The 55917-nt window shown below is 75.2% G+C and carries 53 protein-coding genes (2 of these 53 running past the window's edge); 25 read left to right on the forward strand and 28 right to left on the reverse strand.

Annotated elements, in window-relative coordinates:
- The 5 genes from KBZ10_RS14505 to KBZ10_RS14525 form a co-directional block, all read right to left on the reverse strand.
- Positions 1-783, reverse strand: partial view of a sirohydrochlorin chelatase gene (locus KBZ10_RS14505; RefSeq protein WP_210988024.1) — the 5' portion only. It extends 162 nt beyond the left edge of the window; only the first 783 of its 945 coding nucleotides appear in the window; its start codon is at positions 781-783; the stop codon falls past the left edge of the window.
- 106 nt (positions 784-889) lie between these two features.
- Positions 890-2197, reverse strand: coding sequence for a BadF/BadG/BcrA/BcrD ATPase family protein (locus KBZ10_RS14510; RefSeq protein ID WP_210988025.1), 1308 nt, complete (start codon positions 2195-2197; stop codon positions 890-892).
- Positions 2198-2492: 295 nt separating this feature from the next.
- The gene (locus KBZ10_RS14515) at positions 2493-3170 is read right to left on the reverse strand and encodes a uracil-DNA glycosylase (RefSeq protein WP_210988026.1); all 678 of its coding nucleotides are present in this window, start codon (positions 3168-3170) and stop codon (positions 2493-2495) included.
- Between the two features lie 57 nt (positions 3171-3227).
- Positions 3228-4334 carry a sialidase family protein gene (locus tag KBZ10_RS14520; protein WP_210988027.1) on the reverse strand — a complete coding sequence of 369 codons (1107 nt, stop codon included), beginning with the start codon at positions 4332-4334 and terminating at the stop codon, positions 3228-3230.
- A 90-nt stretch (positions 4335-4424) separates the two neighbouring features.
- Positions 4425-5522 (reverse strand): NADH:flavin oxidoreductase/NADH oxidase, encoded by a 1098-nt coding sequence (locus KBZ10_RS14525; RefSeq protein ID WP_210988028.1) that lies wholly within the window; start codon positions 5520-5522, stop codon positions 4425-4427.
- A 118-nt stretch (positions 5523-5640) separates the two neighbouring features.
- Here KBZ10_RS14525 and KBZ10_RS14530 point away from each other — a divergent pair, with 118 nt between their 5' ends.
- Positions 5641-5991 (forward strand): helix-turn-helix transcriptional regulator, encoded by a 351-nt coding sequence (locus KBZ10_RS14530; RefSeq protein WP_210988029.1) that lies wholly within the window; start codon positions 5641-5643, stop codon positions 5989-5991.
- A 21-nt stretch (positions 5992-6012) separates the two neighbouring features.
- On the opposite strand, the gene KBZ10_RS14535 is transcribed toward KBZ10_RS14530, so the two are convergent.
- Complete coding sequence (locus KBZ10_RS14535) at positions 6013-6678, reverse strand: DUF305 domain-containing protein (RefSeq protein ID WP_374223352.1); 666 nt, start codon at positions 6676-6678, stop codon at positions 6013-6015.
- 123 nt (positions 6679-6801) lie between these two features.
- Here KBZ10_RS14535 and KBZ10_RS14540 point away from each other — a divergent pair, with 123 nt between their 5' ends.
- Entirely contained in the window at positions 6802-8292 is a 1491-nt protein-coding gene (locus KBZ10_RS14540; protein WP_210988030.1) for an LVIVD repeat-containing protein, read from the forward strand.
- Here the strand turns inward: KBZ10_RS14540 and KBZ10_RS14545 are convergent.
- From KBZ10_RS14545 to KBZ10_RS14570, 6 genes are all read right to left on the reverse strand, one after another.
- Entirely contained in the window at positions 8283-8921 is a 639-nt protein-coding gene (locus KBZ10_RS14545) for a TetR/AcrR family transcriptional regulator (protein ID WP_210988031.1), read from the reverse strand. The two genes, KBZ10_RS14540 and KBZ10_RS14545, sit on opposite strands and share 10 nt — an antisense overlap.
- A gap of 157 nt (positions 8922-9078) precedes the next feature.
- On the reverse strand, positions 9079-9774 hold the full coding sequence (locus KBZ10_RS14550; RefSeq protein WP_210988032.1) for an HAD family hydrolase: 696 nt from the start codon (positions 9772-9774) through the stop codon (positions 9079-9081).
- An 18-nt stretch (positions 9775-9792) separates the two neighbouring features.
- The gene (locus KBZ10_RS14555; RefSeq protein WP_210988033.1) at positions 9793-10518 is read right to left on the reverse strand and encodes a phosphatase PAP2 family protein; all 726 of its coding nucleotides are present in this window, start codon (positions 10516-10518) and stop codon (positions 9793-9795) included.
- Between the two features lie 35 nt (positions 10519-10553).
- Positions 10554-11519: a M56 family metallopeptidase gene (locus tag KBZ10_RS14560; RefSeq protein WP_210988034.1), complete on the reverse strand. Its 966-nt coding sequence runs from the start codon at positions 11517-11519 to the stop codon at positions 10554-10556.
- Positions 11520-11635: 116 nt separating this feature from the next.
- Positions 11636-12319, reverse strand: a complete 684-nt coding sequence (locus tag KBZ10_RS14565) for a DUF5134 domain-containing protein (RefSeq protein ID WP_210988035.1) — start codon at positions 12317-12319, stop codon at positions 11636-11638.
- 218 nt (positions 12320-12537) lie between these two features.
- Entirely contained in the window at positions 12538-12930 is a 393-nt protein-coding gene (locus KBZ10_RS14570; RefSeq protein ID WP_210988036.1) for a VOC family protein, read from the reverse strand.
- 101 nt (positions 12931-13031) lie between these two features.
- Between KBZ10_RS14570 and KBZ10_RS14575 the strand changes: the two genes are divergently transcribed.
- Positions 13032-13595, forward strand: coding sequence for a GNAT family N-acetyltransferase (locus KBZ10_RS14575; protein WP_210988037.1), 564 nt, complete (start codon positions 13032-13034; stop codon positions 13593-13595).
- Between the two features lie 46 nt (positions 13596-13641).
- On the opposite strand, the gene KBZ10_RS14580 is transcribed toward KBZ10_RS14575, so the two are convergent.
- Positions 13642-14325: a glycerophosphodiester phosphodiesterase family protein gene (locus tag KBZ10_RS14580; RefSeq protein WP_210988038.1), complete on the reverse strand. Its 684-nt coding sequence runs from the start codon at positions 14323-14325 to the stop codon at positions 13642-13644.
- Between the two features lie 361 nt (positions 14326-14686).
- Here KBZ10_RS14580 and KBZ10_RS14585 point away from each other — a divergent pair, with 361 nt between their 5' ends.
- Genes KBZ10_RS14585 through KBZ10_RS14595 form a run of 3 tightly spaced genes read left to right on the forward strand, consistent with a single transcriptional unit; the run spans position 14687 to position 17981 of the window.
- Complete coding sequence (locus tag KBZ10_RS14585) at positions 14687-16087, forward strand: DUF6421 family protein (RefSeq protein WP_210988039.1); 1401 nt, start codon at positions 14687-14689, stop codon at positions 16085-16087.
- Positions 16088-16113: 26 nt separating this feature from the next.
- Positions 16114-16884, forward strand: coding sequence for an SDR family NAD(P)-dependent oxidoreductase (locus tag KBZ10_RS14590; protein WP_210988088.1), 771 nt, complete (start codon positions 16114-16116; stop codon positions 16882-16884).
- The gene (locus KBZ10_RS14595; protein WP_210988040.1) at positions 16863-17981 is read left to right on the forward strand and encodes a low specificity L-threonine aldolase; all 1119 of its coding nucleotides are present in this window, start codon (positions 16863-16865) and stop codon (positions 17979-17981) included. The genes KBZ10_RS14590 and KBZ10_RS14595 overlap by 22 nt, the downstream gene beginning before the upstream one ends.
- Positions 17982-18025: 44 nt before the next feature.
- Here the strand turns inward: KBZ10_RS14595 and KBZ10_RS14600 are convergent, their stop codons facing one another.
- On the reverse strand, positions 18026-18754 hold the full coding sequence (locus KBZ10_RS14600; protein WP_210988041.1) for a 1-acyl-sn-glycerol-3-phosphate acyltransferase: 729 nt from the start codon (positions 18752-18754) through the stop codon (positions 18026-18028).
- A 206-nt stretch (positions 18755-18960) separates the two neighbouring features.
- Here KBZ10_RS14600 and KBZ10_RS14605 point away from each other — a divergent pair, with 206 nt between their 5' ends.
- The 4 genes from KBZ10_RS14605 to KBZ10_RS14620 all read left to right on the forward strand — a co-directional run bounded on the left by KBZ10_RS14605 (position 18961) and on the right by KBZ10_RS14620 (position 22139).
- Positions 18961-19392, forward strand: coding sequence for a TlpA family protein disulfide reductase (locus tag KBZ10_RS14605; RefSeq protein WP_374223353.1), 432 nt, complete (start codon positions 18961-18963; stop codon positions 19390-19392).
- A gap of 200 nt (positions 19393-19592) precedes the next feature.
- On the forward strand, positions 19593-20099 hold the full coding sequence (locus KBZ10_RS14610) for a flavin reductase family protein (RefSeq protein ID WP_210988042.1): 507 nt from the start codon (positions 19593-19595) through the stop codon (positions 20097-20099).
- 236 nt (positions 20100-20335) lie between these two features.
- Entirely contained in the window at positions 20336-21121 is a 786-nt protein-coding gene (locus KBZ10_RS14615; RefSeq protein WP_210988043.1) for an electron transfer flavoprotein subunit beta/FixA family protein, read from the forward strand.
- Positions 21122-21176: 55 nt separating this feature from the next.
- Positions 21177-22139 carry an electron transfer flavoprotein subunit alpha/FixB family protein gene (locus KBZ10_RS14620; protein WP_210988044.1) on the forward strand — a complete coding sequence of 321 codons (963 nt, stop codon included), beginning with the start codon at positions 21177-21179 and terminating at the stop codon, positions 22137-22139.
- 314 nt (positions 22140-22453) lie between these two features.
- On the opposite strand, the gene KBZ10_RS14625 is transcribed toward KBZ10_RS14620, so the two are convergent.
- Positions 22454-23437, reverse strand: coding sequence for a LacI family DNA-binding transcriptional regulator (locus KBZ10_RS14625; RefSeq protein ID WP_210988090.1), 984 nt, complete (start codon positions 23435-23437; stop codon positions 22454-22456).
- 200 nt (positions 23438-23637) lie between these two features.
- On the opposite strand from KBZ10_RS14625, the gene KBZ10_RS14630 reads away from it, so the two are divergent.
- On the forward strand, positions 23638-24609 hold the full coding sequence (locus tag KBZ10_RS14630) for an ROK family protein (protein WP_210988045.1): 972 nt from the start codon (positions 23638-23640) through the stop codon (positions 24607-24609).
- Positions 24610-24842: 233 nt separating this feature from the next.
- Complete coding sequence (locus tag KBZ10_RS14635; protein WP_210988046.1) at positions 24843-25877, forward strand: NUDIX hydrolase; 1035 nt, start codon at positions 24843-24845, stop codon at positions 25875-25877.
- A 140-nt stretch (positions 25878-26017) separates the two neighbouring features.
- Here KBZ10_RS14635 and KBZ10_RS14640 read toward each other — a convergent pair whose 3' ends face one another.
- On the reverse strand, positions 26018-27397 hold the full coding sequence (locus KBZ10_RS14640; protein WP_210988047.1) for a dipeptidase: 1380 nt from the start codon (positions 27395-27397) through the stop codon (positions 26018-26020).
- A 169-nt stretch (positions 27398-27566) separates the two neighbouring features.
- Between KBZ10_RS14640 and KBZ10_RS14645 the strand changes: the two genes are divergently transcribed.
- On the forward strand, positions 27567-28871 hold the full coding sequence (locus KBZ10_RS14645) for a geranylgeranyl reductase family protein (RefSeq protein WP_210988048.1): 1305 nt from the start codon (positions 27567-27569) through the stop codon (positions 28869-28871).
- A 275-nt stretch (positions 28872-29146) separates the two neighbouring features.
- On the opposite strand, the gene KBZ10_RS14650 is transcribed toward KBZ10_RS14645, so the two are convergent.
- Positions 29147-29611 (reverse strand): nitroreductase/quinone reductase family protein, encoded by a 465-nt coding sequence (locus tag KBZ10_RS14650; protein ID WP_210988049.1) that lies wholly within the window; start codon positions 29609-29611, stop codon positions 29147-29149.
- Positions 29612-29740: 129 nt separating this feature from the next.
- Between KBZ10_RS14650 and KBZ10_RS14655 the strand changes: the two genes are divergently transcribed.
- Positions 29741-30463 (forward strand): TetR/AcrR family transcriptional regulator, encoded by a 723-nt coding sequence (locus tag KBZ10_RS14655; protein ID WP_210988050.1) that lies wholly within the window; start codon positions 29741-29743, stop codon positions 30461-30463.
- Between the two features lie 39 nt (positions 30464-30502).
- On the opposite strand, the gene KBZ10_RS14660 is transcribed toward KBZ10_RS14655, so the two are convergent.
- On the reverse strand, positions 30503-31000 hold the full coding sequence (locus KBZ10_RS14660; RefSeq protein WP_210988051.1) for a DinB family protein: 498 nt from the start codon (positions 30998-31000) through the stop codon (positions 30503-30505).
- A 53-nt stretch (positions 31001-31053) separates the two neighbouring features.
- Entirely contained in the window at positions 31054-31938 is an 885-nt protein-coding gene (locus KBZ10_RS14665) for an alpha/beta fold hydrolase (RefSeq protein ID WP_210988052.1), read from the reverse strand.
- A 396-nt stretch (positions 31939-32334) separates the two neighbouring features.
- On the opposite strand from KBZ10_RS14665, the gene KBZ10_RS14670 reads away from it, so the two are divergent.
- The 6 genes from KBZ10_RS14670 (at position 32335) to KBZ10_RS30045 (ending at position 38558) form a co-directional block, all read left to right on the forward strand.
- Positions 32335-32559, forward strand: a complete 225-nt coding sequence (locus KBZ10_RS14670; RefSeq protein WP_307847430.1) for a hypothetical protein — start codon at positions 32335-32337, stop codon at positions 32557-32559.
- A gap of 193 nt (positions 32560-32752) precedes the next feature.
- Positions 32753-33463 carry a Crp/Fnr family transcriptional regulator gene (locus KBZ10_RS14675; protein ID WP_210988053.1) on the forward strand — a complete coding sequence of 237 codons (711 nt, stop codon included), beginning with the start codon at positions 32753-32755 and terminating at the stop codon, positions 33461-33463.
- Between the two features lie 159 nt (positions 33464-33622).
- Positions 33623-34474 (forward strand): hypothetical protein, encoded by an 852-nt coding sequence (locus tag KBZ10_RS14680; RefSeq protein ID WP_210988054.1) that lies wholly within the window; start codon positions 33623-33625, stop codon positions 34472-34474.
- Positions 34471-36801 carry a hypothetical protein gene (locus KBZ10_RS14685; protein ID WP_210988055.1) on the forward strand — a complete coding sequence of 777 codons (2331 nt, stop codon included), beginning with the start codon at positions 34471-34473 and terminating at the stop codon, positions 36799-36801. The genes KBZ10_RS14680 and KBZ10_RS14685 overlap by 4 nt, the downstream gene beginning before the upstream one ends.
- Complete coding sequence (locus tag KBZ10_RS14690; protein WP_210988056.1) at positions 36798-37922, forward strand: hypothetical protein; 1125 nt, start codon at positions 36798-36800, stop codon at positions 37920-37922. The genes KBZ10_RS14685 and KBZ10_RS14690 overlap by 4 nt, the downstream gene beginning before the upstream one ends.
- Positions 37923-37925: 3 nt before the next feature.
- Complete coding sequence (locus KBZ10_RS30045; RefSeq protein WP_282107830.1) at positions 37926-38558, forward strand: Pycsar system effector family protein; 633 nt, start codon at positions 37926-37928, stop codon at positions 38556-38558.
- Between the two features lie 76 nt (positions 38559-38634).
- On the opposite strand, the gene KBZ10_RS14700 is transcribed toward KBZ10_RS30045, so the two are convergent.
- Positions 38635-39909, reverse strand: coding sequence for an MFS transporter (locus tag KBZ10_RS14700; RefSeq protein ID WP_210988057.1), 1275 nt, complete (start codon positions 39907-39909; stop codon positions 38635-38637).
- A gap of 17 nt (positions 39910-39926) precedes the next feature.
- On the opposite strand from KBZ10_RS14700, the gene KBZ10_RS14705 reads away from it, so the two are divergent.
- On the forward strand, positions 39927-41171 hold the full coding sequence (locus KBZ10_RS14705) for an ROK family protein (RefSeq protein WP_210988058.1): 1245 nt from the start codon (positions 39927-39929) through the stop codon (positions 41169-41171).
- 28 nt (positions 41172-41199) lie between these two features.
- Here KBZ10_RS14705 and KBZ10_RS14710 read toward each other — a convergent pair whose 3' ends face one another.
- Together KBZ10_RS14710 and KBZ10_RS14715 are read right to left on the reverse strand one after the other, a co-directional pair.
- Complete coding sequence (locus tag KBZ10_RS14710; RefSeq protein ID WP_210988059.1) at positions 41200-41775, reverse strand: ATP-binding protein; 576 nt, start codon at positions 41773-41775, stop codon at positions 41200-41202.
- A gap of 186 nt (positions 41776-41961) precedes the next feature.
- Positions 41962-42291, reverse strand: a complete 330-nt coding sequence (locus KBZ10_RS14715) for a hypothetical protein (RefSeq protein ID WP_210988060.1) — start codon at positions 42289-42291, stop codon at positions 41962-41964.
- 179 nt (positions 42292-42470) lie between these two features.
- Here KBZ10_RS14715 and KBZ10_RS14720 point away from each other — a divergent pair, with 179 nt between their 5' ends.
- A complete protein-coding gene (locus KBZ10_RS14720) occupies positions 42471-43598 on the forward strand; it encodes a PLP-dependent cysteine synthase family protein (RefSeq protein WP_210988093.1) in 1128 nt (375 codons plus the stop codon).
- Positions 43599-43629: 31 nt separating this feature from the next.
- Here KBZ10_RS14720 and KBZ10_RS14725 read toward each other — a convergent pair whose 3' ends face one another.
- Positions 43630-44484: a DeoR/GlpR family DNA-binding transcription regulator gene (locus KBZ10_RS14725; protein ID WP_210988061.1), complete on the reverse strand. Its 855-nt coding sequence runs from the start codon at positions 44482-44484 to the stop codon at positions 43630-43632.
- Positions 44485-44707: 223 nt separating this feature from the next.
- Here KBZ10_RS14725 and KBZ10_RS14730 point away from each other — a divergent pair, with 223 nt between their 5' ends.
- The gene (locus tag KBZ10_RS14730) at positions 44708-47101 is read left to right on the forward strand and encodes a hypothetical protein (RefSeq protein ID WP_247702367.1); all 2394 of its coding nucleotides are present in this window, start codon (positions 44708-44710) and stop codon (positions 47099-47101) included.
- Positions 47102-47191: 90 nt separating this feature from the next.
- On the opposite strand, the gene KBZ10_RS14735 is transcribed toward KBZ10_RS14730, so the two are convergent.
- The 3 genes from KBZ10_RS14735 to KBZ10_RS14745 form a co-directional block, all read right to left on the reverse strand.
- Positions 47192-49654, reverse strand: coding sequence for a right-handed parallel beta-helix repeat-containing protein (locus KBZ10_RS14735; RefSeq protein ID WP_210988062.1), 2463 nt, complete (start codon positions 49652-49654; stop codon positions 47192-47194).
- A gap of 158 nt (positions 49655-49812) precedes the next feature.
- The gene (locus tag KBZ10_RS14740) at positions 49813-50649 is read right to left on the reverse strand and encodes an MOSC domain-containing protein (RefSeq protein ID WP_210988063.1); all 837 of its coding nucleotides are present in this window, start codon (positions 50647-50649) and stop codon (positions 49813-49815) included.
- Positions 50650-50713: 64 nt separating this feature from the next.
- The gene (locus KBZ10_RS14745; protein ID WP_210988064.1) at positions 50714-51181 is read right to left on the reverse strand and encodes a DUF6643 family protein; all 468 of its coding nucleotides are present in this window, start codon (positions 51179-51181) and stop codon (positions 50714-50716) included.
- A 301-nt stretch (positions 51182-51482) separates the two neighbouring features.
- Between KBZ10_RS14745 and KBZ10_RS14750 the strand changes: the two genes are divergently transcribed.
- Entirely contained in the window at positions 51483-52805 is a 1323-nt protein-coding gene (locus KBZ10_RS14750) for a TerD family protein (protein WP_210988095.1), read from the forward strand.
- 43 nt (positions 52806-52848) lie between these two features.
- Here KBZ10_RS14750 and KBZ10_RS14755 read toward each other — a convergent pair whose 3' ends face one another.
- Positions 52849-54057 (reverse strand): glycosyltransferase, encoded by a 1209-nt coding sequence (locus KBZ10_RS14755; protein ID WP_307847432.1) that lies wholly within the window; start codon positions 54055-54057, stop codon positions 52849-52851.
- A 130-nt stretch (positions 54058-54187) separates the two neighbouring features.
- Here KBZ10_RS14755 and KBZ10_RS14760 point away from each other — a divergent pair, with 130 nt between their 5' ends.
- The gene (locus tag KBZ10_RS14760; RefSeq protein WP_210988066.1) at positions 54188-54976 is read left to right on the forward strand and encodes a glutamate racemase; all 789 of its coding nucleotides are present in this window, start codon (positions 54188-54190) and stop codon (positions 54974-54976) included.
- A 51-nt stretch (positions 54977-55027) separates the two neighbouring features.
- Here the strand turns inward: KBZ10_RS14760 and KBZ10_RS14765 are convergent, their stop codons facing one another.
- Positions 55028-55917: the 3' portion of an O-antigen ligase gene (locus tag KBZ10_RS14765; protein ID WP_210988067.1), read on the reverse strand. The gene runs 235 nt beyond the window's last position; 890 of the gene's 1125 nt are visible here — the last part of the coding sequence; its start codon lies beyond the right edge, outside the window; the stop codon is at positions 55028-55030.

A 55917-nucleotide genomic window follows, 5' to 3' on the forward strand; every position in this document is an offset into this window, starting at 1 on the left:
GATCAGATACGGCGCGAGCGCGAGCTGCGCCGAGCCGGCGCCCCGCAGCTCCTCCGCGGCCTTTCCGATGGAGCCCTCGACGTCCAGCGCGGCGGCGAGCACCGGAACCGCGAGACGGGCGGCGAGGAGCATGCCGGTGATGCCGGCGGCCTGCACGGCGTCCTCACCGCCGACGGTGGCGAGGATGATGCCGTCGGCGGCCGTGGCGACGGTGAACAGCCGTGCCCGGTCGGCGCGGGCGAGCCCGGCCTCCGACAGCCGCACGTGCAGGGCTTCCGCCAGGAGGGGGTGCGGGCCGAGCGCCTCGGTCAGCTCGGCGGACGTCCGGCTGTCCATGACGGCCTGCCGGATGCGGCGGGTGAGCGCGCTGTCCGGGCCGGCGAGCAGCGGCACCACGACGGCGTCGGGGGCGTCCTCGCCGATGGCGGGGATCCGTCCTCCTTCCGTCCCGGCGCTCTCGGCCGCCTCGGTGGCGCGGGCCAGCCGGGCGGCACGGTCCGCCGCGGCCCGGGAGAGCACGGACGACAGTGCGGGGAACTCGTCGTCACCGCCGTCGATGTATCCGATGTGGGCGTGCAGGCCCGGCAGCTCGGACCGGGCGATGCTGACGACCTCTTCCGCCAGGCTGCGGGAGGCCGCGTCGGGCGTGCCGGGCACCGCCAGCACCAGCGCGGGGGCACCCTCCGGCGCCGCCAGCGGCTCCGGTTTCCGGTGCCGACCGGGCTGGCGGGGACGCGGCATTCGTACGGGCAGGCCCGGTGCGGGCCCTGTGGGGGTGCTCATGGCGCCGCATGTTAACCCTTTGGAGGGCTTTGGTGTTCGGGGAGGGTGCGGCTGTGCGCTCTTCGTCCACATTCGTCCGGCGCTTCGTTGCGTTACTCGGAGTACGTCAGCTGGGGGCGGGCGGGTGCGGACAGAGAGCGAGCAGGCTTCCGTCGACGGGAAGCCGCAGGCTGCCGCGGGCCAGTTCGCCGGCGATCCGCAGAGCGCCGTCGAGCGGGCCGCCCTCGGCGCTCACCGGGCGCGCGTGCGGCGCGAGCCGGGACAGCTCCTCCCGGAAGGGCTCCAGCAGAAGCGGCCCCATCCCGAGGAGACCGCCGGTGAAGGCCACCGGGCAGCCGGTGGCGGGCGGGCAGACAGCGGCCGTCGTCTCGGCGATGCCGCGGGCCGCGTCCCGCAGGATGCCGGCCGCCACCGGGTCCTCCCCGGCGCAGGCGGCCACCTCCGGCGCGAACGAGGCGAGGACGGCGGCGCGGTCGCTCCGCGGATAGAGCTGGGCCGGAAGACCGGCGGCCGGGCCGAAGACCGCCTCCAGCCGGGCCAGCAGCGCCTCCGAGCCGCCCCGGCGCCCGTCGTGGGCCCGGAGAGCCGCCTCCAGGCCGGCCCGGCCGATCCAGGCGCCTCCACCGCAGTCGCCGAGCAGATGACCCCAGCCGTCGGCCCGCCGCCAACCGCCGCCCGGAGCGGGGCGGTCCGGAGATCCGCCGGAAACCGGAGCCCCTTCCGGGGGCGTGCCGGCGCCCGGGAGGGCTCCCGGAGGGGCGGACGGACGGGAGGCGGGGCGCCCGCCGGGCCCGGCGGGCCCGGCGGGTCCCCGGGCGGCACGGACCGGACCGGAGCCGGGCGGATCCCCGTGGCCGCGGGGCGCACCGGGGTGCGGGGAAGCGCCGGAGAGCCGGTGTCCCAGGGGAAGGTGGTCCCCGGCGCCGTGTGACGCGTCCGGGTCCGCCCCGAGGGCGATCACGCCGGTGCCCGCCGCGACGACCGCGCCCGCCCGCTGGCCGAGGGCTCCGGCGTAGGCGGTGACGGCGTCGGCTGCCAGCGCCAGCCGGCGGACGCCCAGTTCGGCGGCGAGGGCCCCCGGCAGCCGGGCCCGCAGATCACCGCCCAGGGTGGCCATCCCGGCGGCACCCACCGCCACCGCGGCCACGGCACCTCCGCGCCGTGGCCCGGCCTCTCCGGCCCGGGCCAGCAATTCCCGTACGGCGGGGAGCAGGAGGGCGAGCAGATGCCCGGCGTCGATGCCCCGGGGCCCCGTGCGCACGGGTTCGGTCCCGATCGCCTCCCCGGCCCGCTCGCCGTCCTCCGGACGGGCGAGAGCCACACGCAGTCCGGAGCCGCCGGAGTCGACTCCGACGACCCAGCGGCGCTCACCGCCGCGGTGCTTCCGTCCGCCGGCCTCCCGGGAGCCGCTCATGCTCCGTCTCCTCGCCGGCCGGCCGCCCCGGCAGGACCGGGTGCGCCCGCCGAGGAGAGCGGTGGGCGGCCGGCGGCGGACGCGCCCTGGGCTGCGGGCGCCGGTGCCTTCCGTGCGCGGCACCGGAGGAGACGCTGCCGCGGCCGGGGGATGCCGGGCGCCCGCGGCTCCGGGCGGCCCTCCGGGGCGCTGTGGCCCGCCGGGCGCGAGCCCCGGACCGGCCGCCGTGCGCGGACCGGGGGTGCCTGCCGCCGCGCCGTGCGCGGGAGCGGGCCCGCCGCCCCCGCGCCGCACCTCACGGCAGGCGCCAGTCGACCGGTTGGCCGCCCTGCTGTACGAGGAGGTCGTTGGCGCGGCTGAACGGACGGGAGCCGAAGAACCCGCGGTCGGCGGACATGGGGGAGGGGTGCGCCGACTCCACGGCCGGGAGCGGGCCGAGCAGCGGGCGCACGTTCCGCGCGTCCCGCCCCCAGAGGATGGCCACCAGGGGGCGGCCCCGCTCGGCGAGGGCCCGGATGGCCTGTTCGGTGACGGCTTCCCAGCCCTTGCCGCGGTGTGCGGCGGGCTTGCGCGGGGCGGTGGTGAGCGCCCGGTTGAGGAGCAGCACGCCCTGCCGGGTCCACGGGGTCAGATCGCCGTTGGAGGGCCGCGGGACTCCGAGGTCGCTCTGGAGTTCCCGGAAGATGTTCTCCAGGCTGCCGGGGAGCGGACGGACCTCGGGTGCCACCGAGAAGCTGAGCCCCACGGCGTGTCCGGGCGTGGGATAGGGGTCCTGACCCACGATCAGGACCCGTACCTCGTCGAAGGGCTGCTGGAAGGCGCGCAGCACATGCGGTCCGGCGGGCAGGTACGTGCGCCCGGCGGCGATCTCGGCACGGAGGAAGTCCCCCATCGCGGCGATCTGCCCGGCGACCGGGTCGAGCGCCTTGGCCCAGTCCGGTTCGACGATTTCGTTCAATGGTCGTGCAGCCACGGACGGTCACTCTACTGGCTCCCCGCACAGGTTCGTCGGCGGTCCCGGCAACCCGGCTCAGCCGATCACGGCGGCACGCACACAGAGCACATCCGGGAAGTGGGCGGCGAGTTGGCGCCAGCTCTCGCCCTCGTCCGCGCTCGCGTACAGCTCGCCGTTGCGGTTGCCGAAGTACAGCCCGGCCGGGTCGGCGCCGTCGGTCCACAGGGCATCCCGCAGCACCGGGCCGTAGTGCGCTGCCTCGGGGAGGCCCGCGCCGAGCGGTTCCCAGCTCTCACCCGCGTCCTCCGTGCGGTAGACCCGGCAGCGGCGCCCGGCCGGCACCCGGTCCGCGTCGGCGTTGAGCGGGAAGACGTAGGCGACGCCGCCGCGGCGGGGGTGGGCCACGACCGGGAAGCCGAAGTCCGAGGGCAGGGAGCCGCCGATGGGGGTCCACCGGGCGCCGGCGTCGTCGCTGCGGTAGACGCCCCAGTGGTTCTGCAGGTAGAGCCGGTCCGGGTCGGCGGCGTCGCGGGCGATCTTGTGGACGCACTGCCCGAACTCCGGGTAGGGGTCGGGCAGGAAGACGGCCGAGATCCCGGTGTTCGACGGGGCCCAGCTCGAACCGCCGTCCAGGGAGCGGAAGACGCCGGCGGCGGATACCGCGACCGTCACCGCCCGCGGGTCGCGCGGGTCGGTGAGGACCGTGTGCACGGCCTCCCCGCCGCCGCCCGGTGCCCACCGGTCGCGCGTGGGGTGCTCCCACAGGGGCCGGACCAGCCCGAAGGTCTCGCCGCCGTCCTCCGAGCGGAAGAGCGCGGCCGGCTCGGTGCCCGCGTAGACCACGCCGGGCTCGGCCGGGCCGGCCGGCTGGAGCTGCCAGACCCGCTCCAGGGAGGCTCCGGTGTCCTCCGGGAAGCGGACGGCCGGACGTTCCGGCTCCCGCCAGGTGGCGCCGAGATCGTCGGAGTGGAAGACGGACGGGCCCCAGTGCGAGCTGTCCCCGCCGACCAGGAGCCGGGGAGTGCCGCCGGGCCGCGGGTCGATCCCGACCGAGTAGACGGCCTGTGCGGCGAAGTGCGGGCCGTCGAACTCCCATTCCCCGGCCGTCCCGCCGGCGGAGCCGCGCCGCCGGGCGAGGAAGAGTCCTTTGCGGGTCCCCACGGCGAGCAGGACGTCGGTCATCACGGCACCTCCGGAACGTGGTCGTGTTGCGTGGGTCACAGTCTGCACCGGCCCACTGACAACGGCGTTCCGCCACGGCGCCGTACCAGGTCAGCCCGCCCGCAGGTACGGAACGGGGACGGGGAGCGGGGCGTCCAGCTCCCGCGCGGCGCGCCGGGCGAAGTAGGGGTCGCGGAGCAGTTCCCGGCCCAGCAGCACCGCGTCGGCCCGGCCGGCGGCGAGGATCTCCTCCGCCTGGTGCGCCGCGGTGATCTCGCCGACCGCCCCGACCGGCATCCCGGTCCGGGTCCGGACCCGCTCGGCGAACGGCACCTGGTAGCCGGGTCCCGTGGGAATGCGGACCCGGGGCGCGTTGCCGCCGCTGGAGACGTCCAGAAGGTCCACTCCGTGTGCGCGGAGGTCCGCGGCCAGCCGTACGGTGTCGTCCACCGTCCAGCCGGCCTGTTCGCCCGCCCCGTTCTCCGCCAGCCAGTCCGTCGCCGAGACGCGGAACAGGACGGGCAGGTCGTCCGGCCACACCTCGCGGACCGCGTCCACCACCCGCAGGGCGAGCCGTGTCCGGTTCTCGTAGGAGCCGCCGTGGGCATCGGTGCGCCGGTTGCTGTACGGCGACAGGAACTCCCCGATGAGGTAGCCGTGCGCCCCGTGCACCTCGGCGACCTGGAAGCCGGCGGCCAGGGCCCGCCGTGCGGCGTCGGCGAACTGCCCCACCACGGCGTCGATCTGCCGGACCGACAGCTCGGCGGGGACCGGATGTCCCTCGTCGAAGGGCAGCGGGCTCGGCCCGAGGGGCCGCCAGCCGCCCTCGCCGGCGGTGAGCGGGGCGCCGCCCTTCCACGGCAGGGCCGTCGACGCCTTGCGCCCGGCGTGCGCGAGCTGGATGCCGGGGACCGTGCCCTGGTCCTTGAGGAGTCCGGTGAGGCGCCGGAATGCCTCCGTCTGGCGGTCGTTCCAGAGGCCGAGGTCTCCCGGGCTGATCCGGCCCTCGGGGCTGACGGCCGTGGCCTCGACCAGGATGAGGCCGGTGCCGCCCACGGCGCGCGAGGCGTAGTGCGTGAGGTGCCAGTCACCCGGCATCCCCGCGTCGGGTCCGGTGTGCACCGCGGAGTACTGGCACATCGGTGCCATCCAGACGCGGTTGGGGACGGTCAGCGAGCGCAGGGTCAGGGGGGTGAACAGACGGCTCACGGCGGGCTCCGGGTGGGATCGGCGGTCGCAACGACTCGTACGCCAGGCATCGTAGTACGGGATGTGTCAAACTACGAGGGTCTTCGTACAATGAAGGGCCCCGCCCCGAGGAGCCGCCGTGACCGCCCCGCCCCCGAGCCGCACGCTGGACCACCCGCCCCGGGACGCGATCCGGCTCGAAGGCGTGCTGCACGCCCTCTCCGACCCGATGCGGTTGCGGATCGTCCGGCGCCTGGCCGCCGCCGAGGACGAGTTGTCCTGCTCGCTCTTCGGCCTTCCGATCAGCAAGTCCACGACCACGCACCACTTCCGGGTGCTGCGCGAGAGCGGCGTGATCCAGCAGTGCTACCGGGGGACGGCCAAGATGAACGGCCTCCGCCGGGACGACCTCGACGCCCTCTTCCCGGGCCTGCTCGACAGCCTGCTCCGGGCCGCCGCGCTCCAGGCGCGCCGGCTCCGCGAGGGCTGAGGGCGCCGGCCCGCCGGGGCGTCACAGGTCCCGCATCCGGCCGATCTCGGCGGTCTGCTGGGCGCTCATGTCGGTGGTCATCTCCTCCACCAGGACGTCGTTCCCCTCCTTGAGGACCGTGGTGGCCATCGTCACCGCGCCCTGATGGTGGGTGATCATCAGTTTGAGGAAGAGTTCGTCGAAGGCGTCCCCGCGGGCCGCGGAGAGCCGGTCGAGCTCCGCCTCGGTGGCCATGCCCGGCATCGAACCGTGGCCGTGCCCGTGCGTCTCCTGTTCCCCGTGTGCCCCGCCCCGCCGGTCGAGCCAGCCCTCCATGGCCCCGATCTCGGGACCCTGGGCCGCCGCGATCCGCCGGGCGATCCTCCGCACGCCCGCCGAGTCCGCGTGCTTCTCCGCGAGCGCGGCCATGGTCAGGGCCTGCCGGTGGTGAACGATCATCATCCGGACGAAGCGCACGTCGGCCGCGTTGGGGGCGGAATCCTCGCGGCCGGCCTTCCCGGCCTCCTCCGCCGAGAGGGTCCCGGCGGCCTCACCCGGTCGGCCGGGCGCGACCACGGAGGGGCCGGCGTCCGCCTTCGCCGGGGCCGGACCGTCCGCCTCGCAGGCCGAGAGGGCCAGGGCCGCGGCCGCCGCCGCGGAGACGAGGAGCTGCGAACGGGCCCGGCCCGTCATCCGATGGTGGAACACAGGACCTCCAGGGGTGGAGCGAAGCGGCACCGGCTGCGAACACATCTTCGTTAATCACTGTTGAGATGTACATGTAGACGGCGATACTGCGGAATTGACGCACCGTTCGACGCCGAACGGACCATGAAGGAGGTCTCAGTGACGTCGTTGCACCCACCCCGCGCGCGGCGCAGACCCCTGGGCGTGGCAGTGGTGGCCTTCGGGCTGCTCGCCACGTTCCTGGCAGCCGGCCCGGCGGCCGCGACACCGGACCCCGGTGACGCGCCCGACGGGAAGCGGATGTCGAAGGAACTCGCGGCCGACACCCGCGCGTCCATCAGGAACGGCGACATTCCGGCTGTGGACGAGATCGTCCACAGCGAGAACATCAGACACCTCGCGAGTGTCGGCAAGGGCGCTCTCGGGGGCCCGAACACGGATCTGGCGTTCCAGGGCCGCTACGCCTTCGCCGGCAACTACGACGGCTTCACCGTCTACGACATCTCCGATCCGAGGTCCCCGAAGACCGTGAGCCAGGTGCTCTGTCCCGGCGGCCAGAACGACGTCTCCGTCTCCGGCAACCTGCTCTTCCTCTCCACCGACTCCTCGCGCAGCGACGACTCCTGCACCAGCACCTCCCAGCCGGCCAGCGAGAAGTCCTCCTGGGAGGGCATGAAGATCTTCGACATCAGCGACAAGCGGAACCCCCGCTACGTCGCCGCGGTCGAGACCGCCTGCGGCTCGCACACCCACACGCTGGTGCCCGGGAAGCGCGAGGTGTACATCTACGTCTCCTCGTACTTCCCCAGCGAGGCCTTCCCGGACTGCCGGCCGCCGCACGACGGCATCTCGGTGATCAAGGTTCCGCGGAAGGCGCCGGAGCGGTCGGCGGTCGTCGACTTCCCGGTCCTCTTCCCGGACGGCGGCAACTCCGGCTCCGAGGGCAGCAGCTACGAGACCACCGGCTGCCACGACATCACGGCCTTCCCGAGGAAGCGGCTGGCCGCCGGGGCCTGCATGGGCGACGGCATCCTGATGGACATCTCGGATCCGGCGCGGCCCCGGGTGATCGACCGGGTGCGGGACAACACCAACTTCGCGTTCTGGCACTCGGCGACCTTCAGTGAGGACGGCGACAAGGTCGTGTTCACCGACGAACTGGGCGGCGGTGTCGGCGCGACCTGCAACGCGGCGGTGGGACCCGACCGCGGTGCCAACGGCATCTACGACCTGAAGCGCAGGGGCCACCACCGGGAACTGGTGTTCCGCAGCTACTTCAAGATCCCGCGCCACCAGGCGGACACCGAGAACTGCGTGGCCCACAACGGCTCGCTGATCCCGGTCAGGGGCCGCGACATCATGGTCCAGGCCTGGTACCAGGGCGGTGTCTCGGTCTGGGAGTTCACCGACTCGTCCCGTCCGAAGGAGATCGGCTACTTCGAGCGCGGTCCCCTGTCCGCCGACACCCTGACCCTGGGCGGCTCCTGGTCCGCCTACTACTACAACGGCCACATCTACTCGAACGACATCGCCAAGGGCTTCGACGTCCTGCGCATCGACGACCGCCGCACGGCGGGCGCCGCGCGGGTACGGATGTACGAGCTCAACGTGCAGACGCAGCCCGACTACCGCTGAACCGCGGCACGCGGAAGCGTCCCCCCGGGCGGCTCCACGCCCGGCGGGACGCCGAGCTCCCACGGGAGTGCGAAACGCTGGAACAGCTCCGAGCGCAGCACTTCGGGGGGCAGGGGCGCACCGGGCAGCAGAACCGCCACCACCGCGCCCATGAGCAGGGCGCGCAGCAGCGGGTAGTCGGAGTCCGGGTGCGCCGATCCGTAACGGACCACGGTGTCGCGGAGCAGGACGGCCAGCCGCTGCTGCTCCGGGCACTGCACAAAACCCTCGGCGGTGAGGATGCCCGCCATGTGGGTGCGCATCAGGACGGGATGGTCGCGGGCGATGCCGAGGATGGCGTCGATCGCCCGGGCGAGCCGCTCGTCGCCGTCCTCGGTGCGCGGCTCGCGCTCCAGCGCCGCCTCCAGCGTGCGGTGCATCAGCCGGTGCACGGCTGACTGGAGCAGCTGCCGCTTGCCGGGGAAGTAGTAGGAGACCAGCCCGCGGGCCGAGCCCGCCCGGTCGGCGATGTCGGCGAGGGTCGTCGCCTCGTAACCGCGTTCGCCGACCAGCTCGACCGTAGCCTGGAGCAGCCGTTCGCGGGAGCGACGGCGCAACTCTTCATTGACCGATGCGCTGCGCGGGGACATGCTGTAACTCCTGCGTTGACTGGCTCCGGGCCAATATACTCAGTGCGATGCCGCCTCTGCCCTGTTCAGAGGCGTTTTCGAGACCGCCACCGTTTTCGGGCGACGCGGGGGATCGCCCGAAAACGGTGGTTTCGGACGGCTTTCGGGCCCAGCCCCCTCAGCCGAGCCGGGAGAGCACGGGGCGCAGACCTTCGGGGCGTTCGGCCACCGGCAGGGACTCCACCAGTTCCAGCGCACAGCCCACCGCCGTCGCCCCGCCGTCCGCCCGCGCGCTGTCGCCCACCATCAGCGTCTCCCGGGGTGTCACGTCCAGTGCCTCGCAGGCGGCCCGGAAGAGCCGCGCGTCGGGCTTGGCCACGCCGTGCTCGTACGACAGGACGTAGGCGTCGACGAAGCCGTCCAGTCCGTACTCCCGGAAGACCGGGCGGAGATCCCAGCCGATGTTCGACACCACGGCGATCCGCCTGCCGCGCTCGCGCAGCGTTCCGAGTACGCCGGCGGCGTCCGGGTAGGGAGTCCAGGCGCCCGGCTCCATGTGCCGGTCGTAGAGCGCCTCGTAGGCTTCCGGCCAGGGCAGCGCGGCCTCCCGGGCGAGTCCGGTGAAGAGCTCGCGGTGGTGTTCGGCCGCGCAGTCCCGCAGCTCCCAGAGGGAGGCCAGATGCCGGGGCATCCCGTGCGGGGACGAGCCGCCCGGCAGCGCGCCCGAGCGGGCCAGCCGCTCCGCCCAGTGCGTCAGTTCCGGTTCCGGCACCGCGATCCCGAGACGGTCCAGGGTGACCCGCAGCCAGTGCTCCACGGTTTCGATGCGGAAGAGGGTGCCGGAGAAGTCGAAGAGGACACCGGTGATCGCCATGCGGTGATCATTCCCCGGTCATCCCCGGCCGTTCAAGGGTTTCCGTACGTTGCGCCTCCCGTACCAGTGGTGCGCGGCGATGGCACCGGAGGCGACGGCCACCCCCAGCAGCCAGCCGGCCACCACGTCCGACAGCCAGTGGACGCCCAGGTAGACCCGGGTGAAACCGACCCCGGCGACCGACACCGCCGCCACGGCCGCGGCGGCCCGCATCAGGGCTCCCCGCACGCCCGCGCGATGGGCGAGCCACAGCAGGAGGACGCAGACGAAGGCAGCCGTCATCGCGTGCCCCGACGGGAACGCCGCGTAGTGCGCCGAGTCCACCGGATCCCTCCACCGGGGGCGCGGACGGTCGACGAGCGCCTTGATGCCCTGCTGCAGGACCGAGCCGGCCAGCAGGGTGGCGAGCACCCACAGGGCCGTCGCCCGGTCACCGCCCCTGCGGGACAGCAGCAGGGCCGGCACGGCGAGCAGCAGGGCCAGCCGCATGGTCCAGGGGTCCCACACCCAGTCGGTGAGCACACGGTTGGCCTGGGTGATGTCGGGGCTGGCCCGCGCCGACTCGTGCAGGCCGACGGCGACGGTCCGGTCGAGCGCGAGCAGCGGGCCCCACTCCAGAGCGACCAGCACGAGCAGGGCGGCGGCCGCCAGGGCACACAGGCCCGCAACCCAGAGAAGGCCGGCCGCGCGCCGGGAACGGGGGTCGCCGGCGGTCACGGGGGCGGTGGGGGAGGGCGTCCGCATGCACTGCATCCTGGCCGGGGCGGGCTCCGCGGAAACTACCTCAGTGCGCTGAGTCCCGGCACGAAGGCGAGCAGCAGCGGCACCACCGGGACGAGCGCGGCGGCGGCCGTCAGCCGCAGCCGGCGGCCGGGGCTCAGCCGCGGACGGGCCGACAGCAGCCGGTTCACCCGGTCGGGGACCTGCGCCAGCGGCGTCGGGACGGGTCCGAACACGCCCCGGTCCTCGTTGAGTTCGACCAGCGCCAGAGCGGTCGTCAGCCGCCCGTGGCGGCGTGAGGCGACGTCATCGGCCGCCAGTTCGACCAGCCGGTGCACCTCGTCCCGGAAGGAGGCGAAGACCGGCACCCGCGGAAAGCCCGCCGCCAGCGCCCCGGAGCAGTGCAGCAGCCAGTCGTGGTGTGCCCGCGCGTGGCCCTGTTCGTGGGCCAGGACGGCGTCCAGCCGGCGGCCGCCCAGCCGTCGCAGTGCCGCCGTGGTGATGACGAGCCGCGGTGTCGTGCCCGGCAGCCACCAGGCATCCGGGCGGTCGCTCTCCAGGACGAGGAGACGGTCCCCGGGCTCCGGGGCGTTCGGGGGCGCCTCGTCGAGGGAGGGCTCGCCGGGGAGCCGCGGGGAGCGCGCGAGCAGCTCCGCGCGCCGCTGCCTGCGCTCCGTACGGGCCCTGCGCACCTCGCGGGCGAGCATCACCGCGCTCCACAGCCCGGCGCCGGCCAGCGCGGCCGCCACCGCCCCGGCCCACGGCCCGTACGCGCCGAAGGCGTAGGCCTCGACCACGCCGTGCGGCGCCGGGGCGAAGACATGGCCGCGCACGAGCTCCCAGGCGGCGGAGCCGGTGAGCGCCATCGCGAGCACGGCGCACAGCAGCACGGCCGCCACGACGCACTGCCAGACCCAGAGGGCGACCACCGGCTCCCGGTCCGGCCACTGGGCACGCCGCAGCAGCCGGGGGGCCAGGGCCGCGGTGAGCCCGCCGAGGACGATCAGCGCGAGCGGGAGCATCATGGCCGCCAGCCTACGAGCGCAGGGCATCCGGTGCGTACGGCCCCGGGCGGGGAGTGACGCACACCACGGGCCCGGGTCCGGGCGCGGCGGGTGGAAGGGGCGCCACCGCCCTCCTCTCAGAGCGCCATCAGCATGGCGGCCATGGCCATCGCCATCACCAGCCGGGAGACGGCAAGCGGCTCCGCGGGCCCGGCACCGCCGCGGCCGCTCTCCGGCGCGCCCCCGCACACCTCCCCGGCGGCCGCACCCGGACCTTCCGGGCCGCCGCCCGCCGGGGCCGCCCCGGGGACGCCGGCCGGGACCGCGCCCCGGACCGCCTCCGCACGTGGCGCCAGCCGCAGCCCGCTCCACAGCGCGTAGAGCGCGAAGTACCCCGCGAACACCCCGGTCAGCAGCGGCGGTCCGCCGGGTCCCTGGGCGGCGGCCGCGTGCCCCGCGTGCCCCGCCGCGTGCGGTGCGGCGGACATGGCGAGCCCCATGTGGACCATCGCGGCGGAGCCCGCCGCGTGGTGGCCGTGGTGCCACCCGGCACTCCCCCCGCGCACACCGGTCGCGGCCAGGACGAGCGACACCGCACAGGAGAGGCCGAACACCCCGGCGAACGCGGCCGGCAGCCACTCCCTGCCGCTCACCGCCACGACGGGTACGGCCATCACCGCCATGCCGAGCCCCATCAGCGTCTCGCCCCCCGCCTCCGCGCGCCGTGCGGCCGGACCGGCGCGCATCCGCAGCAGGCCGTGGACGGCGCACGCTCCGCAGAGAGCGGTCAGCAGCCAGCCGATGAGCGGTGGTCCGTGCACGGTGCACCTCCCCGTTGCCGGTACGCCCGGAGGCTGCCCGGCGGCGATGCCGGGCACGGGAGCGCACCAGGGCAGCCACGGGCGCACCGGGGGGCGCGCGGCGCGCGGAGGGGCGCCGGACGGGAACGCGCACGGGAAGCGGGAAGGCGGTGCGCGGACGGGGCCGGCGGTCTCCGCGCCCGGTCCGCGAGCGCTGTGCCCTGCGCCCGCCGTCCGCGTCAGATGCCCGGCCGGTACCGCATCGGGTGGTCGGCGGGGATCTCGACCACGCAGATCCGCACACCGTCGGGGTCGGCGATCCACATCTCGATCAGCCCCCAGGGCTCCCTCACCGGCGGCCGCAGGATCTCCACGCCCCGGGCGGACAGTTCCCGGTGGGCCGCGGCGGCGTCCCCGACCTGCAGCCACAATCGCAGGCCGGGCGCGGGAGGGGTCTCGGAGCGCCCGGAGACCTCCAGGAAGCCGCCGCCGAGGAAGTAGACCGTGCCGCGCTCGGTCCCCGTCCCGAACTCCCGGTGGACGGCGAGCCCGAGGTCCTCTCCGTAGAAGGCCCGGGACCGGTCGGGGTCGGTGGGACACACCAGGATCCGGCTGCTCAGTACATGCACCATGCCGGTGACCCTACGCACCGCCGGGACCGCTGTCGGGGCTTCCGGCGCGCTTGCTAGCCTCGACGGAGCCTGCGGGCCCGTACGAGAGAAGGCGCACGCCCATGGACCAGCTCACCGGAACCACCGCCCCCCGCCCCGCCGACCGGCTCCTGTTCCGCACGGCGGCCGAGGCGGACGTGCCCGCGCTGGTCGGGCTGGTCGAGTCCGCGTACCGCGGCGAGGCCAGCCGCGCCGGCTGGACCACCGAGGCCGATCTGCTGGAGGGGCAGCGCACCGACCCGGAGGGGGTCGCGGAGGTGGTGACGGGCGCGGACAGCCGGATGCTCGTCGCCGAGCGGGACGGCGCCCTCGTCGCCTGCTGCCAGCTGGAGCGCCGCGGCGACATCGCCTACTTCGGCATGTTCGCCGTCCGCCCCCTCCTCCAGGGGGAGGGGCTGGGCCGGGTGGTGCTCGCCGAGGCGGAGCGGACCGCGCGGGAGGAGTGGGGAGCGCGGGAGATGCAGATGACGGTGATCACGGCCCGGGAGGACCTCATCGCCTGGTACGTGCGGCGCGGGTACCGCCGCACCGGCCGTACCAGCCCCTTCCCGTACGGGGACGAGCGCTTCGGCATTCCGCGGCGCGACGATCTCCGCTTCGAACTGCTGGTGAAGCCCCTCCGCTGAGTGCGCCGCGCCCGCGCCCGTGCCGGGGCCGGGGCGGGCGTCCCGCTCAGGCGGTGAACCGGCAGGTCCGCTTGATCTCGGGGAAGTCGGTGGTGCCGCCGTCGAGGCCGAGGGCCCGGGCGAGCCGCAGATGGTCCTGGGTGTTGACGGTCCAGCCGATGACCCGGAGATCGGCCTCGCGGGCCTTCTCGACGGTCTCCAGGGTCAGCCGGCGGATGTTGAGCACCAGCGTCTTCGCGCCGACGGCCACCGCCCGGCCGACGACCTCGGGACCGTAGCGGCTGGCGACGAGGGCGGTGCGGACGCCGGGCACCAGTCCGGTGATCTCCAGCAGGGCCTCGTCGTGGAAGGAGAGCACCTCCACCCGGGCGGCGAGGTCGCGGCGGTTCATCACCTCGGCCAGGGCGCGGGCCGCCGCCACATCCTTGATCTCGGCCTGCAGGGGGGCGCGGACGGCGTCCAGCACCTCCTCGAAGACGGGGATGCGCTCGCCCTGCCCCGCGTCCAGCTCACGCAGCTCGGCGAGGGTCAGGTCGCCGATGGGGCCCCTGCCGTCGGTCGTGCGGTCGACCTCGGCGTCGTGCATCACCACCAGGGCGCCGTCCTTGCTGAGGTGCAGGTCCAGCTCGATGACGTCCATGCCCGCACGGTCGGCCCGGACGAAGGAGCGCAGGGTGTTCTCCGGTTCGACGCCCATGACTCCGCGGTGTCCGATGGCGAGGAAGGTCACGAGTCCTCCAATCCGCGGGGACGGGGGTCGCCCCCGGAGAGGGACAGCCACCCACGGCTGCCCCCGTGAACCAGCACGCAGCCTAATGGCAGCGGGCCGGTTCGCACCGCTGTGCGCCGGAGGTCTCCGCGCTCCTCACCCGTGGGTGTCAGAGACGGTGCGCCGGGCTGACGTCCGGCCGGGTGACCCACGCCTCTCCGGGGACAGGAGTGAGCGATGTGACCGTGGGTACTGTCCATCACGGGAAAACTTGCGGCCATGTCACAGATCGACCGAACGTCTTCCGGTGTCCCCGGTTGAGCTGCAGATTCTTTAGTGGGTACCGTAGCGGAGCGAAATTATCTCTGGTTGAGGGGTAGCTATGACGGAAATTCTTGTGCGTGAAGAGCGGGAAGCCTCAGCTTCCACTGTTGAGCGTGTGATCGACCACCCGGCCTGGCCCGTCCTGAAGACCGCCGTGGAGGAGATCCGTTCCCGGCAGTCGAAGGACGGCTCGATCGACTTCACGGACGGGCACGCCCCCGGCCGCACCGCCGTCGAGGAGGCCGTCGGACGGGTGGCCGGCGCCGTGCAGGAGCTCTCCCCCCTGCTGCCGCACGACGCGGAGTACCACCGTGCGCTCGTCACGGATCTGCGCCGCTGGGCGGAGGGCGGCTTCGGCGTGCCGGACTTCCTGGACTCGCTGCTCGCCTTCCGCCCCGCCGAGAGCCGCGCGGACGGCCGGCAGCACCTCGTCGTGTTCCCGATGTACACCCAGAACGGCAACCCCGACCGCAACCTCGAAGCCGTCGTCCTCCGCGTCGTCTGGCCGGACTGGCTGGCCGCCCTGGAGCGCGACCGCTTCGACAACCCGCTCTTCCTCGGGATCACCTTCGAGGACTTCACCTCGGGCTACGACACCAACTCCGCCGTGCTCTTCCCGGAGACCGTCGCGGTCCGCGAGGTCCCCGACCGCTTCTCCTGGGGCGCGATCTTCTGCGACCGCGAGGCCGCCCGCTTCCGCGCCGTCACCGAGTCCGCGGTGGACATCCTCGGCCTGGACGTCCCCGAGGACATCCGCGCCATGCTGGCCGACCAGGACCGCTGCCAGCAGGCCTTCGTCCTCTGGGACATGATCCACGACCGGGCGCACAGCCACGGCGACCTGCCGTTCGACCCGTTCATGATCAAGCAGCGGCAGCCGTTCTGGATGTACGGCCTGGAGGAGCTGCGCTGCGACCTCACCGCCTTCCGGGAGGCCGTCCGCCTCGCGGAGGAGGGGCTGCCGCAGGGCCGCGACGTGCAGTACGCCGTGATCTTCGACCGGATGTTCCGCTTCCCGGTCACCGGCGACCGCGTCAAGAACTACGACGGCCTCGGCGGCCAGCTTCTCTTCGCCTACCTCCACCGGCACGACGTCGTCCGTTGGACGGACAACACCCTGCACATCGACTGGGACCGGGCCCCGCAGGTCACCCAGCAGCTCCTCGGCGAGATCGAGAAGCTCTACCGCGACGGCATCGACCGGCCCAAGCTCGTCCACTGGTTCGCGGCCTACGAGCTCGTCTCCTCCTACCTGGCCCCGCACCCCGGCTCCGTCTGGAACAAGGGGCCCGACGCGCTCGACCTGTCGCTGCCGCCGCGCAAGCTGGTCGACGAGGTGCTTCCGGATGAATTCCCGCTCAGCATGTTCTACGAGGCGCTTGCGAAGAAGCTGCGCGGTGTGATCGCGTCCACGAAGGGGATCACCGCCACGGGGACCCCCGGGACGGCGGCCGCGTGAGCGGCACGGACGAGGAGGCGACGAGGATGAACGGCAGCGTGGAGGAGACCGCGGGCAACGGCCCGCTGGAGGGCGCCGTGGTGGCGGTGGCCGGCGCGGCCGGCCCCGCCGGACGGGCGGCCCTGCTGCGGCTGGCCGAGGCGGGGGCCACCGTCGTCGCCGCCGACGCCGACGTGGAGCGGCTGGCGGAGGCGGTGGACGCCGCCCGCTACGCCCACGGCGGCGCCGCCGTCACCGGCGAGACCGTGGACCTGCTCGACCTGGACGCGACCCGCGCCTGGGCCGACCGCACCGAGAAGGAGTTCGGCCGGATCGACGGCCTCATCCACCTCGTCGGCGGCTGGCGCGGCAGCAAGACCTTCGCCGCGACCCCCCTCGCGGACTGGGACACCCTGCACAACCTGCTGATCCGCACCGTCCAGCACACCTCGCTCGCGTTCCACGACGCGCTGCGCCGCAGCGGCAAGGGCCGCTACGTGCTCGTCAGCGCCGCCGGCGCCAGCAAGCCGACGGCGGGCAACGCCGCGTACGCCGCCGCCAAGGCCGCGGCGGAGGCGTGGACCCTCGCCCTCGCCGACGCCCTCAGGAAGGAGGGGGACGGTGAGGGACTGCCCGCGGCCGCTGTCATCCTGGTGGTGAAGGCGCTGGTGCACGACGCGATGCGTGCCGAGCGCCCCCACGCGAAATTCGCGGGCTTCACCGACGTCAAGGAGCTGGCCGAGGCCATCACCGGCGTCTGGGACCAGTCCGCCGAGGAAGTGAACGGAAAGCGCCTGTGGCTGACCCCGCAATCCTGACCGAGGCCGGTGACACCGGCACGGCCGGAACCGCCCGCCCCGACGCCGAGCGCCGCCACGACCCCGCGGCGCGCGGCTTCGCCAGCGACAACTACGCCGGCGCGCACCCCGAGATCCTGGCGGCGCTGGCCCTCGCCAACGGCGGTCACCAGACCGCCTACGGCGAGGACGCCTACACGAGCCATCTCCAGGAGGTGTTCCGCTCCCATCTGGGGCCCCGCGCCGAGGCGTTCCCCGTCTTCAACGGCACCGGAGCCAACGTCGTCGCCCTCCAGGCGATGACCGAGCGCTGGGGCGCGGTGATCTGCGCGGACAGCGCGCACATCAACGTGGACGAGGGCGGCGCCCCGGAGCGGGTCGGCGGGCTCAAGCTGCTGAGCGTGCCCACCGAGCACGGCAAGCTCACGCCCGCGCTGATCGACCGCGAGGCGTACGGCTGGGACGACGAGCACCGCGCGCAGCCGCAGGTCGTCTCGATCACGCAGACGACCGAACTCGGCTCCTGCTACACCCCGGAGGAGGTCCGGGCGATCTGCGACCACGCCCACGAGCGCGGGATGACGGTCCACCTCGACGGCTCGCGCATCGCCAACGCCGCCGCGTCGCTGGGCGAGCCGCTGCGCGCGTTCACCACCGACGCGGGCGTGGACACGCTGTCCTTCGGAGGCACCAAGAACGGGCTGCTCTTCGGCGAGTGCGTGGTGGTGCTCAACCCGGACGCGGTGCGCGCCATGAAGCATCTGCGCAAGCTCTCGATGCAGCTCGCCTCCAAGATGCGCTTCGTGTCGGTGCAGTTCGAGGCGCTGCTCTCCGGCGACCTCTGGCGGCGGAGCGCCGCGCACGCCAACGCGATGGCCCAGCGGCTGGCGGCGGGTGCCCGGGCGGTGCCCGGCGTGGAGATCGTCCACCCGGTGCAGGCCAACGCCGTGTTCGCCCGGCTGCCCCGGGACGCCGCCGAGCGGCTGCGGAAGCGGCACCGCTTCTACTTCTGGGACGAGGAGGCCGGGATCGTCCGCTGGATGTGCTCCTTCGACACCACCGAGGCGGACGTGGACGCGTTCACGGCCGCACTGGCGGAGGAGATGGACCGGGGCTGACGGCGCACGCGCCGCGGCCCGGGTCCCGCCGGGGCGGTGGGGGTTCAGTCGTCGTCGCGCGAGCGGACCTGCGCCGGGGCCGGTGCCGTACCGCCGAGATGCGCCGGCACCCACCAGGTGTCCTCCGGGCCCTTGGGCCGGACCGGGTAGGCGCGCTGCGCCGCCTCCAGCAGCTCCTGCACCCGGGTCTTGACCCGCTGGGTGATGTTGGCGGCCGAGTCCGCCGGGTCGGCCGGCTCCGGCTCCCCCACGCGGATGGTGATCGGGATGTGGTTCCGTCCCATGTCGCGCGGGCGGCCCTTCGTCCAGATCCGCTGGGTGCCCCACAGCGCCATCGGCAGCAGCGGCACGCCGGCCTCCTGCGCCAGCCGGGCCGCGCCCGACTTGAAGGTCTTCAGCGTGAACGACGGCGAGATGGTCGCCTCCGGGAACACCCCGATGATCTCGCCGGAGCGGAGCGCCTTCAGCGCGTTCGCGTACGCCTGCTCGCCCTGCGCGCGGTCGACGGGGATGTGCTTCATCGCGCGCATCAGCGGCCCGGACACCTTGTGCCGGAAGACCGACTCCTTCGCCATGAACCGCACCAGGCGCTTCGCCGGCCGGGCCGTCAGCCCGCAGAAGACGAAGTCGAGATAGCCGATGTGGTTGCTGACGAGCACCGCGCCCCCCTGCCGCGGTATGTGCTCGGTGCCCCGCATGTCGATGCGGAGGTCCAGCGCCTTGAACATGGTGCGCGCGAGACCGATCACCGGCGGATAGACGAGTTCTGCCATGCGGGGGGCCCTTCTGTGCCCGGGGGGTTCCCCGGAGAAGTTACGGAGCCGTAGGTTTCCGGCTGCGGCCGATCGTGCCCGATGGCGCCGCCCGAGGGCCACCCCGTGAGGCGTCTCTCCGGGAGATCCTCGTCACGTCGGCTCCGCCGGTTCCACGCCGGGCACCTTCCCCGGCAGGCGGTCCGTAAGCCCGGGAAGGCGGGCCGGTGCGGGAATCGACGAGGCGGCCCGTACGCTGCATCCGCACGGACGGCACGGACGGCACGGACGGCACGGACGGCACGGACGGCGGCGGGGAGGACGGAACGGTGCGGGACCAGGACGGCGCGCGGCGCCTGGGGCCGGCGGATCTCGGCGCGGAACTGGGGGAGCGGGCCAGTCTCGTCCAGTTCTCCACCGCCTTCTGCCAGCCCTGCCGGGCCACCCGGCGGACCCTCGAAGCGGTGGCGGACATGGTCGGCGGGGTCGCGCACATCGAGGTGGACGCCGAAGCGCGGCTGGAACTCGTGCGTGCCCTCGGCATCGAGAGCACCCCCACCGTGCTCGTCCTCGACTCCGGCGGGCGGATCATCCGCCGCGCCGCGGGTGTCCCGCGCCGCGCCGACGTCATCGCCGCGCTCGGGGAGGCCGTGGGCTGACCAAGATCGTGACGCTGATCCCATCGGCCGGTGCGGCCTTGACGCTGCGCACCGCGCCTCGCCAAGCTGGCGGGATGCGGCCGAGAACCCTCCACCCCCGGACCCCGGCGGACCCCTCCCGGCGCGCTCGCGCCCTCTGCCCGGACGGCTGATCCGCTCCCTTTCCCGGCCCCACCCGCACAACCCGAGGACCCCACACGATGACGGCCACGTCCGACCTCGACACGTCCCAGGTCGAGGCCACCGGCCTCCTGCGCTCCGCCTTCCGCCGGCACGCCGCCGGTGTGGCGGTGATCACCGCGCACGCCCGCCGGCCCGCCGGGTTCACCGCCACGTCGCTGACCTCCGTGGCCGCCGAACCGCCGCTGTTCTCCTTCGGCGTGGGGACGGCCTCGTCGAGCTGGCCGGTCATAGCCGAGGCCGGGTACATCGGGGTGCACATCCTGGGGGAGCACCAGCGGGAGCTGGCGGAGACCTTCGCGCGCCGCGGCGCCGACCGCTTCGCCGGGCCCACCCGCTGGTCGCGCGGGCCGCACGGGGTCCCGGTCCTGGAGGACGTACCGGCCTGGCTGGTGGGCCGGATCATCACCCGTGCGCCGGCGGGCGACCACCACCTGGTCGTCGCCGAGGTGGTCGCGGGGGACGCCGGCGGTGCCGGGCGGCCGCTGGTCTACCACGGCGGCCGGTTCAACGGCCTGCGGGACTGAGCGGCGGGGGTGCCGCTGTGCCCGCGCACCGGCCCCGGCTACCCGTGCGGTGCGGTTGCACACCGTAGCGGACGTCACAGCCGACCGCCCTTGCACACGGGCGTCCAGCTGTATGTACTGGCGAGTAATATATTGCCGGGAGCGCGGGATGTCCCGGACGGGGTCCGGCCCGAGGAGGCGCCTATGCTGCCTCCCACAAGGCAGTTCATGAGAGACGATGCGGTAGGAGAGCCGGCGTGAGCCTGAGGATCGTTGTCTGTGTGAAGTACGTGCCCGACGCCACCGGCGACCGGCACTTCGCGGAGGACCTGACCACCGACCGCGACGCGGTCGACGGTCTGCTGTCCGAGCTCGACGAGTACGCCGTCGAGCAGGCCCTCCAGATCGCCGAAGACGCGGACGACGCGGAGATCACCGTGCTCACGGTCGGCCCCGAGGACGCGAAGGACGCGCTCCGCAAGGCGCTGTCGATGGGGGCCGACAAGGCCGTTCACGTCGAGGACGACGACCTCCACGGCACCGACGTCATGGGCACCTCCCTGGTGCTGGCCAAGGCCGTCGAGCACGCCGGCTACGACCTCGTCGTCTGCGGCATGGCCTCCACCGACGGCACCATGGGCGTGCTTCCGGCGCTTCTCGCCGAGCGCCTGGGCGTCCCGCAGGTGACCCTGCTGTCCGAGGTCTCCGTCGAGGACGGCAAGGTGACCGGCCGCCGCGACGGCGACGCCGCCACCGAGGAGCTGGAGGCCGCCCTGCCGGCCGTCGTCTCGGTGACGGACCTGTCCGGTGAGGCCCGCTACCCGTCCTTCAAGGGCATCATGGCCGCCAAGAAGAAGCCGGTGGAGTCCCTGGACCTGTCCGACCTGGGCATCGAGGCGGACGAGGTCGGCCTCGAAGGAGCCTGGACCAAGGTCGAGGAGGCCACGCCGCGCCCGCCGCGCACCGCGGGCACGATCGTCACGGACGAGGGCGAGGGCGGCAAGCAGCTCGCCGAGTTCCTCGCCGGCCAGAAGTTCATCTGAGCCGAGCTTCAGCACCCACCCCGATCCAGACTCGTATCCGCAGGAGAGCATTCCCATGGCTGAAGTTCTCGTCTACGTCGACCACGTGGACGGCTCCGTCCGCAAGCCGACCCTCGAACTGCTGACCATCGCCCGCCGCATCGGCGAGCCGGTCGCCGTGCACCTCGGTGCCGGCGCCGACACCGCCGCCCCGGTCCTCGCCGAGTACGGCGCCGTGAAGGTCCTGACGGCCGACGCCCCCGAGTTCGCCGACTACCTGGTCGTGCCGAAGGTCGACGCGCTGGAGGCCGCGGTCGCCGCCGTCTCCCCGGCCGCCGTCCTGGTGCCGTCCTCCGCCGACGGCAAGGAGATCGCGGCCCGCCTCGCGGTTCGCATCGGCTCCGGCATCATCACCGATGCCGTCGACGTCGAGGCCGGCGACGAGGGCCCGGTGGCCACCCAGTCGGTGTTCGCCGCCGCCTTCACCACCAAGTCCCGTGTCAGCAAGGGCGTCCCGGTCATCACCGTCAAGCCCAACTCGGCCGCCCCGGAGGCCGCCCAGGCCGCCGGGACCGTCGAGCAGCTCGCCGTCACCTTCGGTGACAAGGCCACCGGCACCAAGGTCACCTCGCGCACCCCGCGCGAGTCGACCGGCCGGCCGGAGCTGACCGAGGCCGCGATCGTGGTCTCCGGCGGCCGCGGCGTCAACGGCGCCGAGAACTTCCCCGTCATCGAGGCGCTGGCCGACTCCCTCGGCGCGGCCGTCGGCGCCTCCCGCGCCGCCGTGGACGCCGGCTGGTACCCGCACACCAACCAGGTCGGCCAGACCGGCAAGCAGGTCTCCCCGCAGCTCTACATCGCGGCGGGCATCTCCGGCGCGATCCAGCACCGGGCCGGCATGCAGACCTCGAAGACCATCGTGGCCATCAACAAGGACTCCGAGGCCCCGATCTTCGACCTGGTCGACTACGGCGTCGTCGGCGACCTCTTCCAGGTCGTCCCGCAGCTGACCGAGGAGGTCAAGGCCCGCAAGGGCTGACTCCGCGCGCGGTTTCCGCGGGCCCCGGCGCACGGACGGTGTGCCGGGGCCCGCGCGTGCCCGGGGGCGGTCCCGGCAGGGCCGCCGGCCGGCGGCGCCCCGGACGGCCCGGCCCGCGGACGGTGTGCGGACGCGGATGCCCCGGAGCCGGCGGACCGCAGGAGGCGGGACGCGGCGTGCCCGGCGCCGCGGCGGGGTGCCGTCTCCGCTTCCCGCCACGCGGCCGGTGCGTCCGCTTCTCCTGCCACGCGGCCGGTGCGTCCGCTTTCCGCCACGCGGCCGGTGCGTCCGGCCGGCCCCCGGGCGCCCGGCCGTCACGGCGGCGGCAGTTCGCCGGAGCCGCGGGGGATCAGCCGGGTCGGAAGCGTCATCACCTCGGGCGGGTCGTCCGCCCCGTCCAGCCGGCGGAAGAGCCGGTGGGCGGCCGTGCGGCCCAGCTGCGCGGCGTCCTGCGCGATCACCGTCACGGCCGGGCTGAGCAGATCGGCCAGCTCGAAGTCGTCGAAGCCCACCAGGGCGACCTGCCGGGTCCGGCCGCTGAGTTCGCGCACGACCGTGACCGTCACCCGGTTGTTGGCCGAGAAGAGCGCCGTCACCGGCTGCGCGCCGTCCAGCATCGCGCGGGCGGCGGCACGCACCCGTGCCGGGTCGGTGGGGCCGAGCGACACCCACCGCTCGTCCACGGGGAGGCCGGCCGCGGCCATCGCCGCGCGGTAGCCGCGCAGCCGCTCCTTGGCGGTGTGGATGCGCGGCTGGTCGCCGATGAAGCCGATCCGGCGGTGCCCGTGCGCGATCAGGTGGGCGACGCCCCTGCGGGCGCCGGCGCAGCCGTCGGTCAGTACGACGTCCGCCTCGATGCGGCCCGGCGGGCGGTCCACGAAGACGGTGGCGATCCCGGCCGCCATCTCCGGCTCCAGATACCGGTGGTCGTCGCCGGCCGGGACGACGACGAGCCCGTCGACGCGGCGGGCGCAGAAGGCCAGGACGAGTTCGCGCTCCCGTTCCGGGTCCTCGGCGCTGGATCCGTGGATCAGCAGGGCTCCGTGAGCGCGGGCGGCCTCTTCTACGGCCCGGCTGAGCGGCCCGTAGAAGGGGTCGGCGAGGTCCTCCAGGACCAGCCCGATGCTCGCGGTGCGGCCCTTGCGCAGGATGCGGGCGCTGTCGTTGCGCCGGAAGCCCAGGGCCTCGATGGCGTCCCGCACCCGCTGGACGGTGTCGGGGGTGACTCCCGGCTCGCCGTTGACGACCCGGGAGACGGTTTTCAGCCCCACCCCGGCGCGTGCGGCGACATCCTTCATGGTGGGCCGGGTGCCGTAGCGGCGCTCGGGGGTGCGGGTGCTGTCGGCCACGTGGCGGATCCTCGGTCTGCTGCGGGGTGGTGGCTGGCAGCATACGGCCTGGACAACGTTGTCAGATGTGAGGAGACTGGTGCGTGATGCCCGACAGCCCGGGCCGGCGACCCCCGGCGCGGCCCCAGCCCACCGGAGAGACCCCGCCGATGCACAACGACCTCGTGGCCGCTCTCGACATCGGCGGAACGAAGATCGCCGGAGCTGTCGTCGGCGGAGGGGGCGAGATCCTGCGGCGGTCCCAGCGCCCGACCCCGGCGCGGGAGAACGGCGCCACCGTGATGGCCGCCGTCCGGGCCGTTCTCGGCGACCTCGCCGCCGACGCCCCGCTCTGGGAGCGGGTCACCCGCCTCGGCATCGGCAGCGCGGGGCCGGTCGACGCCTCCACCGGCATGGTCAGCCCGGTGAACGTACCCGGCTGGCGTGATTTCCCCCTGCTGGACGAAGTCGGGCGCGCGGTCGGCCCGCTCCCCGCGGTGCTCGTCGGCGACGGCGTCGCGATGACGGCGGCCGAGCACTGGCTCGGCGCGGCACGCGGCCGGGCGAACGCCCTCTGCATGGTGGTCTCGACCGGCGTCGGCGGCGGGCTGGTCCTGGGCGGGCGGCTGCATCCCGGCCCGACCGGCAACGCCGGGCACATCGGCCACATCAGCGTGGACCTGGACGGCGACCCCTGCCCCTGCGGCTCCCGCGGCTGTGTCGAACGCATCGCCAGCGGCCCCAACATCGCCCGCCGCGCCCTGGACGACGGCTGGCGCCCCGGCCCCGGGGGCGACGCCACCTCGGCCGCCGTGGCACGGGCCGCGCGGGCGGGTGATCCGGTGGCGTCCGCCTCGTTCGAGCGCGCGGCGCAGGCCCTGGCCGCGGGGATCGCCGCGACCGCCACCCTGGTGGAGATCGAGGTGGCGGTCATCGGCGGGGGAGTGGCCGGGGCGGGCGAGGTCCTCTTCGCGCCGCTGCGCCGCGCCCTCGCGGACTACGCCACGCTCTCCTTCGTCCGCGGTCTCGAGGTCGTCCCGGCGCGGATGGGTGCCGACGCCGGGCTCGTCGGAGCGGCGGCGGCCGCGCAGGCGTTCTCGGGGGAGGCGGTGGAGACCCGGCCCCCCGCGTCGTCCGTCTGACGGCTCGGCGCTCCCACCCGGACCGGGCGCCGGCCGGCCCGTTGTCGGCCGGCGCCTGACCCCGGGCGGGGATGAACGGGCGGAGCCAGGGGAAATGTCCCCGCATACGCCGACGGCATGGCCCATCTCCGCGGACGGCCGTGACGGCTGTTCCCCGCGTCGGCACGAACAAGTGTTTCCATGACAGGGTGGTGCGGGCAGTCCCACCGTGGGCCACATCCGAGGGGGAAAGCGTGATCGTCTGGCTGAACGGCGCGTTCGGCACGGGCAAGAGCACCGCGGCGCGCGAGCTGATGGACCTGATCCCCGGCAGCCTGCTCTACGACCCGGAGCCGGTCGGTGACGGTCTGCGGACGATCCTGCCCCGCAAACGCCTGGAGGAGGTCGCGGACATCCGCGATCTGCCGGCCTGGCGGCGGCTCACCGTGGAGACCGGCGCCGCCGTCCTCGCCGAGGCGCCCGGCGTGCTGATCGTGCCGATGACGCTGCTCCGGCAGGAGTACCGGGACGAGATCTTCGGCGGCTTCGCCTCCCACCGGATCCCCGTCCGGCATGTGCTGCTGCACGCGGAGGAAACGATCCTTCGGCAGCGGATAGCCGCCCGCGAGGAAGTCCCCGGTGACCCGGGCGCGTCCGCCTCCGTACGCGCCCGGTGCCTGGCGCAGATCCCGCCGTACCACGCGGCGCTGCCCTGGCTCACCGAGGACGCCCACCTCGTCGACGTCAGCGGGCTGACCCCGCGTGACACCGCCGAACGCGTCGCCGAGGCCCTGCGGTCCGGCGCGGGCGCCTGCGAGATCGTCCAGTCGCCGCGGCCCGCCGCCGAGACCCTGGCGGCGGGGGTGCTGCTCTTCGACGACCGCGACCGGGTGCTGCTGGTCGACCCCACCTACAAGCCCGGCTGGGAGTTCCCCGGCGGTGTCGTGGAGACGGGCGAGGCGCCGGCGCGCGCGGGAGTCCGGGAGGTCGCCGAGGAGATCGGCATCGAACTGGACCGGACACCGCGGCTGCTCGTCGTGGACTGGGAACCACCCGCCCCGCCCTCGTACGGCGGTCTGCGGCTGCTCTTCGACGGCGGGCGGGTCGCCGAGGAGGAGGCCCGCCGGCTGGTGCTCCCGGCGGACGAGCTGCGCGGCTGGCGGTTCGTCACCGAGGATGAGGCCGGGACGCTGCTGCCTCCGGAGCGCTTCCGGCGGCTGCGCTGGGCCCTGCGCGCCCGGGAGCGTGCCACCGTGCTCAACCTGGAGGACGGTGTGCCGGTCGGCTGACGCCCGCAGCAGGCGCCCCGCCCCGCGGCAGCGCCGGTGTGCTCGGGGTGGCGGGCAACCGGACCCGGGAGCCGGCGCCACCCGGGCGGCCGCGGCCCGCCGGCCGTGCGCGGAACGGCGGGCCGGCCGCGGCCGGGAACTCAGGCCCCCCGCGCCGCCGCGTAGTTCACCAGGAACAGCGCCTCGGCCAGGGAGAGCCGCCGCAGTTCCTCCGGGGAGACGCTCTCGTTCACCGCGTGGATCTGCGCCGCAGGCTCACTCAGCCCGATCAGCAGGATCTCCGCCTCCGGGTAGAGCGCGGCGAGAGTGTTGCAGAGCGGGATCGAGCCGCCCTGCCCGGCTATCTGCATCTCCTCGCCCGGGTACGCCGCCCGCATCGCCTCGGCCATCGCCGCGTACGCCGGGCTGGTGGTGTCGGCGCGGAACGGCTGCGCCTGGCCGCACTGTTCCACGGTCACCCGCGCGCCCCACGGGACGTGCGCCTCCAGATGGGCCGCCAGGAGCTTGGTGGCCTCCGTGGCGTCGGCGCCCGGCGGCACCCGCAGGCTGACCGCGGCCCGGGCGCTCGCCTGGACGGACGGGGTGGCGCCGACGACCGGTGGGCAGTCGATGCCGAGCACGGTGACCGCCGGACGGGCCCAGATCCGGTCGGCGACCGAGCCGGACCCGGTCAGCTCCACACCGTCCAGGACGCGGGCGTCGGCGCGGAAGGCGTCCTCCGGGTACTCCAGACCGTCCCAGCCGCCGTCGGCGGCCAGTCCGTCCACGGTGGTGGAGCCGTCCTCGGCGCGGAGCGAGTCCAGTACCCGGATCAGCGCGGCCAGCGCGTCCGGAGCGGCGCCGCCGAACTGGCCGGAGTGCAGATTGCCTTCGAGAGTGTCGACCCGGACCGTCAGCGCCGTCATGCCGCGCAGCACGGCGGTGACCGTGGGCAGCCCGGCCCGGAAGTTGCCGGTGTCGCCGATGACGACGGTGTCGGCGGTGAGCAGCCCGGGGTGGGCCTCGGCGTAGCGCTCGAGTCCGCCGGTGCCCTGCTCCTCCGAGCCCTCGGCAATGACCTTGACGGTGACGGGGACGCCACCGTTCTCCTTGAGCGCGCGCAGGGCGGTGAGGTGCATGATCAGACCGCCCTTGCAGTCGGCGGCCCCGCGCCCGTACCAGCGGCCGCCGCGCTCGGTGAGCTCGAACGGCGGTGACTGCCAGGCGGATTCGTCCCCGGGCGGCTGCACGTCGTAGTGCGCGTAGAGCAGGACGGTGGGGGCGCCCTCCGGGCCGGGCAGCAGGCCGTACACGGACTGGGTGCCGTCGGGGGTGTCCAGGACGGCGACGTCCTGGAAGCCCTCGGTGCGCAGGGCGGCCGCGACCCAGGCCGCCGCCGCCTCGCACTCGCTCTTCGGGGACTGCGTGGCGTCCGCGACCGACCGGAAGGCGACCAGCTCCGCCAGTTCGGTACGGGCCCGGGGCATCAGGTCCGCGACGGTTGCGGCGAGGGGGGACGGCTGCGGAGACCGCGGTGGCATGGGCACGCTCCTGGTGGGTGCGGTGGGCTGGACGGGCCGTCCGCCGCGGGCGGGGTGCCGCCGTGGGCGTCGGGCGCTGCCGATCCTCCCACAGAGGCCGCCCCCGGCCGTGCGCCGTAGGATGCGACCGAGAGCCGGGACGACAGTTCGAGCGGGAGCGAAGGCACAGGTGAGCAGCGACAACAGCGCGGGCGGCAGCACACCCCCGGAGGACGCGGACCCCAGGGGCCCGGGCTCGGGAGGCACGCCCGCGGAGGGCACGGCTCCGGGCGGCACGGCCCGGGAGCGGGGCGGTGGCGCGGACGTGTGGGACGTCGTGGTCGTCGGCGCCGGGCCCGCCGGAGCGTCGGCGGCGTACGCGGCGGCTGTCGCGGGCCGGCGGACACTGCTGCTGGAGAAGGCGGAACTGCCCCGTTACAAGACCTGCGGCGGCGGCATCATCGGGCCGTCGCGCGACGCGCTGCCCCCCGGCTTCGAACTGCCGCTGCGCGACCGGGTGCACGCGGTGACCTTCTCCCTCAACGGCAGGCTGACCCGTACCCGCCGCTCCAAGACCATGCTGTTCGGCCTGATCAACCGGCCGGAGTTCGACCAGGCGCTGGTGGACGCGGCCGAGGCGGCCGGTGCGCGGGTCCGCACCGGGGTCCAGGTCTCCCGGGTGGAGCAGCACGGCACGGCGGTGCCGGACCGGCGCACGGTGGCCGTGGTGCTGAGCGGTGGGGAGACCGTGCTCGCCCGCGCGGTGGTCGGGGCGGACGGCAGCGCCAGCCGGATAGGCGCGCACGTCGGGGTGCGGATGGACCAGGTCGACCTGGGACTGGAGGCGGAGATCCCGGTTCCGGAGACGGTCGCCGAGGACTGGGCCGGCCGGGTCCTCATCGACTGGGGGCCGATGCCCGGCAGTTACGGCTGGGTCTTCCCCAAGGGCGACACCCTGACGGTCGGCGTCATCTCGGCGCGCGGCGAGGGCGCCGCCACCAAGCGCTACCTGGAGGACTTCGTCGGCCGGCTGGGCCTGGCCGGTTTCGAACCCAGCATCTCCTCCGGCCACTTGACCCGCTGCCGGGCCGAGGACTCCCCGCTCTCCCGGGGCCGGGTGCTGGTCTGCGGTGACGCGGCGGGGCTGCTGGAGCCGTGGACCCGGGAGGGCATCTCCTTCGCGCTCCGCTCCGGCCGGCTCGCGGGGGAGTGGGCCGTCCGGATCGCGGAGGCGCACGATGCGGTGGACGCCCGCCGCCAGGCGCTCAACTACGCCTTCGCCATCAAGGCCGGGCTGGGCGTGGAGATGGGGGTCGGCGCGCGGATGCATGCCGTCTTCGCCCGCCGCCCCGGGCTGCTGCACGCGGCGCTCACCGGATTCCGGCCCGCGTGGAACGCCTTCGCCAAGGTGACCCGGGGCTCCACCTCGCTCGGCGAGATCGTCCGGACCAACGGGGTCGCGCGGCGCACACTGGCCGCCCTGGACAAGAGCTGAGGGGCGGGCCCCGGGCCCGGCCGGGCCGCCGGGGCGCGCCGGGTGGGACGGCGTTCCGGTGAGGCGGCGGTCCCCGCCGGCCACCCGGGTCCGACGGGCGCCGCCCGGTTCGGCTGAGGCGAGTGGGACGGCGCCGGGCGGAGGCACCCCCGTGGTCCCCGCCCGGCGCGCCCGGCCCGTGGTCCGGCCCGGCGGAAGCGCCGGAGCCGTCCGGTCCCCGGGAGTGCGGACCGGTGCGGGGACCCGCCCGGGTTCCGCCCCGGGGCTCTCCCCGTTCAGAGGCGGTCGGTGATGCGGAAGACCGGATGATCCGGTGCGATCCGCAGCAACTCCTCGCGGGGGGACGTTCCGTCCGCCCCGTCGAAGAATTTCTTCAGCTGCCCGCCCCAGTGGGCGAGGTAGTGGCGCAGCACCTCCGCCTTCTCGGCCCGGCCCGCCTCGTCGTCGTCGCTCAGCTCGACCGCCGTGAAGGCCCGGGTGGTGCGGCCGATGCGCAATTGGCCGCCGCCCGCCGCCCGCATGTTCCGCACCCACTGGGACTCGCCGCGGACGGAGACCAGGTACCGCTCGCCGTCCAGCGGGAGCGGGCCCACCGGGACGCGGCGCCACTCGCCGGTGGAACGGCCGCGGACGGACAGTTCGGCGCTGCCGTGGAGGCTGATGCCGTGCCGGGCGAGCCGGGCCACGGTGGAGTGGACGAGCCGGGTCTCGAGACGGCCGGGTCGGTGGTAGTGGGGCATGGACGGCTCCCCCCGTCGAGTGTGAGAGCGGTGCTCTCGTTCCGGATCAGTGTCCGTTACGGTGGGCGAAAAAGCAAGAGCAGTGCTCTTGTCGGAGTGCACCGCTCAAAGTCGTGGCAGGCTTGGCTCATGGCAGCCATCCGGGGAGCCCGTGAGCGGGCGCGCAGCGAGATCACAGCGGCGATCAAGGAGGAGGCGCGGCGGCAGCTCGCGGCCGAGGGCGCGGCGCGGCTGTCGCTGCGGGCGGTGGCCCGCGAACTCGGCATGGTCTCCTCGGCGTTGTACCGCTACTTCCCCAGCCGGGACGAGCTGCTGACCGCCCTCATCGTCGACGCCTACGACGCGCTCGGCGCCGCCGCCGAACGGGCCGCGGAGGACGCCGGGCCCGGCGCCCCGGCGGAGCGCTGGCTGGCCGTCTGCCGGGCCGTACGGGCCTGGGCGCTGGCGCACCCGCACGAGTACACCCTGCTCTACGGCTCCCCGGTGCCCGGCTACGCGGCCCCGGAGACGACCAACGTCCCGGCCGGGCGGGCGGCGATCGCCCTGCTCCGCGCGGTCGGTGAGGCCCACGCCGCGGGCACCCTGCGCGAACCCCCCGCCGGTTCCGTGCCGGAGGCGGTGCTGCGGGACACCGGGCCGCTCGGGGAGCAGCTGGGCCTGGGGCTGCCCGCGGCCGTCCTCGCCCACGCGGTGGAGGCGTGGTCCCAGCTCTTCGGGCTGGTGAGCTTCGAGATCTTCGGCCAGTTCAACCGGATGATCGAGGCGCGGCCGGAGTTCTTCGACCACGCGGCGGCCCGGCTGGGGGAGGGGATGGGCCTGCCGGGGCCGGAACGGAGGACGGCGCGGGCGTAGCGGCCTCCGGGCGAGCAACGTCAACGTCCGGCGGGGATCTCAGGCGCGCGGGTGGTCGCCGGTGGCGCCGTCGATCAGTTCGCGGAGGATGTCCATCTGCCCGGCGTGGCGGGCGGTCTCCTCCACCATGTGGATCAGGACCCAGCGCAGCGACACCTTGTTGCCGTTCCAGGAGGTGCCCGGGGTTTCCAGTGGGAGTTCGAGGACGGCGCGGTCGGCGGCGGCGCGGGCGCGGCCGTAGAAGTCCACGATGGCGGCGGTGGTCTCGCCCGGCCCGACGGCCATGTCCTCGTTCTCGAAGGGGTCGAACCAGAGCGGCTCGGCCTCCCGCCCGAACGTGTCGCAGAACCAGCCGTATTCGACGCAGGCCAGGTGCTTCACCAGGCCCAGCAGGCTGGTGCCGGAGGGCGTCATGGGGCGGCGCAGCTGATCGTCGTCCAGCCCGTCGAGCTTCCACAGCACCACATCGCGGTGCCGGTCGAGACTGATGTGCAGGCTCTGCTTCTCGTCGCCGGTGAACGGCACGCGTCGGGTCATGCCGGGGACCGTAACAGCCGGGTACGACAACGCCGGTGGGGACGGCGGCCGGGTCAGCCCGTTCCCCTCCGCTGCCAGAAACGGAGAAGTTTGCGGGCGAGCTCCTCCGGGGCCTCCTCGGCCGTGTGGTGGCCCGACGCGATGGGGCCGCCGCACGGGTCGCCGGCCCAGTCCCGCCATACGGCCAGGACGTCGCCGTAGAGGAACTCCATGTCGTCGCCGGTCGCCCAGAGGACCTGTACCGGACAGGAGATCCGCCGGCCCGCCTGCCGGTCGTGGTCGTCGTGTTCCCGGTCGGGGCCGAGACCGGCGCGGTAGTCCTCGCACATGGCGTGCACGGTCGCGGGGTCGTGAAGGGCGGCGCGGAGATCCTCGTACGCCTCGCGGCCCATCGCCCCGGGTCCGGCCCGGTACCAGGCGTCCGGGTCGGCGTTGATGACGTGCTCGGCGGGCCGGTCCGTCTGCCCGAGGAAGAACCAGTGCCACCAGGCGCCGGCGAACCGGGCATCGCACCGGCGCAGGGCCTCACCGATGGGGACGGCGTCCAGAACGCTGAGCGAGCGCACCGCCTCCGGGTGGTCGAGGGCGAGCCGGGTCGCGACATAGGCGCCCCGGTCATGACCGGCCACGGCGAACCGCTCATGACCGGGCGACCGCATCAGGGCGGCGCAGTCACCGGCCATGGCGCGCTCGGAGTACGGAAGATGGCGATCGTCCGTGGGCGGTTTCGACGACTGCCCGTAGCCCCGCAGATCCGGGCAGACGACGGAGTAGCCGGCTGCGGCGAGGATTGGGGCCACCCGGTGCCAGGTGGCGTGGGTCCGCGGATGGCCGTGCAGCAGCAGGACGGCGGGTCCCTCGCCGCCGTGGCGGAAGCGCAGCCGGATGGCGCCCGCGTCGTCCACGGTCCGGGTGCTGAGCGTGAAGTCCTCGAACATGAGCCCTCCCGTTCGGGTGCCGGTTCGCGTCCCGGCGCATGAGGGGGGCGGCCGCCTCCCGCCCCCGCGGCGTCTCCCCGTCGCGCAAGCGGCTGTCCAGCGCGTCGGAGCCCAAACCCCGGCGCGGCGGAGCTCGTTGGTGTGCCGCCGTCCGCCGTCCGCCGTCCGCCGTCCGGGTGGACCGGCGGACGGGGGTGGAGGGACCGTTTCCGGCCGTGCCCCCACCGGGTTCCGGCACGGGGCCGGGTGCCGGGCCGTCCGGGATCGTGGATGTCGGACCGGCACGGTAGAAACGTGATGCCACGGAGCCGGGCAGGGGGCTCCGGGCGGACGGGGCCGTGCCGCGACGGAAGCCGTGCGCGAGCGGCGGCCCGGGGCCGCGACGGAGGGGGAATCGTGCTGAAGCTCTATTACCGGCTCGTGTACTGGAAGAGACGCGCCGGACGGACGGTGGGGCGGCGCGCGCCCGCGCGGCAGCGGTACGCCGCCGGGAGCCTGCGGGTGCGGATGCACCGGCTGCGGCCCCTCTGGGTGTTCGCCGCCCTCGTCGCGGTCGTTCTGGCCGCCTCGGCGGTGGTCGGCGAGTGGACCGGGCCGGAGTACGGGACGGGGATGCCGTAGGGCGGACGGGGCCGCCGGGCGGGGAACGGCGCGGATCCACGGGCGGAGGGGAGGCGCCGGTGTCCGGTACAGCGGTTGTGTCAAGGAGCTTTGACTACCCGTCAGGCACTCGGTAGCGTTCCGGCGCGCAGGCCCGGCGGCCGCGGGAGGACCCGTGCGCCCCGCCCGCGCAGCACCGGATGGGGGTGGCCCGGTGGGCCTTTTCGAGCAGGGGCGTTCCTTCCTGGACGCCCTTCCCGCGCCGGACCGCACCGCCCTGGTCAGGCTGGGCACCGCGCGCCGCTACGCGCCGGGGGAAGTGCTGATGCGGGAGCGCGACCGCACGTCCTTCGTCGTCGCCATCCTCAGGGGCTGGGCGACCGTCTCCGTCGACACCGAGCGGGGCGGCCGGCTGATCCTGGCCGTGCGGGGCGCCGGATCGGTGGTCGGCGATCTCGCGGCCGTCGACCGGGGCCCGCGCAGCGCCACCATCACCGCCCTCGGGCCCCTCGACACACTCGTCATTCCCGGCGACCGGTTCCGCGGTTTCCTGGCCTCGCACCCCGCCGCGAACGGCCCGATCATGCGGCAGCTCAGCTCCCGGCTGCGCAGCTCCGACGGCGAACGCCGGGCCCTGGCCTCGGAGAACGTCCTGCGGCGGCTGGCCGCCCGGATCGTCGAACTGTCCGACCGGGCGGGCGCCTCGGCCGAGGGCGGCGGGGTGGCCATCGCCCTCCCCATGCCGCAGCACGACCTGGCCGCCGCGATCGGCACCACCCGGGAGGCCGTCGCCAAGGCGCTGCGGCTGCTCCGCGAGCAGGGCGTGGTGAGCACGGCGCACCGCCGTCTGGTGGTGGAGAACCCCGCGCTGCTGCGGCTCCTCGCCCGCGGCGAGTCCACCCGGGAGGGCGGGGACGCGGGGTAGGGCCCGCTCCGGCGGGCGGCCGGAGGACCGCTCGGCGAGGGGCCGGCCGGCGGGCGGCGGCGGCGAAATGGGCCCAACTGTGTAAACGGCTACGGACGGGGCCCCGTGCCCCGGGCCAGTCTGGTCCCGTCGAGCACGCCCCGCAGCCGAGGAGTACCCGTGAGGACCAGACAGGCCGTCAACCGGCTGATCGTCAGCGTGGACGCGGAGGGTTCCTCCCAGCGGGACCTGCGCGGCAAGCTCCACCTGCGCGACGCGGTGTACCGGCTGGTCGAGGAGGCGCTGTGCGCGGTGGACCTCCCGGCGGACCGGGTGCACCTGGAGGACCGCGGCGACGGGGTGCTCCTCGCGACCGACCCGGCGACGCCGCCGGAAGCCATGGTCGGCCTGTGGCTGGAGGAGGTCCACCAGGGGCTGCGCGAGCACAACCGCGGCGGCCGCCCGGACGCCCGGCTGCGGCTCCGGATCGGCATGCACGCGGGGCCGGTGGCCGACGACGGCCGCGGACTGGTCGGCACGACCGTCGACCAGGCGTGCGCACTGTGCGACAGCGCCGCCGCCCGCCGGGTCCTCGCGGCGGCACCCCGCTCGGACCTCGTGTTCGTCGTCTCCGACTGGCTGTACCAGTCGGTCGTCGCCGAGGGCGGCCGGTTCGTCGAGCCGGAGCACTACCGGCCCGCGCCGGTGGAGGCCAAGCAGGCCAGGCTGACCGCATGGTTCCGCGTTCCCGGACTGCCGGTTCCCCCGCTGCCCGCGGCGGGACCGGCCCAGGCCACCGGGGACCCTTCGGGGGAGGGGTCCCGGGCGGGCGCGCCCGGCGGTACCGGAGAGGCCGGCCGGGAGAAGGGCCGGCCACCGGTACCGCCGGAACCGCGCCGGGAGGCGCCCAAGTACGTCTTCGAGCAGATCGACGGGGACAACACGGTCATCGACGGCAACACCTTCGAAGCGGGCTCCACCGCGGTCGGCCGCGGACGGAAGCAGCGCGCGGGCGGGGACGGGACCCGGTGAGCGACGACGAGCCGGGCGCGGCCCCGGCCGCCGGCGGCCGGGGCGCCGAGGCCGGCTCGGGCCGGGAGGAGCCGGGTGTGGACAAGGCCGGCGCCCCGCCGGAGAGGCCGCGCGCCCTCCAGGGGCCGCGCGGGCCGGCCGGCGGCGGGACCGGAGCGGACGCCGTGCACGCGGTGCGCGAGGCCCGCGCCAACTTCACCGTGCACGGCCCCAACACCGTCGTGGACGGCACGACGGGCGCCGTCCACGTCGGCGACGTCTACCAGTTCGGCGGCCGTCCCTCCCTGGTCTCGGGCACCGTGCCGCGGGAGGAACTGCGCGCCCTGCGCCTGGTGTTCGCCGAACCCCCCGGCTACGCGGAGCTCCGGACCCTGCTGGCGGAACGGCGGATCATCGCGCTCTGCGGCGACCCCGGCACCGGCCGCGGCTACGCGGCGCTCTCCCTCCTCGACGAACTGACCCGCGGCACCGTCGAACGCATGGACCCGCGCACCGAGCTGGACCGGATCGCCGACGCGGACATCCAGGACGGCCACGGCTACCTCGCCGAGATCCCCGTGGACGGCTTTCCCGCCTCCCGGGCCGGAGCGGACGACACCCCGGCCGGAACCCCGGGCGAGGGCCACCGCGCGCGGGGCGGCGCCGGGTCCCGCCCGGCCGGGATCCACCTCGACCGGCTGCGCGACCTGCTCACCGCACGCGACGCCTACGCCGTCCTCGTCGTGGACGCGGGCGACTTCGCCGACGAGCTGCTGCGCGGCCGCTACGGTGCCCTGTTCCGGCCGCCGGAGGCGGTGGACGTGCTCCGCCGCCATCTGCGTCCCCTCCTCGGCGCCGGCGGGTCCGGAGCCGTCGAACGCGCGGTGGCCGCCTCCCGCGGCGAGGACGTGACCGGGGCCCTCGGGCTGGAGCGGCTGCGGCCCCACGAGGCCGTCAGCCTCGCCGGCCTGCTGGTCCGGCACGCCGGGGGCGAGCTGACGGACGAGGGACTGCGCGCCGAGTGCGCCGGGTTCGCGGCCCGCCAGGCCCGGTCCTGGTTCGCCGGAGCCGGCCGCGGCGGCAGCCTGGCCACCGCGCTGACCACCCTCCGCCCCGCCGCCTTCCGGACCGCGCTCGCCGTGTACAACGGCGCTCCGTACAGCGTCGCGGCCGAGGCCGCCGAACAGCTGGCCTGGGAGTACGCCGCGACCTGGGCGCCCGAGGAGGTGCCCGGCCGGCCGCTGTTCACCGACAACCTCCAGGCCCGGCTGACCGCCGCGCGCGCGGTCCTGGAGGACGGCGCGGCACCGGTCGGGGACGTCGGAGTGCCGGTGCGCACGGTCCGCTTCCAGGGCCGGGCCCTGTCCTCGGCGGTCCTCGGCCATCTCTGGGACCAGCACCACAACGCGCGCGGCCCGCTCTGCCGCTGGCTGCGCACCCTGTGCGACGACGGCCGGGCCGCCGTCTGGGTGCCCGCCGCGGTGGCCGCCGGCGCGCTGTCCTGGCGCGACTACCCGTACGCGCTGGCCGAGCTGGTGCTGCCGATGGCCGGCTCCGACTCCGCGACCCAGCGGTTGGCCGCCGCCACGGCGACGGCCGAGGGCGCCCGCCACGAGGCGGTCCGGGGCGCGGCGCGCGCCCTGGTCCGCGGCTGGGCCCGGGGCACGGACCCGCTGCTGCGCCGTACCGCCGCGCTGGTGCACGGCTACGGCTCGGTGGAGGAGTCGCTCTCCGCCTCCCTCGACGAGCTGGGCCGGCTGGCCGGTGCCGCCGGGGACCGGGCCGACGGCGCGACGGAGACGGACTGGGGCCTGCTGGAGGACACCGCCTACAGCGTCGTGCGGCTGCTCGCCGGTCCCGCGCCCGGCACCGTCGTCACCCGGATCGGCCGCTGGCTCGGTGACGGGCGGGCGGGCCGCCGCGACCTCGCGCTGCTCGCCGTGGTCGGCACCGTGTCGATGCGGGCCTGGGCGCTGTGGGGGCTGGAGGACCGGGCGGAGCTGGAGCCGTATCTCAGCCGGCCGCTGGTGGCCGCCCTGCTCGCGGCCGAACCCGCGGAGCGTCACCGGCTGGCCGACCTGGTGCGGTTCGCGCTGGACACCGGCCGGTCCCGCGACGCCGTGCTCACCGCGCTCGCCGACTGGATCCGCCGGGGGGAGCGGGACCGGGCGCTGCTGGACGAACTCTGCCGGTTCCTGCCGCTGCTGGCCGCCGACGAGCCCGGACGGGAACGCCTGTGCCATCTGGCGGACCGGCTCGACCGGGACCCCGACGAGTCGGTCGATCCGGCCGTGACGGCGCGGGTCCGGGAAGCAATGGCACCAGGGGAAGGGAACACCGCACCATGACCGTCCAACACCACCAGCCCCGCACCGGGCTGCCCGGACAGGCCCCCGGCGGGCCGGCGGCCGCGTACAGACCCCGGCCCGCCGCGGTCGGCCCGTCGCAGGACCTCGCCGGCCCGTTCGTCCGCGAGTACACGCCGAAGTGGCCCTACCGGCACCCGAGCGCCCAGGTCGCCTCGGTGCTCTACTACCGCATGCGCTCCACGCGCGTGGTGAACCCGGAGGGGGACCGCGGGCACTGGCTCCACTTCTTCTCCCGGCCCTACACGGTGGTGGACGTCCAGCTCGGCTGGCACGTCGCGCAGTTCGAGGTGAAGCTGCCCACCGCCGACAGTGCCCTGTTCTTCCCCGCCCGCGTCAAGGTCCGCTGGCGCGTGCGGGATCCGTACACGGTGGCGAACAGCCAGGTGTCCGACGTGGCCCAGCTGATGATCCCCGAACTGGAGTCGCGGCTCCGCGAGGTCACCCGGCGGTACGCCGTCCACGACGTGAAGGCCGCGAACGAGGCGGTCGGCGAGGCCCTCGGCGGGGGCGACCCGGGCAGCGCGTTCGGCCTGGAACTCGAGGTGTTCGCGGACATCGGCCCGGACGAGCTGACGGTCCGGCACACCGAACGGGTGGTCGAGGCGCGGCACCTGACGGTGCTGGAGCGGATCGACCAGGATCTGCGGCGGCTGAAGGACGAGGGCGAGCGGACCAGCATCCGGGAGTGGACCGCGCACTTCCAGGGCGCCCTGGAACGCGGCGAGACCGCCCTCATGGCCGAGATGATGGCCCGGAGCCCGCAGGACCTGCCGAAGATCCACGCCATGCTGCGGAACGAGCAGCGGGAGGCCCGCCAGGACTCCATGGAGCTCATCGGACGGCTGATCGACGGCAATCTGCTGGAGACCTGGCAGCTCGGTGACCAGGCGCAGGCCGTGGTGGAGTTCCTGCGCACCGGCACCCGGCGGGTCGTCGAGACGGCCGGGGACGCGTCGCACCGCGCCCTGGACCCGGGCGGTGACGCGGCCGGCGCGCGGGAGCCGGCGCGGCCCAGGCCCTTCTGGGAGGCGGAGCGGGAGGACGGCCCGGGCGGCGGCACCGGGCCGGGCGGGGGCCCGGCGCGGCCCGGCGGGGGGTGACGGATGACGGCGACGCCACCGGCGGGCGGGGGGCCGCCCGGTGCGGCGCCGGCGTCCGGCACCCCGGCGCCCGGAGGCGCCCCGGGCGGAGTCCCGGACGCCGGGTCTCCGGGTGCCGACGGCGGGCGGCGGCCGGCCGGTGCCGGCGCGCAGTTCGTCGCGGAGCGGCTGCACAGCGCCGTGCGGGAGGAGATGGGCCGGGCCGACACCAAGGCGTCGATCCTGCTCTCCGGGGCGATGGCGGTCCTCGTCATGGTGCTGACCTGGTACGGGGACGGACTGCCGGCCCTGCCCGCGGCCGCCGCCGCGGCCGGGGCCCTGCTGTGGGCCGCCGGGGTCGTCATGCTGGCGGCGGTGGTCATGCCGCGCAGGCGCCCGCCGGCCCGCCCGGGCCGTGCGGCGGGGGCCGCCGACGGGACCTTCTTCGCGGACCTGACGAGGTTTCCGGGCGGGGCGTCGGCGGAGGCACTGCTGCCCCGGGTGGCGCGGGCGGGCCGGGAGCCGCAGCGGTGGATGGTGGAGCAGTCCTGCACCCTCGGGCTGATCCTGGCGGTGAAGTACCGGTGGCTCCGGCGGGGTGTGCTGTGCCTCGCGGCGGGCGGGGCCCTGCTGCTGGCGGTCCGGCTGCTGCAGTGACGCCGCCCGGCGGGGGAGGACCGCCGCCGCACCGGTGCCCCGGCCCGGAGCTCCGGGCCGGGGAGCACGCCGGGGATCAGCCGCCCGGGTGGTTCGCGGGCCCGGCGTCCGGGCTCACCGTCCGTCCGAGGAACGGGGCCGCCAGAGCCGACAGCGCCGCCAGGACGGCGACGGTGGTGAGCGCGGTGGGCAGCGAGGACCAGTCGGCCAGGAAGCCGATGACGGGCGGGCCGAGCAGCATGCCGCCGTAGCCGAGGGTGGAGGCGGTGGCCACACCGCTCGGGCCCGCCAGTGCCCCGGCCCGTTCGACGGCGACGGGGAAGACGTTGGCCAGGCCCAGACCGGTCACCGCGAAGCCGAGCAGCGCGAGCCAGACGCTGGGCGCCAGGGCGCCCAGCAGCATCCCGGCGGCGGCCGTCGCGCCGCCGGCCACCAGGGCACGGGTCCGGCCGAGCCGCAGCAGCTGCGCGGTACCGGTGAGCCGGCCCGCCGTCATGGCCAGGGCGAAGAGGGCGTAGCCGGCGGCCGCGACACCGGGGTGGGCCGCCAGGTCCTGCTGGAGGTGGAGCGCGCCCCAGTCCGCGAGTGCGCCTTCGCCGTAGGCGGTGCAGAAGGCGATGAACCCGAAGAGGACGACCGCCCGGCGGGTGCGGGAGCTGTGCCGGGGGGCGGGTCCGGCCGTGCGGGCCCCGGAGCCCGCGCGGGGCGCGCGGGACGCGGCGCGCTCCGGGACGGGGATCGGATGCGCCAGCAGGACGCGCCCCGCGGCAGCCGTGAGGAGCAGCGCGGTGAGGCTCAGCGCGGCCAGATGCCGGGCGGCGGAGACCTGTCCGGCCACCAGGCCGCCCAGGCCGGCCCCCACCATGCCGCCGAGGCTGAACGCCGCGTGGAACGACGGCATGACCGGGCGGCGCAGCGCGGCGACCAGATCCACGGCCGCGCTGTTCATGGCGACGTTGACGGCCCCGTATCCGGTGCCGAAGAGCAGCAGCACCAGCCCCAGGGCGAGCACGGAGTGGGTGAGAGCGGGCAGCGCGACGCTCAGCGACAGCAGGACGGCACTGGCCACGGTCACGCGGGCGGTGCCGAAGCGGTGGCAGAGCCGGCCGGTGACCATCATGGTGGCCACCGCGCCCGCGGAGACGCCGAGCAGGGCCAGGCCCAGGTCGCCGGCCGAGGCGCCGGTCCGCTCCTTGACCGAGGGGATGCGGACGACCCAGCCGGCGAAGACGAAGCCGTCCAGGGCGAAGAAGAGGGTGAGCGCGGTACGCAGCCGGTTCAGTACGGAATCGGCGGTGGTGCCGCCCTTTCCGCCCGAACGGCCCGTCCGTATTTTGTTCAGGGTCGGCACAAAGTCAGAATAGGGGGGTGACCCCACCTCGGACAACACGGCTGGAGAGAGGCCGCAACGCCCTCGGCCCGGCGCTGGAGCTCGTACACACCGGACGGGCGCCGACCCGCGCCGTCCTCACGGCGGAGCTCGGCGTGACGCGGGCGACCGCCGGTGCCGTCGCGGCCGAACTGGAGGCGCTGGGGCTGATCACGGTGGACTCCCGGCCGGGCGGTGCCGCCGGAGCGCAGGGCAGGCCGTCGCACCGGCTGGCCGTCGACGACCGGGGACCGGTGGTGCTGGCGGCGCAGGTGCACGCCGACGGCTTCCGGGCCGCGCTGGTCGGGCTCGGCGGCCGCATCGTCGCGACCGCGCCCGGCTGCCAGGACGTACCGGCCGACCCCGGGCACGTGCTCGCCGCCGTCGTCGAGGCCGGGGCCGGGCTGCTCGCGGAGAGCGGCCGCCGCTGCGTGGGCGCCGGGCTGGCGGTCCCCTCCGCGGTGGCCGAGCCGGAGGGAACCGCCCTCAACCCGCTCCACCTCGCCTGGCCCGTCGGCGCGCCGGTCCGGGAGATCTTCCGCGAGGCCGTACGGGACGCCGGCATCCTCCCCGGGCCTCCCGGCTCTCCCGGCTCTTCCGGCGGCCCCGCCGTCTTCGCCGGCAACGACGTCAACCTCGCGGCGCTCGCCGAGCACCGGCACGGCGCCGGCCGCGGGGCCCGCGACCTGCTCGTGGTGGCCACCGGACACCGCGGTGTCGGCGGCGCACTCGTCCTCGACGGGCGTCTGCACACCGGGAGTGCCGGCCTCGCGCTGGAAGTCGGCCATCTGACCGTCAACCCGGACGGCCGCCCGTGCCACTGCGGCAACCGCGGCTGCCTCGACGTCGAGGCCGACCCGCTGGCTTTCGTGACGGCCGCCGGGCGCGACCCGGGCCCGGAGGTGTCCCTGCTGCAGCGCTCCCGCGACCTGCTCCGCACGGAGTACGGCGACCCGGCCGTACGGAGCGCGGCGCATCTGCTCGTCGCCCGTCTCGGTCTCGGGCTGGCCGGGCTCGTCAACATCCTCAACCCCGACCGGATCGTGCTCGGCGGCCTCTACCAGGACCTGCTGAAGGCCGACCCCGAGCGGCTGCGCGCGGTGGTCGCCGAACGCAGCCTGTGGGGGCGGAGCGGCAGCGTGCCGGTGCTGGAGTGCGCACTGGACCACAACAGCCTGGTGGGCGCGGCCGAGCTGGCCTGGCAGCCGGTCCTGGACGACCCGCTGGGCGCCCTCCTCGGCTGAGCCCCCGCGGCCGGCCGCGCACCGCCGCTCAGCCCGGGCGGGCGCCGGTCGCGGCGGGCTCGCGCGGCGCCACCGGGGTGTGCGCGCCGCGAGGCGTTCCGGCGGCGGCGCCGGAGGACGGGACGGAGGCCGGCGCCGTACCGCCCGGCCGCTCCTCGGCGGCGACCGGCGGGGCGGCGGACGGGGGCGCGCCGGGACCGGCGGTCACCGGCGCGGACAGGGAGAACCACACGGCCTTGCCGCGTTCCCCCTCCCGCTCACGCACCCCCCAGCTCTGGCTCACGGAGGCGATCAGGGAGAGCCCCCGGCCGCAGGCGGCGGAGGGGCCGGCGGAGCGGACGTGCGGCGGGCGCGGGTCGCTGTCCTGCACCGACACCGTCAACCGGTCCGGCAGCAGGACGATCTCGACCGTGCAGTTCTTGTCCGGCCGGGCATGGCGGTGGACATTGCTGAGCAACTCGGTGACTCCGAGCGCCGCCGCGTCGATCAAGGCGTCGAGACGCCAGTAGCGCAGATGGGCCGAGAGGATTCTGCGCACGTGGCCGATCCGCGGCGGCAGCGCCTGGAGCTCCACCGCGCAGTGCCCGCGTGGCTTGCTGATCACGGCTGCGACTCCCTGAAGAGATCCGGGGACTGGAACGCATCCAACGGAACGCACCCGGCCGTGGGGGTGACGGCCGTATGCGCCCGGCGGGGACCCGCAGAGAAGCGTCACCGCCGGTGGACTCTCCGTCAACGTCCCACCAGCCTCGCCCCGGACCGGCCCGGCCGCAACCCACGGCCCCGCGCGTCACTCGCGGGCGGCGTCCCCTCCGGCCGTGCGCACGGCGTCGAAGAACCGCCGCGCCGAGGGCGGTCCGTCCTCGCCCTGTTCCGGGTCGCGTGAGCCCAGCTTGAGCCGGTAGCGGTGGCCGTTGACCGTGGCCAGTGCCTCGTCACCGCCCGCGAACCAGGGTTTCCCGGCACGCACCAGATGCACCGGCGCGCTGTCGATCTCCGTGCCCTGGCTGTTCATGAGCGTCAGCTTGCCGTCCCGGATCTGCACCTGCCCGGCCCGGGTCAGGGAACGCAGCCGGTGCCCGATCCCCACCCGCTCCGCCTTGAACTGCGGTTCCGCCATCCGTACCGCCCCCTCGGGGTCCGGCGGGGCTTCTCCGTCCGCCCCGCTCGATTGCCGCCCTGCCGGTCAGTGTGCCCGTGACCGGCCCCGTACACCAGTCCCGGCCTATGATCGAGCCGACCCGGCGGCGGCACGCCCGGTCCGGGACGTGATCGCGAGGAGCGGCGCTGGTGAGCACCATGGAGCAGCAACCGGCCGGCTGTCCGGCCGTCACCCTCGACACCGACCGCAGTGACCCGCGGTACCGGGCCTGGCTGGGCGACGCCATCCGGAAGGTCCAGGCGGACGCCAACCGGTCGGCCGACACCCATCTGCTGCGGTTCCCCCTGCCCGCCGACTGGGGCATCGACCTGTACCTCAAGGACGAGTCCACCCATCCGACCGGCAGCCTCAAGCACCGGCTGGCCCGGTCGCTGTTCCTCTACGGGCTGTGCAACGGGTGGATCCGGCCGGGGAAACCCGTCATCGAGGCGTCCAGCGGCTCCACCGCCGTCTCCGAGGCGTACTTCGCCCAGCTGATCGGCGTGCCCTTCATCGCGGTGATGCCGCGCACCACCAGCCCGGAGAAGATGCGGCTGATCGAGTTCCAGGGCGGCCGGTGCCATCTGGTGGACGACCCGCGGACGGTGTACGAGGTCTCGGCCGCGCTCGCCGCCGAGTCCGGGGGCCACTACATGGACCAGTTCACCTACGCGGAGCGGGCCACCGACTGGCGCGGCAACAACAACATCGCCGAATCGATCTACGAACAGCTCCGCCTGGAGCGCTACCCCGAGCCCGCCTGGATCGTCGCCACCGCCGGCACCGGCGGCACCTCGGCGACCATCGCCCGGTACGTCCGCTACATGCAGTACGACACCCGCGTCTGCGTCCCCGACCCGGAGAACTCCTGCTTCTTCGAGGGCTGGACGAGCGGTGACACGGATGCCCGCTGCGACAGCGCCTCCCGCATCGAGGGCATCGGCCGCCCGCGGATGGAACCGAGCTTCGTCCCCGGCGCGATCGACCGGATGATGAAGGTCCCCGACGCCGCCAGCGTCGCCGCCGTGCGGGCCCTGGAACGCGCCATCGGCCGCAGGGCGGGCGGCTCCACCGGCACCGGGCTGTGGAGCTCCCTGAAGATCGTCGCCGAGATGGCCGCCGCCGGGCAGCGGGGCAGCGTCGTGACCCTCATCTGCGACGGCGGCGACCGCTATCTCGACAAGTACTATTCCGACGCCTGGCTGGCCGAACAGGGCCTGGACATCGGCCCGTACAGCGACGCGATCACCACCCTGCTCGCCACCGGCGAGTGGCGGGGCCGCTGAGACGGCGCCGCCGGGCGCGGCCGGCGGGCGGTCAGCCGTCCGTGGCGCTCCCGCCCTCGTCCTCACCGGCGACGATCAGCTCCGGCAGCCGTTCGGCGATCTCCGCCCGGGCGGCCGGCGACAGGCCCCGGTCCGTCACCAGGACGTCCACCTCCTCCAGCGAGGCGAACGAACTGAGCCCCACCGTGCCCCACTTGGTGTGGTCGGCGACCACCACGACGCGCCGTGCCGAACGCACCAGCCGCCGGTTGGTCTCCGCTTCGGCCAGGTTGGGCGTGGACAGCCCGGCCTCCGCCGAGATCCCGTGCACGCCCAGGAAGAGCAGGTCGAAGTGGAGGGAGCGGATGGCCTGGTCGGCGACCGGACCGACCAGCGAGTCCGAGGGGGTGCGCACCCCGCCCGTCAGCACCACCGTGGCGGGCGCCTGCCGGGGAGCGCCGGGGCGCGCGGACGGGGCAGCGCCCTGAGCGGTGTGGAAGACGTCCGCCACCCGCACGGAGTTCGTCACCACCGTCAGATCCGGGACGTCCACCAGCCGGCGGGCCAGCGCGAACGTCGTCGTGCCGCCGGACAGCGCGACGGCGCTGCCGGGGGCCACGAGCGCCGCCGCGGCACCGGCGATCTCCTCCTTGGCGGTGGGCTCCAGCGTGGACTTCGCCTCGAACCCCGGTTCGTGGGAGCTGGCCTCCGCGACCGGCACGGCACCGCCGTGCACCTTCTCCAGCATGCCCTGCCGGGCCAGCGCGTCCAGATCCCGGCGGACCGTCATGTCGGACACGTTGAGCCGCCGGGTCAGCTCGTTGACCCGTACGCCGCCCCGCCGCCGGACCTCGTCGACGATCAGTGCCCGCCGCTGCTCCGCCAGCAGGTTCTGGCTCTCGCTCACTTCAGCCCCCGTCCCTCGTCAGCGGGCACCTGCCCGGCCTCCCCGTCGCGTCGGCCATCCTCCCACGGCGCGGGGCCCGTGCCGGGGGAGGACCCGCCCCCGCGCTGTGGCCGGAGCGTGTGCGTCCGGTCACGATCCGGCCTCACCTCCGCCGAGCCGCCCGCGAACGGCCGCCGCCGGGCGGGATCCTGGTGCTCCGGAGCGGACGGATCGGGAGATCACCATGGCGGTCACACATCCGGACACGGCCGGACCGGAGGACCGGGACGGCCGGCCGGCGGACGCGGAGCGCGAGCGGGAGGCACCCGGGCCCGCCCTGGAGCTCCTCGTCCACGGAGTCGGCGGCGCCACACCGCAGGAGGTGCTGGACGACCCGCGCACCGTCCGTGTCACGGGCGACAACACCGCGGGCATCCACCGCCGCGCCGACGACGCCGGTGCGGAACGGCAGCCCGGGCGCCACGGCGGCGAGCCGGTCCCCGAAGCGTACTGCTGGGGCGGACTGACCTCCGGCAACGGCGCCCGCGCGCTGTGGCTGCTGTTACTGCCGTTCATGGTCGTCAACCTGGCGCACTGGATGCGTCCGTCCGCCGCGGACAGCAGGACGCTGATCCGCCTGTACGGCCTGCTGATCCGCCTGGTCGCCCTCAGCCTGACCGTGCTCCTGACGGCCGCGGCCTGCGAGGTCGCCCTCGACCTCGTCGCCTGGCAGTGCGCCGGCTCCACGGCCTGCGCCGGGAGCCGGGCCTGGCTGGGCTTCCTCTCGCCCGGCCACGGCGGCTGGTGGAGCCAGCCCGGCCGCCGTCTGGCACTGGCCGCCCTCGTCCCCGCGGCACTGACCGGGCTGCTGTGGTGGCTCTCCCACCACACCTGGAGCGCCTACGAGTCCGCGCCGCCGCCGGTGCACGAACCCCTGCGGGAAGGCGACCCCGGCACCGCCCACCAGCCCGCGCTGCGCCTGCCCGGCTTCTGGTACGGCCGCCGGCTGGTGGCCCGGCTGCGCGCCGCGCACACCGCCGCCGGCTTCCTGACCGTGGCCGCCGCGCTCTCCGCGGCCGCCACCCGGTACGACCGCAAACCGGGCGGCGGCTTCTGGCTCGACCTCTTCGGCTGGTGCCTGGAGGTGTCGCTGGTCCTCGCCGGCGTGTTCGTCGTCTGGGTGGTGAGCTCCCGGGGACGCACCGAATCCGTACCGGACGGCCGGCTGGACCGTGCCGTCGTGCGCTTCCTGCCCGGCGCCGCGCTCGGACTGCTGGTGCTGTCCGCGGTGCACGCGTCCTGGTCGCGTCCCGGCTGGCGGTCGGGCGGCCTGCTGCCCGGGGACGAGACCTTCGGCGTCATCGCCCTCGGCCAGGGAGCCCTGGTGCTCGCCGCGGCCTGGACCGGCCACCGGCTCCACCGCACCGACCCCGACCGCCGTTCGGCCCTGCACGGTTTCCGCGGAGCCGCCGTCGCCGTGTTCGCCTGCGCGCTGGGCGGGGTGATGTCCGGAGGCGTCGCCCAGCGCGTCGCCGACTGGCTGGACGGGCCCGGCACCCCCGGGATGAACGACGGCTACATCACCGGGCCGCCGGCCGTGCTGTCCTGGAACGCGGCCGTCATCCCCCCGCTGCTGGCCGTCCTCGTCGTGATCGCCGCCTACTTCGCCGGCCAGACCTGGCGGGTGCGGCGCGAGCGGATCGACGCGGTCCGGGCGAGCCATCCCGGGGAGCCGGAGGACACGGCGCGCACCCGCAGGATCGCCGGTGTCACCGCCACCGCGCGGCTCACCGACTGCGCCCCCTGGTTCCTCGGTGCCACCGCCGCCGTCACCCTGCTGCTGGGCGGGGTGGCGGTCGCCGGGGCGTGGAGCACCGGCGAGGTGCCCGGACGGGCCGCCGAGGGCGCGCCCGGCGTCATCGAGGCGACCGCCCAGACCTCTCAGGCGCTCGGTTCCTGGCTGATGGGCCTGGGTTTCCTGCTCTTCCTCGCCGGCGGCCGCCGCGCCTACCGCGATGCCGCGGTCCGCCGCACCATCGGCATCCTCTGGGATGTCGGCACCTTCTGGCCGCGCGCCGCGCACCCCTTCGCGCCCCCCTGCTACGCCGAGCGCGCCGTCCCGGACCTCACGTGGCGCATGGAGACCTGGACGGGGAGCACCGGCGGCCGGATCGTCCTCTCCGGGCACTCCCAGGGCAGTGTCCTGGCGGCCGCCGCGGTCTGGCAGCTCAGCCCGCGGGCCCGCCGCAGGGTCGCGCTGCTCACCTACGGTTCGCCGCTGGAGCGGCTCTACGGACGCTGGTTCCCCGCCTACTTCGGGCCCGGACCGCTGCATGCCCTGCACCACGAGGTCCACTGCTGGCGCAATCTGTGGCGGGAGACCGATCCGATCGGCGGGCCCGTCATGCTCCCCGCACCGGCCTGCGCCGACGACCCCCCGGGCCCCGATGTGGACCGCGGCCCGCTCAAGGACCCGCTCGCCTACGGACGGACCCCGGAACACCCGCTGCCCGCGCCGATCCTGGGCCACTTCGAATACCAGGCCGATCCGGTCTTCGCGGAGGAACGGGCGGCGCTGCTGGAACGGCTCCCGGACGTGCCGAAGCCGCGCCCGGCCGGAGCGGCGCCGGGCGGCTGAACGGGTCCGCGCGCCCGGGGAGCGGCGGCCGGCGCGGCCGGGAAGCGGGTTCAGCGGCCCGGCGGCGGTTCCGTCCGCGTCTCCGCGAGCTCAGCCGGGGTCCGGCAGGTCCTCCGGGTACAGCAGGGTCAGCTCGTCGGTGGTCGGCGCGGACAGCTGGGCGACCCGGCCCGCGTGACGCTCCACCATCGCCTCGAACGTCTGCCGCGCCGTGCGCCCGTTGCCGAACGCCGGGCCCTTGGGCAGCACGGTGAAGTACTTGAGCAGGGCCTCGGCCGCGCCCTCACCGATCCGGTACTCGTGCTCCTCCGCCTGCTGCTCCACGATCCGCAGCAGTTCCTCGGGCGTGTAGTCGCCGAAGGCGATGGTCCGGGAGAAGCGGGAGGCGACCCCGGGGTTGACGGTGAGGAAGCGCTCCATCTCGGCCGTGTACCCGGCGACGATGACCACGACGGAGTCCCGGTGGTCCTCCATCAGCTTCACCAGGGTGTCGATGGCCTCACGGCCGAAGTCGCGCCCCGAGTCCTCCGGCGAGAGCGCGTAGGCCTCGTCGATGAACAGCACACCGCCGCGGGCCCGTTCGAACGCCTCCTGGGTGCGGATGGCCGTGGAGCCGATGTGCTCGCCGACCAGGTCCACCCGGGAGACCTCGACGAGGTGGCCGCTCTCCAGCACTTCGAGGGAGCGCAGGATCTCGCCGTAGAGGCGGGCGACGGTCGTCTTCCCGGTGCCGGGGGAGCCGGTGAAGACCAGATGGCGCCGGACGGAGGCGGCCTTGAGCCCCGCCTCCTGCCGTCGCCGGCCGACCTCGATCATGTCGGTGAGGGCGCGCACCTCGCGTTTGACGCTCTCCAGGCCGACCAGGGCGTCGAGTTCGCCGAGCACCTCGTCCGCGGGCCGGGTGTCCGGGGCGGCCGCTGCCGTCGGCTCGGCGGCTGCCGGGACCGCCGGGACCGCCGGGACCGCCGGGACGGCGGCGGTGCGCCGCTCGGGCACCGGGCCCAGCAGGCCCGCCGGGGCCTCCGCCGTTCCCGCCACCGGCGCCGTCCCGGTCGCCGCGGCCGTCGGGGCGGCGGGCGGGACCGCGCTCTCGTCGCTGGTGCAGTCCTCGCTGACCGGGCCCGCCTCGGCGAACTCGTAGCCGCCGCGGGCGCAGCGCTCGGTGCGGCAGCGGGTGAGCGTCGTCCGGCAGCCGTCGATGACGTGGAAGCCGTAGCCGCCGCTGCCGGTGACCCGGCAGGAGGTGAACGTGCCGCGGCCCTCCGCGGAGACGTAGAAGCCGGCCTCCGTGGGGGAGTTGACCGTGGTGCGCTCGACGGTGGGGTCGGCCCCCTTGGTGACGATGACGCCGGTGGCGGTGGAGTCGACGGTGCAGCCGGAGAGGACGCCGCCGGTGCCGTGGTCGCGGAACCAGGCGCCGGTGGCGGCGTCCCGGATGCGGCAGTCGTCGAGCTGCACGGTGGCCCCGTCGCTCACGGAGACGGCCGTGTTGCGCACCTGGGAGAGGTCGCTGTCCACCACGTCGGCGCGGGAGCCGCGGTCGAGGACGAAGAGCGCGTCGGGGACATCGTGCAGCCGGCAGGACTCCAGGACCACGGCGGCGCCGTCGCTGACCCACACCGCCGGGTAGTCGCCGGTGCTGTCGTGGATCTCGCACTGGTGGCCGTCGACCCGCGTGCCGGGGTCCCAGACGGACAGCCCGTTGCGGCCGAAGCGACGGACCTTGGTGCGGGTGAGGGTGAGGACGGACCGGGAACGCAGATCGACCGCGTTCTCCGGGACGTCGTGGATGTCGCAGTCGGAGAGGGTGAGGGAGGCGTCGGTGTCGAGGGTGACGCCGTCGCCGGAGGTGCGGTGGATCGTGCAGTCGGTGAGGTGCCCGGTGGCCCGGGAGGCGACGCGCAGGCCCGCGCCCTTGATCTCGTACACCTCGCAGCCGAACGCCTCCAGGGAACTGCCCTCGCCGGTGAGGGAGATGCCGGAGCCGGAGGCGTGGTGCACGCGGCAGCGCTCCAGCCGCGGGTGCGCGCCGCCGTGCACGGAGACCCCGGACTGGCCGGCCGCGAGCACCTCGCAGTCCTCGAAGGCGCCGCCCGCGCCGCCGAGGACGCTGATGCCGGCGCCGCCGGGGTTGTCGACGGTGCAGCGCCGCACGGTGGGCCGGGCAGCGCCGCGGACCTCGATGCCGGCGGCGGAACGGGTGGCCACCCGGATGCCGGTGATCTCCGCGGTGCCGTCCTCCACGAGCAGCGCGGGCGCGGACGAGTCCTGGCCCTCCAGGTGCAGGTCGTGCACGGCCGCGGAGGCGCGGACGGTCAGCGCCACCCCGTCGATGGGGGCGATCCGCACCGAGCCGCGGCCGCCGCTCGCGCCGCGGAGCGTGACCGCCTGCTCGACGACGAGGTTCTCCCGGTAGGTGCCCGGGGCTATGGAGAGCACGTCGCCGTCCCCGGCGGCCTCCAGGGCCGCGGCGAGGGAGGCGTACTCGCCCGTCCGGCGCCGCCACCGCGACGTGCCGGTGTACGTCACCTGGACCGTGCCCTGTGGTGCCATGCTGCTGCCGTGCCCCCACCTCGTGCGTGCGTCTGTTCGCCGGATCCGGCTGTGTGTTCCGGCGACCCACCGTAGCGTGCGCGGGAGGCGGGAGTTGACCGGTCAGGGGTTGTGCGCGGGACCGGGCCCGGCGGGCGGGCCCGCGGCGGCGGTGCCGCTCACCGGGGGCGCCGGGCGACGACCTGCACCGGATCGCCCAGCCGGAGGGTGCCGGTCCCCTCCGGGATCAGGTTCTGGCCGAAGAGCAGCCGGCCGCCGGCGTTCCGCTTCCGCGCGAGGGTGCGCAGGGGTTCCCTGCCGCGCTCGCCGGTCCGCTGGTCCGTGGTCGTGATCACGCAGCGGGCGCAGGGCTTGACGACCCGGAACACCACCCCGCCGATCCGCACGGCGGCCCAGTCGTCCTCCTCCCACGGCTCGGTGCCGCCGATGACGGCGTTCGGCCGGAAACGGTTCATGGGCAGCGGTCCCTCGTGCGCGTGATCCCCCTCCGCGATCCAGGAGTTCAGCGCGTCGAGCGACGCGGTGGTGGTGAGCAGCAGCGGGAAGCCGTCGGCGAAGCCGACCGTCTCACCGGGCCGTCCGTACGCCGGGTCGACGGGCCGGCGGTGCGCCGGGTCGTCCAGGTGGAGCAGCCGGGTGCCGGCGCCCAGCAGGGCGCTGAACCAGGCGTCGGCCGCCGGGCCCGCGGGCACGGCCTCGACCTCGTCCCGGAAGACCTGCACGGGGACGGTCGCGCCCGGTCCCGGTGCCCCGGCGCGCAGCGGTTCCCGGCCCGGCGCGGTGACCTCGATGCCGCCGTCCGGCAGGGGCGCCGCCCGGAGCCGCGCGAGTCCCGGAACGCTCCGCTGGGTCAGCATGGCGCCGTCCGCTCCGGTCAGCAGCCATCTGCGGTCCCCGGCGAGTCCCCACGGCTCGACCACCGCCTCGTCAGGGGCGTGGCCCGCGAGCGACTTGACGGGGTAGCGGTGCAGCGCGAGGAGGGAGGGGGTCGCCATGGACAGCAGTGTGCCTGCCGTGCCGCTGCCGGACCGTGCCGGGGGGGCGGCGCGGCCGGTTCCGTCAGTAGCCGCGGCCCTGCTGGTACGAGCGCTGCTGGCCGTAGGGATCCTCGTACGGGCCGGGCACCGGGCGCGGGGCGGCCGGGCGGGGAGTCGCCGGGCGCATCGCGTCGTAGCCCGTGCCGCCCGGCTGGCCGCCCTGGTACTGCTGCGGACCGGGGTAGCCCCGGGGGGCGCCGGCCTGCTGCGGGATGTACGGCGCGGGGGCCTGCTGGAGCGGTGCGGGCTGCTGCGGGCCGGGGTAGCCGTAGCCGTATCCCTGCGAGGGCTGGGAGGGGGCGGCCGGCAGCGCGGGGAGCGCCGACGGCAGCGCGGGCAGATTGCCGCCGGTGTCGTATGCCGCGGGCACACGGATCGGCGCGATCTGCGGGGTACCGCGCTCTGCGACGAGGCTGTCGTAGATCGGGGTGTCGGGGAAGGCGGACGCGGAGTAGTAACCGCCGCCATAGGTGGAGCGGGGGGAGGTCATGCTGCATAAGTTAAGCCCATGATGTGCCTATTGGGGAGAGCAGTAAGGGGGTTGTTTCGCGAGTTGGGAGCGGCTGCGGAGCAGCAAGGGGACGGAACCGGACGAATGCCTCCGCCGGACCGCTCCGCACGGGGTGAAGACCTGGTTCCGCTCCGGTGACGCGGGGGTGGCCGGGGGACCCCCGGGGGAGTCGCGGTACCGCATCACGGCCCCCCGGTCATAGGTTGTTCCCGGACGAAGTCGTGCCGCGGACGCGGCCCGGCACGGAGGACCCGAGAGATCGAGGGGGAGAGGCATGGCGATGCGCAAGGGCACCAATGTCCCGGTTCCGGCGCCGGCGGTGCGGGTGGAACTGGGCTGGCGCACGGGCCCCGGCGTACCGGACGCGGACGCCTCGGCCCTGCTGCTCCAGGCGTCCGGGAAGGTCCGCTCCGACGCGGACTTCGTCTTCTACAACCAGCCGGCCCACACCTCGGGAGCGGTCCGGCACGCCGGCAAACGCACCTCCGGCGATCTGGTGACCGACACCCTGGAGGTCGATCTCGCCCGGACCGAGCCGGCCGTGGAGACCGTCGTCCTCGCCGCCTCCGCGGACGGCGGCACGTTCGGGCAGGTCCCCGGCCTCCGCATCCGGGTCCTGGACGCCGCGGACGGCGCGGAGCTCGCCCGGTTCGACAGCGAGGACGCCACCGTCGAGACGGCCTTCGTCCTCGGGGAGCTCTACCGCCGCCAGGGCGCCTGGAAGTTCCGGGCCGTCGGGCAGGGATACGGCTCCGGGCTGGAGGGCCTCGCCACCGACTTCGGCATCACCGTGGACGAGCCCGCCGCGCCGGCCGCCCCGTCCCCCGCCGCGCCGGCCGCCCCGTCCCCCGCGGCCCCCGCCGCGCCGCCCCCGGCGCCGCCCGCGCCCGCCCCGCAGAGCGCACCGGCGCACTCCCCGGCGCCCGCTCCGCCGCCCGCGCCTCCCGCCCCTCCGGCCGCGCCGGTGAGCCTGTCCAAGGTGACGCTCACCAAGGCCGCCCCCACCGTCTCGCTCAGCAAGCAGGGGGGCACCTCCGGCGCCCTGCGCGTCAACCTCAACTGGGAGATGCGCAAGCAGTTCAAGGGCTGGGGCAGCAAACTGGGCCGGGCCATGGCCCTGCACGCCGACCTGGACCTCGACCTGTGCGCGCTCTTCGAACTCCGCGACGGAACCAAGGGCGTCGTCCAGGCCCTCGGCAACGCCTACGGCTCACTGCACCGGCCGCCCTTCATCCATCTGGACGGCGACGACCGCACCGGCGCCAGGGCCACCGGCGAGAACCTCACCATCAACCTCGACCACAAGAGCGACTTCCGCCGCATCCTGATCTTCGTCACCATCTACGAGGGGGCCCGCAGCTTCGCCGATCTGCACGCGACGGTCACCCTCCAACCGCAGCACGGCGCCCCGGTGGACTTCTCCCTCGACGAATGCACCGTCCCCTCCACCGTCGCGGCCCTGGCCCTGCTCACCAACGAGGGCGGCGACCTGGTCGTGCGGCGCGAGGCCCGCTACCTGGTGCCGGAGCGGGGAGTCAGCCCCCAGCGCACCGTCGACCACGCGTACGGCTGGGGCATGAACTGGACCCCCGGCCGGAAGTGACGGCCCGGCAGCCGTTCCCGGACACCGGCCGCCGCCCCGGCGGTCACGGCCCGGCACCCTCCTCGGCGGTGCCGGGCCGCGGCGCGTACACCCGTCCCTTCCACGCGGCCCCCCGGCCCCGCGCGTGCCGTACCGCCGAACCGACCGTCATCACCAGGTAGAGCCCCGCCGTGAACGGCAGCAGCAGCGACGCCTTCCGGGGCAGCCCGTAGTAGCGCAGCACCGGCAGATACGTGCCGGCCATCACCGCCCACGCCAGGCCGCCCGCCACGGCCGCCACCGGGGCCCCGCCCGCCAGGCCGGCCACGAGCGCGACGGGCGGCACCGCGTAGACCAGCAGCAGCCCGAGCACCGTCAGCGCCAGCAGCGCCGGATTGTGCCGCAGTTGCGTGTACGCACTGCGGGCCACCATCTGCCAGATGTCCCGCAGCCGCGGATACGCCCGCACGCTGCGGACCCGGTCGGCCAGTCCCAGCCAGATCCGTCCGCCGCCGTCCCGCACGGCCCGCGCCAGGGCGACGTCGTCGATGACCGCGTCGTGCACGGTCTCCGGGTAACCGGCCCGCTCGGCGGCCTCGTCGCGGAGCAGCATGCAGCCGCCGGCGGCAGCGGCCGTGCGGGTGCCGGGCCGGTTGACCCGGCGGAAGGGGTAGAGCTGTGCGAAGAAGTGGACGAAGGCCGGGACGGCCAGCCGCTCCCAGGGGGTCACGGTGCGCAGCCGCGCCATGAGGGAGAGCAGGTCGAGACCCGAGTGGCGGGCCGCGCTCACCATCTCGCGCAGGCTGTCGCGGTGGTGGACGATGTCCGCGTCGGTCAGCAGCAGGTACTCGGGGCGCGGCGTCCGGGACCGGGCCGCCGCCATTCCGTGCCGCACCGCCCACATCTTCCCCGTCCAGCCCGGCTCGGGCTCCCCGGGGGAGAGAACGGTCAGCGGCAGGCCGCCCCGGCGCACGGAGAGCGGAGGGCGGGCGGCCAGCGCCCGCGCGAGATCCCCGGTGCCGTCGGTGCTGCCGTCGTCCACCAGGAAGATCTCGGCGTACCCGGGATAGTCCTGGCCGAGCAGGGAGGCGAGGCTGTCCCGCAGCACGGCCGCCTCGTCGCGCGCCGGCACGACGACGGCCACCGGCGGCCACCGGGCGGGCTCCCTGCGCTCCGGCAGCCGGACGTCGGTCCGCCAGTAGAACCCCCGGCCCAGCAGGAGCCACCCCCAGGCGGCCAGGGACAGGACGGCGATCGAGGTGAGGTAGGTCACCCGGGAAGTCTGCCGGACCCGGAGAGTGCCGCCGGTGAGCCGCTGCGTGTTTTGGTGCCGGTCATCCGTGTGCCCGGGCGGCGGGCGGTCTCCTTGCGGGGGCACGGCGCCCATCGCATAAGGTTGCCCGGTGAAGATCGCGCTGTTGGACTCCGGGCTGGGACTGCTGGCGGCCGCGGCCGCGGTGCGCGCACTGCGGCCCGACGCGGACCTCGTGCTCTCCTCCGACCCCGCCGGCATGCCGTGGGGCCCGCGCACCCCCGAGGACGTCGCCGGCCGCGCCCTGGCCTGCGCGAGAGCGGCGGCCGCGCACCGGCCGGACGCGCTGATCGTCGCCTGCAACACCGCCTCCGTGCACGCCCTGCCCGCGCTCCGGGCCGAACTGGAGCCCGGCCTGCCCGTGGTCGGCACGGTACCGGCGATCAAGCCCGCGGCGGCCGGCGGCGGCCCGGTGGCCATCTGGGCCACCCCCCTCACCACCGGCAGCCCGTACCAGCGGCGCCTGATCCGGGACTTCGCGGACGGCGTGCCCGTCACGGAAGTGCCCTGCACCGGGCTCGCGGACGCCGTGGAACGCGCCGACGAGGCGGGGATCGACGCCGCTGTGACCGCCGCCGCGGCGCTCACCCCGCCCGGCGTCCGGGCCGTCGTGCTGGGCTGCACCCACTACGAACTGGTCGCCGAGCGCATTCTGGCCGCCGTCCGGCGCCCGGGCGGACCGGCGGTCACCCTGTACGGCTCGGCCGGTGCCGTCGCCGCGCAGGCGCTCCGGCGCATCGGGGCCGAGCCCCGGCCCGGGGCCGCGCCGGAGGGCGGGCTCGTCGTGCTCCAGAACGGTCGGGAAACGGGCCTGCCGGTGGCCGCGCCGGTTTACGCCGAGGGCCGCGTCCTGGGCGCCGCGACCCCCGCCCGCGGCTGATCCGCCCGCCGCTGACCCGCCCGCCCCCGCGCCCGCCCGGCGCGGGCCACGTCAGCTTCCCGGGGCTTCCTCGGCCGGCCTTCCGCCGCCCTCACGGTGGACCCGGACCGGCGCGGCCCCGCCCGGAGCCGCCGCGGCGACGGGCTCCGGGCCCGTTCCGTAGGAGAGCGGCCGGGAGGTGGCGACGCCCGCGAGGAGCCCGGCCGCCACCGTCACCTGCGGAAAGCTCAGGGCGTTGCCGACGCTTGCCAGCGCGGCCAGGGCGGTCAGTGAGGCGCCGGCCGTCAGGACGACCGGCGTGGAGCGCGGCGAGCGCCCCAGGGCGGCCAGCGTCCAGCAGAAGGCGGCCCCCAGCAGCGCCGCTCCGGGGAGGCCCTGCTCGGCGGCCAGTTGGAGCGGCGCCGAGTGCGGCTTGCCGTCCGATCCGGGGGTGTTCCGCACGGTCTCGCTCAGGAACCCGAACGCGTCCGGTCCGGCGCCGAGCACGGGACGGTCGGCCGCCAGCCCGAGGGCGTCCCTCCAGAGCAGCACCCGGTGCTCCGTCAGCCGCCCCTCCAGGGCGGCCGCCGGCCCGTCCGGCAGCGCGTCCCCGGCCATCGCCACCGTACCGCCGGTCACCAGGGCCGCCGTCAGCGCGCAACCGGCCAGCACGGGCGCCCGGCGCCGCGTCCGCGCGACGGCCGAGGAGCACAGCAGCACGACCACGACCACCGCGGCGCCCACCGGCGAACCCAGCAGCAGCGCGGCCACCGCCGTCCCCGCGACCGCCAGCCGCAGCACCGTCCGCGTCGCGGTACGGCGCGCGGCCCAGGCCGCGCAGCACGCCGTGCCCGCGGCGAGCGCCAGCTGGGCCGCCTCCGCCCCGCCGTGGCCGGAGCCGGGCACCACCACGGAGACCGTTCCGGGCAGGGCCCGCGGCGCCGCGAGGGCCGCGAAGCCGC

This window comes from Streptomyces sp. F63 (assembly GCF_018070345.1).
Lineage (GTDB): Bacteria > Actinomycetota > Actinomycetes > Streptomycetales > Streptomycetaceae > Streptomyces.

Bases quoted from the DNA above. Each gene is read 5' to 3' on its own strand.
- KBZ10_RS14510 (WP_210988025.1), bottom strand. From the start codon at position 2,197: ATGAGCGGCTCCCGGGAGGCCGGCGGACGGAAGCACCGCGGCGGTGAG.
- KBZ10_RS14520 (WP_210988027.1), bottom strand. From the start codon at position 4,334: ATGACCGACGTCCTGCTCGCCGTGGGGACCCGCAAAGGACTCTTCCTC.
- KBZ10_RS14540 (WP_210988030.1), top strand. From the start codon at position 6,802: ATGAAGGAGGTCTCAGTGACGTCGTTGCACCCACCCCGCGCGCGGCGC.
- KBZ10_RS14545 (WP_210988031.1), bottom strand. From the start codon at position 8,921: ATGTCCCCGCGCAGCGCATCGGTCAATGAAGAGTTGCGCCGTCGCTCC.
- KBZ10_RS14550 (WP_210988032.1), bottom strand. From the start codon at position 9,774: ATGGCGATCACCGGTGTCCTCTTCGACTTCTCCGGCACCCTCTTCCGC.
- KBZ10_RS14555 (WP_210988033.1), bottom strand. From the start codon at position 10,518: ATGCGGACGCCCTCCCCCACCGCCCCCGTGACCGCCGGCGACCCCCGT.
- KBZ10_RS14560 (WP_210988034.1), bottom strand. From the start codon at position 11,519: ATGATGCTCCCGCTCGCGCTGATCGTCCTCGGCGGGCTCACCGCGGCC.
- KBZ10_RS14570 (WP_210988036.1), bottom strand. From the start codon at position 12,930: ATGGTGCATGTACTGAGCAGCCGGATCCTGGTGTGTCCCACCGACCCC.
- KBZ10_RS14575 (WP_210988037.1), top strand. From the start codon at position 13,032: ATGGACCAGCTCACCGGAACCACCGCCCCCCGCCCCGCCGACCGGCTC.
- KBZ10_RS14585 (WP_210988039.1), top strand. From the start codon at position 14,687: ATGACGGAAATTCTTGTGCGTGAAGAGCGGGAAGCCTCAGCTTCCACT.
- KBZ10_RS14590 (WP_210988088.1), top strand. From the start codon at position 16,114: ATGAACGGCAGCGTGGAGGAGACCGCGGGCAACGGCCCGCTGGAGGGC.
- KBZ10_RS14600 (WP_210988041.1), bottom strand. From the start codon at position 18,754: ATGGCAGAACTCGTCTATCCGCCGGTGATCGGTCTCGCGCGCACCATG.
- KBZ10_RS14610 (WP_210988042.1), top strand. From the start codon at position 19,593: ATGACGGCCACGTCCGACCTCGACACGTCCCAGGTCGAGGCCACCGGC.
- KBZ10_RS14620 (WP_210988044.1), top strand. From the start codon at position 21,177: ATGGCTGAAGTTCTCGTCTACGTCGACCACGTGGACGGCTCCGTCCGC.
- KBZ10_RS14625 (WP_210988090.1), bottom strand. From the start codon at position 23,437: ATGAAGGATGTCGCCGCACGCGCCGGGGTGGGGCTGAAAACCGTCTCC.
- KBZ10_RS14630 (WP_210988045.1), top strand. From the start codon at position 23,638: ATGCACAACGACCTCGTGGCCGCTCTCGACATCGGCGGAACGAAGATC.
- KBZ10_RS14640 (WP_210988047.1), bottom strand. From the start codon at position 27,397: ATGCCACCGCGGTCTCCGCAGCCGTCCCCCCTCGCCGCAACCGTCGCG.
- KBZ10_RS14650 (WP_210988049.1), bottom strand. From the start codon at position 29,611: ATGCCCCACTACCACCGACCCGGCCGTCTCGAGACCCGGCTCGTCCAC.
- KBZ10_RS14655 (WP_210988050.1), top strand. From the start codon at position 29,741: ATGGCAGCCATCCGGGGAGCCCGTGAGCGGGCGCGCAGCGAGATCACA.
- KBZ10_RS14660 (WP_210988051.1), bottom strand. From the start codon at position 31,000: ATGACCCGACGCGTGCCGTTCACCGGCGACGAGAAGCAGAGCCTGCAC.
- KBZ10_RS14665 (WP_210988052.1), bottom strand. From the start codon at position 31,938: ATGTTCGAGGACTTCACGCTCAGCACCCGGACCGTGGACGACGCGGGC.
- KBZ10_RS14690 (WP_210988056.1), top strand. From the start codon at position 36,798: ATGACCGTCCAACACCACCAGCCCCGCACCGGGCTGCCCGGACAGGCC.
- KBZ10_RS30045 (WP_282107830.1), top strand. From the start codon at position 37,926: ATGACGGCGACGCCACCGGCGGGCGGGGGGCCGCCCGGTGCGGCGCCG.
- KBZ10_RS14715 (WP_210988060.1), bottom strand. From the start codon at position 42,291: ATGGCGGAACCGCAGTTCAAGGCGGAGCGGGTGGGGATCGGGCACCGG.
- KBZ10_RS14720 (WP_210988093.1), top strand. From the start codon at position 42,471: ATGGAGCAGCAACCGGCCGGCTGTCCGGCCGTCACCCTCGACACCGAC.
- KBZ10_RS14730 (WP_247702367.1), top strand. From the start codon at position 44,708: ATGGCGGTCACACATCCGGACACGGCCGGACCGGAGGACCGGGACGGC.
- KBZ10_RS14735 (WP_210988062.1), bottom strand. From the start codon at position 49,654: ATGGCACCACAGGGCACGGTCCAGGTGACGTACACCGGCACGTCGCGG.
- KBZ10_RS14740 (WP_210988063.1), bottom strand. From the start codon at position 50,649: ATGGCGACCCCCTCCCTCCTCGCGCTGCACCGCTACCCCGTCAAGTCG.
- KBZ10_RS14745 (WP_210988064.1), bottom strand. From the start codon at position 51,181: ATGACCTCCCCCCGCTCCACCTATGGCGGCGGTTACTACTCCGCGTCC.
- KBZ10_RS14750 (WP_210988095.1), top strand. From the start codon at position 51,483: ATGCGCAAGGGCACCAATGTCCCGGTTCCGGCGCCGGCGGTGCGGGTG.